The organism is Variovorax stachyos (assembly GCF_051400855.1).
In the GTDB taxonomy this organism is placed as follows: Bacteria; Pseudomonadota; Gammaproteobacteria; order Burkholderiales; family Burkholderiaceae_C; genus Variovorax.
The window spans coordinates 605,423-649,897 of the sequence record NZ_JBLFFN010000001.1; the positions used below are offsets into that span (position 1 = coordinate 605,423).

The following is a 44,475-nucleotide window of genomic DNA, read 5'->3' on the forward strand; positions in this document are numbered from 1 at the left end:
GCCGCCATGATGCCGATGACGCCGAACATGCCGCCCGCCATGTCGACGATCGATGCGCCTGCACGGATCGGGCGTCCGGCCGGCCCGGTCATGTAGGCCAGGCCGCCCATCATCTGGACGACCTCGTCCAGCGCGGTCCTGGCTTCGTAGGGGCCGGGCAAGAAGCCTTTCAGAGAACAGTAGACGACACGCTCGTTCAACTTGCTTGCAGCGGCATAGCCGTAGCCCAGGCGCGTCATGACTTCGGGGCCGAAGTTCTCGATCAGGACGTCAGCCCACTGGATGGCGCTTTCCAGAATGGGACGTGACTGCGGATTCTTCAGATCGACCGCCACGCTTTCCTTGTTCCTGTTCAGGTACCCGAAGAAGCCCGAGCCGAAGCCTGCCAGGGTACGCGTCGGGTCTCCCTCCACCCGCTCGATACGCACGACCGTGGCACCCAGGTCCGCAAGAACGAGCCCGCAGGTCGGCGCCATGACGGTGTGACCGAAATCAAGAACCTTCACGCCGGCCAACGGCAGTTCTGTGCTGGCTTCATCGCGCTTGTGTTTCATCTGATGATCCTATATGATCGTTGCATGAAACTATAGAAGCCGAGACAACCGATGTCAATCAACGAAAGTACGCCCCAAGCTGCGTCTCCGAAAGGTCTCGGGGTCAACGCCCTCGAACGCGGACTTCGCCTTTTGATGGCGCTGCGCAAGGACGAAGGCCAGAAGCTCAGCGATCTGGCTCGTGCAACCCAACTCGACAAGGCCACGGCATCGCGGTTGCTTCGGTCGTTGATGCGCTATTCGTTCGCGGTGAAGGACGCCGATGAGCGCTATCGCCTGGGGCCGGCGACAGCTGTTCTCGAGGCCACGGGCGACACCACGCAAGGAATCGCAGCGGTCGTGCAGCCGGTCATCGATCGGATCGCCAAGGAATCCGGAGAGACCGCCAGCTTCTTCGTGAGGCACGGTGATCTGCGGTTGTGTGTGGCGCTTGCTGCGGGCCACCATGCAGTCGGCCATGTCTTGAAGGTCGGGGACGTGTTGCCGACGGAGCGTGGAGCTGGAGGACGGGTGCTGAGGCTGTTCGAAGGAGGTCGACCCACTGGCGATGCAGACGTGGTTCAGACAAGCATCGGCGAACGTGATCCCGAACTTGCGGCCGTCGCCGCGCCTGTCTTCGATGCGAGAGGCAAGTTGCTCGGCGCGCTTTCGCTCTCGGGAACAAGCACGCGGTACTCGTCCCCAGAACACTTGCACGGCATGCAGGCACGCATCGCCTCTGCTGCCCGGGAGATCGAGTCCTTGTTCGTCTCGCCCCGATGAGCAGTTGCTCAACCAGGTACGCTGCGGCCACCAGGCACGACCCAGAGGTCACCAAAACATGATCACCCTGCACCATTGCGTCAGCGCACGCTCGTTCCGGCCCCTCTGGATGCTCGAAGAGATCGGGCTTTCCTACGACCTCAAGATGCTGCCCTTTCCGCCGCGCGTGCTGTCCCGGCCCTATCTCGAGGTCAACCCGCTCGGCACGGTACCGATGCTGTCCGACGGCGCCATGCGAATGACCGAATCGGCCGCGATCTGCCAATACCTGGCTGCGCGCTTTTCACCGGGCCAACTGGATGTAGGTCGTGACGAGCCAGAGTTCGGGCCCTATCTCAACTACCTGCATTTCGGCGAGGCGACCTTGACCTTTCCGCAGACGCTCGTCTTGCGGTACGCACACTTCGAAGAGGCTGAGCGAAAGCAGCCGCAGGTTGCCGACGACTATGCCAAGTGGTTCCTGGCGCGCCTGCGAACACTGGAGCCGCTGCTCGCGGAGCACGACCATCTTTGCGCCGGGCGCTTCACTGCGGCCGACGTGTCTGTGGGCTACGCGTTGTTGCTGGCCGAGCATCTGGGCCTTGCCGAGCGCTTCACCCCCTCGGTGGCGGCTTACTGGGCGCGTCTGCGAACACGACCAGGCTTCAAGGCAGCGATGGCCGCGCAATCAAGCGCTGCGAAGGCACAGGGCGTGTCCCCAATTCCCGCACCCGACATCAGACCCGACAGCTCTTGACGGGCGGCCGCGCGCCGCCAGCATCGAGCCGCCGCCGGCTCAGTCCTCCCGCACCAGCGGCATGCCCACCAGCGTGTAGCGTGTGTCCGGCGCTTTCCAGTTGCGATAGGCCGCACGGGCGCAGACCGCCCCCTTGACCTTCCCACGCTGGCAAGGTTGAAACTGGCGAACAAGAACAGGAGAACGCCATGCCGCCATCCACCACGGAACAACACCGCCCCGCTCACAGCCATTCAGGACACTCCTCCCATCACATCCCTTCGGAGGCGAAATCACCGGTCACGATGCCCTCGGGCGAGCAGGTGGAGTACACCTGCCCGATGCATCCGCAGATCCGGCAGATGGGGCCCGGCAGTTGCCCGATCTGCGGCATGGCGCTGGAGCCGGTCGTGGCGACCGAGGCGGCTGGCGAAAGCCCCGAGCTGCGCGGGATGACCCGGCGCTTCTGGATCGGTACCGCGCTCACCGCCCCCGTGTTTGCGTTGGAGATGGGGGGCCACCTGATCAATCTGAATCACCTGCTCGGCCAACAGCTGTCGAACTGGATTCAATTGCTCCTGGCGACGCCCGTGGTGCTGTGGGCCGGCTGGCCCTTCTTCGTACGCGCAGCCGCGTCGGTAAAAAACCGCAGCCTCAACATGTTCTCGCTCATCGCACTGGGCACGGGGGCGGCTTGGCTCTACAGCGTGGTCGGCACGGTGGCGCCGCACCTGTTCCCCGCGGAACTGCGCCTTCCCGACGGTGCCGTGCAGATCTACTTCGAGGCAGCCGCGGTGATCACCGTGCTGGTGCTGCTCGGCCAGGTCCTCGAACTGCGGGCGCGCGAGAAGACATCGGGCGCCATCAAGGCACTGCTGGGCCTCGCGCCCAAGACCGCGCTCAGGGTTCGCCATGACGGGACGGACGAGACGGTCCAGGTCGATGCCATCCAGGTCGGCGACCTGCTGCGCGTGCGCCCGGGCGAGAAGGTGCCGGTGGACGGCGAGCTCACCGAGGGCAAGGGGAACGTCGACGAGTCGATGGTCACGGGTGAACCCATTCCCGTTTCGAAGGCCGTGGGTTCCAAGGTCACTGCGGGCACGCTGAACCAGACCGGCGGCTTCGTGATGCGTGCCGAGAAGGTCGGTGCCGACACCCTGCTCTCGCAGATCGTCCACATGGTGGCCGCCGCGCAGCGCAGCCGCGCCCCGATCCAGAGGATGGCCGACCAGGTCGCCGGCTGGTTCGTGCCGGTCGTCATCCTCGTGGCCCTGCTGACCTTTGCGGTGTGGCTGACCTGGGGGCCCTCGCCTGCCTTCAGCTACGCACTCGTCACCGCGGTGGCCGTACTCATCATCGCCTGCCCCTGTGCGCTCGGCCTGGCCACGCCCATGTCCATCATGGTCGGGGTCGGCCGGGGCGCCCGGAACGGCGTGCTCATCCGGGACGCCGAGGCGCTGGAACGCATGGAGAAGGTCGACACGCTGGTGGTCGACAAGACCGGCACGCTCACCGAAGGCCGCCCGAAGGTGGTCCACATCGAGCCGGCGCCCGGCTTCAGTGCCGAGGACGTGCTCCAGAAGCTCGCCAGCGTCGAGCGTGCCAGCGAACACCCCTTGGCCATGGCCATCGTGATGGAGGCCCAGGAGCGCAAGCTGCCGTTGTCGCCGGTCACCGACTTCGACTCGCCGGTCGGCAAGGGCGTCATTGGCACGGTCGACGGCGAGCTCGTCGTTTCGGGCAGCGCCAAGTTCCTGGCCGAGCATTCCATCGACGTGGGCAGACTCGAAGCGGCGGCAGAAGCCCGGCGCCAGCGGGCAGCCACGGTGATCTTCGTGGGCGCAGGCGGCAAGCTGGCCGGCTTCGTCGCCATTGCCGACCCCATCAAGGCGACGACCCCGTCCGCACTGCAGGCGCTGAAGGCGGCCGGCGTCCGGATCGTGATGCTCACCGGCGACGGCAAGACGACCGCCGAGGCGGTCGGGCGCCAGCTCGGCATCGATGAGGTGGTCGCGGAAGTGTTCCCCGAAGACAAGGCCTCGGTCGTCCAGCGGCTGAAGTCCGAAGGCCGCGTGGTCGCCATGGCCGGCGATGGCGTGAACGACGCCCCGGCTTTGGCCGCTGCCGAGGTCGGCATCGCGATGGGAACCGGCACCGATGTCGCCATGGAAAGCGCTGGCGTCACCCTGCTCAAGGGCGACCTGATGGGTATCGTGCGGGCCCGGGTGCTGTCGAATGCCACCATGCGGAACATCCGCCAGAACCTGTTCCTTTCATTCGCGTACAACGTTGCCGGGATTCCCTTGGCAGCCGGCGTGCTCTACCCCTTCTTCGGGTTGCTGCTGTCGCCGATCGTTGCAGCCGCGGCGATGGCGTTGTCGTCGGTGAGCGTCATCGGCAATGCGTTGCGCCTGCGCACCGTGAACGTCGGATAGGCCTCCAATGGACAAGGCCGGACAACCCCCTACAATTTCGGCGATGGTCAGTCTCCGCGCAATCCTGCTGTGGCTCATGATGCTTGCAGTGCCCTATCAGGGCTATGCAGCCGCGGCCATGGCGTTTTGCGCACCTGCGTCGGCGCACTCGGGCTCGGGCGTGGTCCACGATCACAAGGGGCACGATCACGGCACGCCGGATGCGGAGCACCATCATTCGAATGTAAGCAGCAATGACAACGCGGACCGCCATGACGCGCCAGGCGCGCATGACGAGGCGTCGGACGCGTCCCACAAATGCGGCAACTGCGCCGCGTGCCATGCGGTCGGAATGATGCCGACGCTCGACACGCCCATCCTCTACGGCCTGCCCCAGGCCGATCTCGCCGAACCGCTGCGAGCCATGGCGACCGTGTCGCCCCGCGTTCCCCACAAACCACCTCGCGCGTAACTGCGTCCGGCCCCCGGCAGTTCTGCTGCCGGCGAGCGGACGCGCATGCACCGTTCGTGTCGTCACGGCCTTCGCGGGCTGACTGACGGCATGCCGTTCATGAACATCGCGAGGATCCCATGTTCACTTTCTTGCCGGCCCATTGGCTGGCTGCTTTGCCTGCCCTGGCTGCCTTGGCTGCAGGGGCACAGACCGGCCCTGCGCCCGCCCCCGCTACCGCCGCCGGACCGGCGGCAGCACTTTCCTTCCGATCGGCAATGGATGGCTACAAGCCATTTGCCGACGAAAAGCCCGTGCCGTGGAAAGAGGCCAACGAGACCGTCCACCGGCGCGGCGGCTGGCGCGCCTATGCCAAGGAGACCGAGAGCGAGGCCGACGACAAGTCATCCGGCGCCGCTGATCCGCACGCCGGGCATTCGATGTCCATGCCCAGGTCGGCGGCACCGAAGGACAAGCCGTGAGCCGCACGGCCGCTCCGAAGGCGAATAGCACCGCAGCCGGAGGCGAAGGTACTCCAGTGAGGCGGCCGCTGCAGATCGCCTCGATCGCGCTCGCCGCTGCATTTCTTGCCGGCTGCGCGTCCGTCGGAATCGACGATGCGCTGAAGGCGACAAACTCCTCTGCCTCGCAGTTCACGGACGGAAAGCTCGAGCTGAGCCGGACCCGGGAGCAGCGAGAGGCCCGTGCGGCGCTCTCCGAAGAGCTGCTCGCCAAGTCGCTGTCGCAAGAGGATGCAGTCCGCCTCGCGCTCGCGAACAGCCCCGCACTGCAGGCGCTGATCGCGCAAGGCTGGGCCGACATTGCCGCAGCCAACCAGACGAGCCGGTTGCCGAATCCGGTCCTCACCTTCGAGCGCCTGCGCCTGGGCGACGAGCTCGAGATCGGACGCCTGCTGTCCTTCGGCCTGGTCGACCTGATCCTGTTGCCGCAGCGGCTGTCGATCTCCGGGAGCCAGGCCGCTCAGGCGCAGGTGCAGCTGAGCGGCGCGGTGGTGGACCAGGTGACGCAAGTGCGCCAAGCCTGGGTACGTGCCGTCGCGGCCCGGCAGTCGCTGCAGTACGCCGAGCAGGTCAGGGAATCGGCGGAGGCGAGCGCCGAGCTCGCCCGGCGCATGCAACTCGTCGGCAACTTCAGCAAGCTGCAGCGCGCACGCCAGCAGGTGTTCTATGCAGATGCCACCACGCAGCTTGCCTCGGCGCGCCATGCGGACACGGCCGCCCGCGAGGAACTGGTCCGCGCCCTCGGCCTCGACGATGCGCAAGCCATGAGGCTGAAGCTGCCGGAGCGCCTGCCGGATCTGCCCAAGGCTCCTCGCGAGCCAGGCGAAGTGGCAGCGACCGCCACCGAGCAACGCCTGGATGTACAGCAAGCCCGGGCTCAGCTCGACCTCGCCGGAAAGTCGCAGGGCATCAATCTGCTGTCGACTTTTGTCGATGTGGAGGCCGGCATCCGCAGGGACACAATTTTCGACAACGCCGAGGGAACCCGCGGGACCCGGCGCGGTTTCGAGCTCGACATCCGCCTGCCGCTCTTCGATTGGGGATCTGCCCAGCGCGATGCGCTGAATGCCCGGGCGCTCGCAGCGGCCAACCGCTACGACGCCACCGTGCGCGGTGCAACTTCACAGCTGCGCGAGGGCTATTCCGCCTATCGAACTGCCTACGACATCGCACGCCACTACCGCGACGAGATCGTGCCGCTGCGCCAGGCCATGCAGGACGAGAACGTGCTGCGCTACAACGGGATGCTGATCGGCGTTTTCGAGCTGCTGGCCGAAGCGCGCGACCAGATCGCGAGCGTGAACAACGCCATCAATGCCCAGCAGCAGTTCTGGCTCGCAGACGCCGCGCTCGCGGCGTCCGTGATCGGCAAGCCCATCGCTGCACCCGCCGCGATGACCAGCTCGAGTCCGCAAGGGACCTCGGGCGCCGCCCACTGAGCGGCTCTTCGACGCACAACCTCCATGACAAACAGACGCAACTTTCTCAGCGGTGCCGGCGCCATCACGGCTGCCATGGCCGCCGCTTCGGTCAGCAAGGTGGCGATGGCCGCCCTGCCCGAGCCTGTGCTCCAGGACAAGCCCGACACCATGCCCCCGCTCTCGCCGTCGACAGGGCGGCCCTACAACCCGGTCGTCACCCTCAACGGATGGACGCTGCCTTGGCGCATGAACAACGGGGTCAAGGAGTTCCACCTCGTCGCCGAACCCGTGGTTCGCGAGATGGCGCCGGGCTTCAAGGCTCACCTGTGGGGCTACAACGGCCAGTCGCCCGGGCCGACGATCGAAGTCGTCGAAGGCGACCGGGTCCGCATCTTCGTCACCAACAAGCTGCCCGAGCACACCAGCATCCACTGGCACGGCCAGCGCCTGCCCAACGGCATGGACGGCGTGACCGGCCTCACGCAGCCTGCGATCCAACCCGGCAAGACTTTCGTCTACGAGTTCGTCGCTCGGCGGCCCGGCACCTTCATGTACCACCCGCACGCGGACGAGATGACGCAGATGGCCATGGGGATGATGGGCTTCTGGGTCACGCACCCGAAGGCGAAGCACCCGTTGATCGACGAGGTCGACCGCGACTTCGTGTTCCTGCTCAACGCCTACGACATCGAGCCCGGCAGCGCGACGCCGAAGATCATGACCATGCTGGACTTCAACCTGTGGTCCTGGAACAGCCGGGTCTTTCCCGGCATCGATTCGCTCAACGTCCGGCTGAACGACAAGGTGCGCATCCGCTTCGGCAACCTGACGATGACCAATCACCCGATGCACCTGCACGGGCACGAGTTCCTGGTCACCGGGACCGACGGCGGCCCGACGCCGAAGAGCACGCGCTGGTACGAGGTCACGACCGACGTGGCAGTCGGCCAGATGCGCCAGATCGAGTTCCTCGCCAACGAGGAAGGCGACTGGGCCTTCCACTGCCACAAGAGCCACCACACGATGAACGCCATGGGCCACGACGTGCCCACCATGATCGGCGTCGACCACAAGGACATGGTCCGGAAGATCACCAAGCTCGTGCCCGACTACATGGTGATGGGCGAGCGCGGCATGGCCGACATGACCGAGATGGAGATGCCGCTGCCTGACAACACCGCGCCGATGATGGGCGGCGAAGGCCCCTTCGGCTCAGTCGAGATGGGCGGCATGTTCAGCGTCGTCAAGGTGCGCCGCAGCCAGAAGCCGGGCGACTACTCGAACCCCGGTTGGTTCAAGCACCCGCAAGGCACGGTGGCCTACGAGTTCGATGGGCAATTGCCCGATCCGGCAAGGGCCCGCGGCGTCGGCGCAGCCGCCATGCCAGCGCGGAACGCGCCGGCCAGGAACATCGAAGTCCAGGTTCGCAAACCCTCTGGCCATCGCGGCCATTGAGAAGGAGTATCTCCATGTACCTCAAAAACCTCGTGCCGATCGGTGCGCTGGCGCTTTCAGTGAGCGCGCTGGCGCAACACAGTCCGTACGCCGGCGAACAGCAGCGGGCCATCAAGGCGCTCTCCGAGAAGGACATTGCCGACCTGCAAGCGGGTCAGGGCATGGGATTGGCCAAAGCTGCCGAACTCAACGGCTATCCTGGACCAGCGCATGTGCTCGAGCACGCCGACGCGCTGCAACTCACCGCGACGCAGCGCGAACGATCCAAGGCTCTCTTCGACTCGCACAAGGCGATCGCGCGAGAGCTTGGCCGGAACTTGATGGAAGCAGAGCGGGCGCTGGACGAAGCGTTTGCGAGCAAGCGCATTGATCCAGCGAGCCTGAATGCCATGACCGCAGAGATCGGCAGGCGCTCGGCGAGATTGCGCGAAGAGCACTTGAGCACACATCTGGCGCAAACGGCCATATTGAGCGCTGAACAGATCCGACGCTATGCGCAGCTACGCGGTTACGACATGCCGAGCGGTACGAACGCGCCTGCAGCCATCGAGGGTGCGCACAGGACACCGGCGCAGCAATCCGAAGCCCACCTTCCGAAACCCGGCAGGGCTCATTCGGGCCACTGACCTTTCTTCAAGCTCTTCTTCCTCAAGGAAACACGATGCGACCCAATCTCAGAAACATCACCGCAACCTCGTTCCTTGCTCTTGCAGCAAGTGGCGCATCTGCAGCTGGAAACCATGCCGGCGGCCATGGCCACGGGGAGGCCATCGGGACACCCGGCGTTGCCGCGAAGGCCACCCGCACGGTGAAGGTCGACATGACGGACGGCATGCGCTTCAACCCGTCGAGCATCAACGTGAAGCAAGGCGAGACCGTACGTTTCGTCGTCACCAACTCCGGAAAACTCAAGCATGAGCTGGTGCTCGGCACCGAGAAGGAGCTGAAGGAGCACTACGAACTCATGAAGAAGAACCCGGAGATGGAACACGCCGATCCGAACATGGTGACCCTCGCCGCCGGCAAGACCGGCGAGATCGTCTGGCAGTTCACCAAGGCGGGCAAGGTGGACTTTGCCTGCCTGCAACCGGGTCACTACGACGCCGGCATGAAAGGCGCCGTGAATGTGTCCAAGGCCGCCAGGAAGTAGGCAAGCGGGCGCAGCTGCGTCGTGTTTCCCGGCTGCTCCCGGTCGCAGGCCTTTCCCCTCATTTCAAGGAGTTCACATGATCAGCATTCGATACGCATTCCTCGCTTCGGTTGCCGCGCTCGCCATTTCGACCATGGCGCACGCACAGCCAAGCGGCGCCACGCCGGCGGCAAGTGGCGCTCCCGCCACCACCAGCGCCGAGCTCGCCGAAGGCGAGGTCCGCAAAGTGGACAAGGAGAGCAAGAAGCTGACGCTCAAGCACGGCCCGCTGAAGAACCTCGACATGCCACCCATGACGATGGTCTTCCAGGTGAAAGAGGACGCCATGCTCGACAAGGTCCAGGCCGGCGACAAGGTCCGCTTCCAGGCCGAGAAGCTCGAAGGCAAGTTCACGGTCACCAGGATCGAGGCGGCGCGCTGATAGAGCGACAGATGACAACACAAGAAGACCGTCGCGTCGCTGACACGCTGGATCGCGTGCTTCCAAGCGTCATGGCGCCCCCGCCCGGGAGCCTTGAGGAAGCCCCTCGAAGCATCAAGCTCCTGCTGATCGGCAACTACCTGCCGGACGGCCAAACCAGCATGCTGGCGTTCGTGCGGCTCCTCGAGCGTGAACTGCCGGCGCTCGGCTGCGAGCTGCGAGTCATCATGCCGCCTCGCCTGCTACAGCGGGTACCGCCAAGTTCCCGATGGTGGAAGTGGCTGGGATACATCGACAAGTTCGTCCTCTTCATACCCACACTTGCCATGCAGGCGCGCTGGGCGGACGTCATCCATATTTGCGATCACTCCAATGCCATGTACGTGCGCTGGGTGAGAAGCAGACCGACGGTGATCACTTGTCACGACGTCATTGCGATGCAGGCCGCAAGAGGCATGGTCGAAGGGTGGAAGGTCGGCTGGAGCGGACGCATCCTGCAGCGGCTCATCGCCTCGGGCCTTGCGAAGGCTGACCTGATCGCCTGCGTATCGACCTTGACGCAGCGCGACCTGCTCGACCTGCACCTCGTGGATGAGCATAGGGTCACGACGGTCCTCAACGGATTGAACGACAACTTTTGTCCTGTGCCGACGGATGACGCCCAAGCGCTAATAGGCCGCTTCGGGTTACGAGCAGAGGACAGCTACCTGATCCACGTCGGCTCCGACCTCCCGCGCAAGAATCGAAGGGCGGTCGTCGAGACCTTCATTGCTCTTCAGCGGCACGCTGCAGAACGTGGCTCTCCGCCGCTCGTGCAGCACCTGGTTTTTGTCGGAGCAAGCCTGGAGCCGAGCCTGATCGCCCTGGCATCTCAACATGGCCTTGCCGACCGGATAAAAACGCTCCAGGGCATCTCCCACGAGGAACTGCGCGCGCTCTATGCCCGGGCCACCGCGCTCCTGTTCCCCTCCCTGCAGGAAGGCTTCGGCTGGCCCTTGATCGAGGCACAGGCGTGCGGGTGTCCCGTCTTCACGTCCGACCTGCCGCCCATGAACGAAATTGGAGGAGCTGGCGCGTGCTACATCGATCCGCACAACCCCGAGGCCATGGCCCTGGCCATTGAGCGGGCGTCCGGACGGCTTCAGGAGATGCGCTCGTTGGGACTGCAGAACGCCCTGCAGTACTCGGCAGCGCAGATGATGGCGAACTACCTGGCCGCATATCGGCGTGTGCTGGAAACGCGATGATGGGCAGTCCGGCCGCTCGTCCATGACCTGTGGCCACTGTGCCAACCGAATCACGCAGGCACTCGCGAAGCTGGATGTGAGGATTGGCCGGCATTCTGAAGCGGCAACGGTCCGGCGTACACTGCAGCGTACATGGCCCGCGCTTGTTTTGCCCACCGCTGTGTCACGGCCGCTGTGCTCGTGATCTCGCTGCTGTTCTCGCAGTTGGCGTTGGCGAGCTATGTCTGCCCCGGAATGCCCGATGCAGCCGCAATGGCCGCGGCGATGGCGGCGGGCGAGCCCTGTGAGGGCATGGATGCCGCCCAGCCGGTGCTGTGCCATCAGCACTCGGCCGACATGTCGCTGTCGTTCGAACCCGTGAAGGTCGCGACGCCATCGCTGCCCGCTGTCCTGCATGTCCTGGTGATGCCAGCGGTCCTTGCTTCCGATGGCCGCCACCTGCCGCCTCGGGTGCACCCCGACGAGCGGCCACCACCCGATCCCGTCTACCTCGAAACGCGCAGACTTCGAGTCTGAAATCTCCGTCGACCTCTGACCGGTGCCGGCGCGGCTTGTCCGCTTGCCGGCGAACGCTTCATTCGTCTTCGGAGCATCCATGTCCATCCCCCTGCTGCGCGCGGCCGCATTCGCCGCCGCGATGCTGCCCTACCTGGTAGCGGCCGCCCCGCTGTCCCTGGAGTCTGCCTTGCAGATGGCGGTCCAGCGCTCCGAGGCCGCTCGCGCCGGCCGTGCGAGCGTCCTGAGTGCCACGGAGACATCCAGAGCGGCCGGCCAGCTTCCTGATCCAGTGCTGCGGGTCGGCGTCGACAACCTGCCGGTCACCGGCGCCGACCGCTTCAGCACCACGCGCGACTCGATGACGATGAAGCGCATCGGCATCAGCCAGGAGTGGGTGTCGCCAGCCAAGCGCGCTGCGCGGCAGGCTGCGGCGGAAGCGGCGGTCGAACGGGAAGCGGTGCAGGCACAAGTCGCCATCGCCGACACCCGCCTGCAGACCGCGTTGGCCTACCTGGATGCCCTCTACGCCGCCGAGGCACTCGAGCTCGCGACGCTGATGGAGCGCCACGCCCATGAGGAGCTCGAAGCCGCACGTGCCCGGCTCGCATCCGCAACCGGCAGCAGCCAGGAAGTGCTCTCCCTCACCGGCGCCAAGGGCAGCGCGGAGGACGAATCGGCCGAGCTCCGGCAAGTGCAAAGCACCGCCAGGCTCGCGTTGCAGCGCTGGGTCGGCGTGATGCCCGGTGCGCTGGCGCCCGTGCCGCATGCGCCGCCCCCTGCCGAAGAGGCCTACGTCGCGGGCCACCCTTCCGTGGCGGCGATGCGGCGAGACCTCGAGCTGGCGAAGCGGGCGGCGACGGTGGCCGGCACCGAGCGCAAACCGAACTGGACCTGGGAGCTCGCCTACGGCCAGCGCACGGGCTATTCGGACATGCTGTCCTTCGGCGTGGGCATCCCGCTCCCGATCGCACCCGGCGAGCGTCAGGATCGCGAAACCGCCGCAAAGCTGGCCCTCGTCGACAAAGCAGAAGCCGCTTTGGCGGAGGCCACGCGCGCCGCCGCCGCCGAGTACCAGACGCTCTCCAGCGACGCCCAGCGCTTGCAGCAGCGCATCGAGCGCTATCAGGGCGGGGTGGCGATTCCAGCCGAGCAACGAACGGCCGCCGCCACGGCCGCCTACCGCTCCAACCAGGCAGGCCTGGTGACGCTTTTCGAGGCGCGACATGCGGAAGTCGAAGCACAGCGAAAGATCCTGCAACTCCGGCGCGAGCTGGCCAAAGTCCGCGCGCAACTGGCTTTCCGTCCGCTTTCCTCCGAGGTGGCACCATGAAACGCACACACCTGGCGGCGCTGGCGCTGCTGGCTGCCCTGCTCATCGCGAGCGGCGCGTTCTACGTCGGCCGCACGACGGCACCTTCGTCGCCGCCGACCGGTACGGACGGCCGCAAGGTACTCTACTGGCACGACCCGATGGTCCCGGGCCCTCGCTTCGACAAGCCCGGCAAGTCCCCCTTCATGGACATGCAGCTGGTGCCTGTGTACGCCGATACCGACCCCGGCGCCGGCGGCGTGAAGATCAGCCCCGGTGTGCAACAGAACCTCGGCATTCGATACGGGACCGTGCGGCGCGCCGAGATCTCTTCGTCCTTCGACGCCATCGGGGCAGTGCAGTTCGACGAACGGCTCAACGTGGCGGTCCAGACCCGCGTCGCGGGCTATGTCGAGCGGCTCTCGGTCAGAGCGCCGATGGAGCGGGTGCGCAAGGGGCAGGCCCTGGCCACGCTCTTCGCGCCGGAGTGGCTGGGTCCCCAGAACGAGCTGCTCGCGCTCCAGCGTGCCGGCGCGCCGGGGGAGCTCATCGAGGCTGCGCGAGACCGCATGCGGGCCATGTCCATCCCGCCCGAGCTCATCCGCCAGAGCGAGAAGACCGGCAGCGCGCAAGGCCGCTTCGTTCTGACGGCCCCGGCCAGTGGCGTCGTCGTCGAGCTGGGCACGCGCGAAGGCATGGCGGTCACGCCGGGCATGACGCTGTTCCGCATTGCGGGCCTGCAAAAAGTTTGGGCGGTGGCCGAGATTCCGGAGGTTCAAGCGGTGCGCCTCCGACCCGGGCAGAAGGTCAAGGCGGCCCTGCAGGCCGATGCCTCCCAGTCCTTCGACGGCGAGCTGAAGGAGATCCTTCCGGAGGTCAGCTCGTCCACACGCACCCTGAAGGCCCGCTTCGAGGTCGACAACGCGCAGGGCAAGCTCACCCCGGGGATGTTGCTGCGGCTGCAGGTGTCCGGCGCCACGGGCACGCGCCTGGTCGTTCCCTCGGAAGCCGTCATTCGCACGGGGAGGCGCGCCGTGGTCATCGTGCGCAAGGACACCGGGGCGTTCGAGCCGCGGGACGTATCGCCGGGCGCGGACCTCGGCGATGACATCGAGGTCCTGCAGGGCCTGGCAGAGGGCGAGCAGGTGGTCGCCAGCGGCCAGTTCCTCATCGACTCGGAAGCGCGCCTGCGCTCCGTGTTGGGCAACATGGCCTCGGCAGCTTCTGCGGCCTCAGCGCCGGCAGCCGCCAGTGCTTCGCACCGCGCTGAAGGCAAGGTGGAGAGCGTCGGGCCGGACTCCATCACCATCTCCCACGGGCCGGTCGCGTCACTGAAGTGGCCGGAGATGACCATGGGCTTTTCCAAGCCGGCGCCGAATGCCTACCCCGACATCAAGCCGGGGGATCAGGTCCGCTTCGAGTTCAAGGAGAGCGGCCCGATGGGATACCAGCTTCTCTCGGTGCAACGACTTCAACCGGCCGCAAAGCAATGATCGCCGCACTGATCCGCTGGTCGATCGGCAACCGGTTCCTGGTGCTGCTCGCGACCTTGTTCCTGATCGCAGCGGGGGTCTGGTCGGTCGCCCGCACGCCGCTCGATGCGCTGCCCGACCTGTCGGACACGCAGGTCATCATCCGCACGCCCTTCCCGGGCAAGGCGCCCCAGCTGGTGGAGGACCTGGTCACCTACCCGCTCACCACGACGATGCTGAGCGTGCCCGGCGCAAAGACGGTGCGCGGCTACTCGTTCTTCGGCGACTCGTTCGTCTACGTGCTGTTCGACGACAGGACCGACCCGTACTGGGCTCGCTCGCGCGTCGTCGAATACCTCAACCAGGTGCAGAGCCGACTTCCCGCCGGCGCGACCGCATCGCTGGGCCCCGATGCCACGGGCGTGGGCTGGGTTTACGAATACGCGCTGGTCGACCGGACAGGCGGCCGGGATCTCGGGCAGCTGCGTGCGCTGAACGACTGGTTCCTCAAGTTCGAGCTGAAAGCGGTCCCGGATGTCGCCGAGGTGGCCAGCATCGGCGGCATGGTCCGCCAGTACCAGGTGGTGCTCGATCCTGATCGCATGCGTGCGCTGGGCATCACCCAGGCCACCGTGGTCGAGGCGCTGCAAAGGGCCAACCAGGCGAGCGGCGGGTCCGTCGTGGAGCTGGCCGAAGCCGAGTACATGGTGCGCTCGCGTGGCTACCTGCGATCGCTCGACGACTTCCGCACGATCCCGCTGTCCCTCGCGGGCACAACGCCCCTGCTCCTGCGCGACGTGGCCAATGTGCAGATCGGCCCGGAGATGCGCCGCGGCATCGCCGAGCTCGACGGCGAGGGGGAAGTGGCCGGCGGCGTCGTGGTCATGCGCTCCGGAAAGAATGCTCGAGCGACCATCGAAGCCGTCAAGGCGAAGCTGGAAACGCTGAAGGCCAGCCTGCCCGCAGGGGTCGAGATCGTTCCGACCTACGACCGTTCGCTTCTCATCGATCGCGCGGTCGACAACCTGCGCTCCAACTTGATCGAGGAATTCATCGTGGTGGCGCTGGTCTGCGCCGTCTTCCTGTTTCACCTGCGCTCGGCGCTGGTGGCGGTGGTGGCACTGCCGATCGGAGTCCTCGCGGCGTTCGTCGTCATGCATTGGCAAGGCGTCAACGCCAACATCATGTCGCTCGGCGGCATCGCCATTGCGATCGGCGCCATGGTCGATGGCGCCATCGTGATGGTCGAGAACGTGCACAAGCACATCGAGGCTTTCGAGACGCAGCATGGCCGGCAGCCGGGCATCTCGCAGCGGTGGCAGCTCGTTGCCGAAGCCTCCGTGGAAGTCGGGCCGGCGCTGTTCTTCTCCCTGCTGGTGATCACGCTGTCCTTCCTCCCGGTGTTCTCGCTCGAAGCGCAGGAAGGCCGGCTGTTCTCTCCGTTGGCCTTCACCAAGACCTATGCGATGGCGGCAGCAGCGGGCTTGTCGGTGACGCTGATCCCCGTGCTGATGGGCTACCTGATCCGGGGCCGCATCCCCCACGAGACCGCCAACCCGGTCAACCGCTTCCTGATGGCTGTCTACCGCCCCGCGCTTGAATGGGTGTTGCGCTTTCCGAGGGCAACGCTGCTTGTGGCGGCGTTGCTGCTTGCATTGACAGTCGTGCCGCTGGTGCGCCTGGGCGGCGAGTTCATGCCGCCGCTGGATGAAGGCGATCTGCTCTACATGCCCTCCGCCCTCCCCGGCCTGTCGGTGTCGAAGGCGTCCGAACTGCTGCAGCAGACCGACCGCATGATCAAGGCGGTGCCGGAAGTGGCCCGTGTCTTCGGCAAGGCCGGCCGCGCGGACACGGCGACCGACCCGGCGCCGCTGGAGATGTTCGAGACGACGATCCAGTTCAAGCCGAAGGACCAATGGCGCGCCGGCATGACGCCGGACAAACTGGTCGAAGCGCTGGACCAGGCCGTGAAGGTGCCGGGCTTGTCCAACGTCTGGGTGCCGCCGATCCGCAACCGCATCGACATGCTGGCCACAGGCATCAAGAGCCCGGTGGGCGTCAAGGTGGCCGGGGCCGACCTCGCCACCATCGACGCGCTGACCACGCAGATCGAGGCGGCAGTCAGGAGCGTGCCTGGCGTTTCTTCGGCGCTCGCGGAGCGGCTGACGGGCGGGCGCTACATCGACGTCGATGTCGATCGGCTCGCCGCCGCACGCCACGGGCTTTCGGTGGCGGACGTGCAGGCGGTGGTGTCCACCGCGATCGGCGGCGACAACGTCGGCGAGGTCATCCAGGGCCGGGAGCGCTACCCGATCAACGTGCGCTACCCGCGCGAGGTCCGCGACTCGCTCCAGCGCCTGCGAGAGCTCCCCTTCGTGACCGCCAGGGGCGCCACGCTGCTGCTCCAGGATGTCGCGAAGATCGGCATCGAGGACGGCCCGCCGATGCTGCGAAGCGAGAACGCGCGCCTGTCGGGCTGGGTGTATGTCGACGTGCGTGGCCGTGACCTCCGCTCCGCCGTCAACGAGATGCAGGCCGCGGTGACGAAGTCCGTGAAGATGCCGGCCGGGTACGCGGTGTCATGGTCGGGCCAGTTCGAGTACCTGGAACGCGCCACCGAGCGGTTGAAGCTGGTGGTGCCGGTCACCCTGGCTGTCATCTTCGTGCTGCTCTATCTGCTCTTCAAATCGTTCAGCGACGCCGCCCTCGTGATGGCGGCCGTGCCCTTCTCGCTGATCGGTGGCTTCTGGCTCGTGTGGGCGCTCGGCCACTCGATCTCTGTCGCCACCGCAGTGGGCTTCATCGCACTGGCGGGTGTCGCGGCCGAATTCGGCGTGGTGATGCTGGTCTATCTGAAGAACGCGCTCGCTCGGCGCCTCGGCGCCGGCGAGCCGATGACCGACGAGACCTTGCTTGCCGCGATTCGCGAAGGCGCAGTTCTGCGCGTTCGGCCCAAGGCCATGACAGTGGCCGTCGTGATGGCGGGCCTGCTGCCCATCATGTGGGGCAGCGGCACCGGTTCGGAGGTCATGACCCGCATCGCCGCGCCGATGGTGGGCGGCATGGTCACTGCACCGCTGCTCAGCATGCTCGTGGTGCCCGCGGCCTGGTATCTGCTGCGCCGGCGCGGTGGTTCCGGGCAATCGGTTGTCCAAGCCGAGGTCACCGACCCACCATTTGCGCGCCACTGACTTTGGCTGCGCGCCTGTCGAAGGTCCACAACGGCGATTCGCCGGCCTGTGCGGCCAGGGCGATATGCAGGCAATCGGCAAAGTCGGCCGTACCATTGCGATACAACTGCAGCGCTACTTCAAGGGCACGCTCCGACTCGAAACTCAGTTCGGCGGCCGAGAGCAGGCTTGACAGCACCTCCATCACTTCGTCCTTGGCGTATTCGAAACTGGCGCGCAGCACCCACTCGAGTTCGAGCGTGACCGTCACCGGCACGAAAAGTGTCTGTCCATCAGCTACGCACTTGCGAATGAGGCGCCGCGCCGCGGCCAACTGAACTTCGTCATCCTGTACGACGTAGCGGACCAGGACATTGGTGTCGAATGCCGGCATCAGCGCCAGGGGTTCATCTCTTCGACGCCAACGTGCTTGCCCTTCGGGGCCTTCAGCATGCCGGCCATGTCGAGGATGGACTTGGTCTTGGCCCGGACGATGATGGTCCCGTCTGGCATCACGGACCAGACCAACCGGGTTCCGGGCTTGGCATGCACGAGCGCCCTCACGTCGGCGGGAACCGTGGTTTGCCCTTTGGCGGTGATGGTGGATTCCGTCATGAATTCTCCTTACCTTTACCAGAATTGTAATGCATCGAGCCTCGCGCTGCGGCGAAATATGTGCAGGTCTCAGGTCTTCATCCACGATGTCGCGCGAAGTCCTCGCCTCACGGCAGGCACGCCCGATCAGTTCAAGGCCCCGGACGGTCGGGCGGGGCCGAATGAGCCGAGGCCGGCGGCAGCGCGCCGATGCGCCCCCTGGCCCGGACGTTGTCGAGCCAGTCGTCGATTTCTATCCTGCTGAAGATGAAGATCAGCGCCACCGAAGCCGTGTTGAAAACCGCAAGTCCCAGGTTGCCGTCGCGCACCAGGTAAGAGGACGGCTCCGCGGCGCTGGTGCAAACCATGGTGGCTGCCATCATGCCGGTGTAGTGCATCGCGCAGACGGCCCCTCCCATCACAGCGGCCGCAATGAACTGGTGCGCCAGCTCCGTGAGGTTGAAGGCCAGCCACAGTGCTGCCGCTGCGGCACCGATGGCGATCGCCACCGATGCTGCGACGATGGCCAGGTCGAATTCCATGCTGGCACGCATGTTCATGGCGAACATGCCGATGTAGTGCATCACGCACACGCCGATTCCGGCCACCAGGCTGCCGGCCAGCCAGCCCCCGCGGGTGAAGCGCTTGCCACCGGCCAGGTACAGGGCAATGCCCGAGATGACGATCGCGGCGACCAGTGACAGGGCCGTCAGCGGCACGTCATAGGCGACCGCAACCGGCAACCTGTAAGCCACCATGCCGATGAAGTGCATGGACCATATGCCGATGCCGCCCAATGCCACCGCGCCGCAGGCCAGCATGGACAGGTCGAGCGTGCCGTCCCTGCGCACCATCTTGTCGGTGCACAGCAGGGCCACGAGCGACCCGAAGAAGGAGATCACATAGGAGAGCGCGATGGGTCCGGCTTCGTAGTTCGGGGACAGCAGTTGGCCAACGACAGGATCCATAGCGTTCCTATACCTTGGGAGGCTGAGGCGAAGTCCTGCATTCTGCGCCGCTCGGGAGCCTGCGACCGTGCGGTTTTGCGCAGGGTCGCATGCTTATTCCACCTCGATGTCGAGTTGCCGGACCGTTGTCTTCCAGGATTCGGTTTCCTCGTGCCCGCGGGCCTGCATCCGCGCGGGCGCGATGCACGCGGCCTTGCCAGTACCGCCTTTCACCGGCATCATCGCCGCCGCAGAGGAAGGAGACCGCTGATGAAAATGAAAACGTGGATTCGCCATGCAGCCGCCCTTGCAGCCTTCGTCGCCACGGCCGCCGCGCATGCGGCGGGTATCGTGGGCAACACGCTGCCGCCCGGCTTCCCTTCGATCGAAGACACCTCGCTCGCCAAGCCGCTCATCGGCTTCGGTGCCGCCGGGCCGGTGACGCGAACGCCGGTGATCCTCATCCACGGCAACAACGACACGCCGTTCGCCACCGCCTGCAGCCCCTACGGGCGCGTCCAGGCGCTCGCGCAATTCCTCGCCGACAACGGCTATTCCACCAGCGAGCTCTGGGGCATCGGCTACCAGGGCGACCAGTGCGACCTCGCTTCGGACCAGACGCGCCGCTCGAGCATCGCCCACACCAACGCGGCCAATGTGCCGGACCTGCGCCGCTTCGTGCGGGCGGTGATGGACTTCACGGGCGCGAAGCGCGTGGACATCGTCGGCCACAGCCTCGGGGTGACGCTGGCGCGCGAATGGATGCGGCAGGACGAGGCGCAGCACCTCGTGCGCCGCTTCGTGGCGATCGATGGCCCCAACCACGGCATCATCAATTGCTCCCCCGATCCGGCCAACTACTTCCAGGCGCCGGCGGCGGGCGGCTTCACCCCGACCAGCGAGGTGTGCCGTGAGCTGGGCTCGCCGGACACACCCTTCCTGCGCCTGCTCAACGGCCGCAACGGTGGCCGCGAGAACGACGGGCCCACCCGTGTGCTGGTCATCCGCAACGGGGACGCCAGCTTCGTCTACTTTCCGGTCCAGGACGGCGCGGTGGCGCCGGTGCCCGCCATCGACTCTTTCGGCAAGCCCACCGATTTCTCGAGAAGCGCCAGCCTGCGCGGCGCGCGCGAGCTCGTGCTTACCGGGCAAGGCGCCTACGACCCCATCCTGCGCACCGGCCACCTCGGCATCCTGAATTCGCCGCAGACCTGGCAGGCCACGCTCGAATTCCTCACGGACCGGCCCAGGGACAAGGACCACGACGACTGAACTGCGTCCGGCCCGGGATCGTGCCGCTATGCTGGGCGGCATGAATCCCAAGACGCTGCTCGTGGTGTATCACACGATGACCGGCGGCACCGCACAGATGGCGCAGGCCGCGGCCGAGGGCGCGCGCGACGAAGCCGGCGTGCAGGTGCGTCTGCTGCGCGCACCGGAGGCGCAGCCCGACGATGTGCTGGGCGCGGACGGCTACGTGTTCGCCACGCCCGAGAACCTCGCTGCGATGGCCGGGCTGATGAAGGACTTCTTCGACCGCTGCTACTACGCCGCGCTCGACCGGGTGAACGGCCGGCCCTACGCCACGCTGATCTGCGCCGGCAGCGACGGCCAGAACGCCGCGCGGCAGATCGAGCGCATCGCAACCGGCTGGCGGCTGCGCTGCGTCGCGCCGGCGCTGATCGTCTGCACCCACGCACAGACCCCCGAGGCGATCGCGCGGCCCAAGCAGATCGGCGCGGACGACCTTGCGCGATGCCGCGAGCTCGGCGCCGCGCTCGCGGCCGGGCTGGCGCTGGGCGTTTACTGAGGCATCGGATCGCGGCGCGTCGTCAGCGCCGGTTCGCTGCCGGCGCTCACTCGGAGACGCCGCTCGCGAGGCGCTTGTATTCGTTGCGCTTCATCGCGAGATAGTCCTCCCGCTCCACTTCGTGCAGTTGCCGCGCGTAGCGCTCCGTGCTGTCGTACCAGGCGGCCAGGCGCTGCGGCAGTTGCTTGGGGGCATCCAGGTAGGCGTCGATCGCGAGGTAGTAGCGCATGGTGTTGCGCTCCACCACGCCGCGCACGCCACCCACGTACACCGGCTCGCCCGCCGCATCCTTGCCCGTGGCGGTGAACCCCACCTTGTCCGCGCCGAGCGTCGCAAGATAGCCTTGCATCGCGATGCGCGCTGCGACGCCGTACGCGTAGGCATAGCCGAGATGAATGAAGGTCTTGCCGTTGCCGAGCGGCGTCGCCTCGAGTTCGATGCGGTAGTCGCGGGTCGACAGCGGCCCCTTCTCAGCACTCAGCCGCACGCTCAGGTAGTCGTCGGCGAGGTTCGGCGGCTGCCAGATGAATTCGACGCGCTGCGCCTCCGAGAGCGGCTGGTCGAACTTGCGACCGACCGAGACGGCGAGCATCCTGGCAGCGGCTGTTCCGCGCACCGCGCAATGCTTCGTGTTGAGGTGCAGCATCAGCACGTCGCACCAGACGCCGGGCTGGCTCAAGGAACCGCTCACCTGTTCGAAGGGGTGGCTCAGCACCGCGAAGATGTCGCCGCTCAACTGGCCCGAGGCTTCCGTCGATTCGAGCACCAGCGGCCGCCCGAAGACGTTGCGCTCGAGCTGCGCCTGCACGGCGTCGTGCTTGGCCCGCAATGCAGCCGCGCTTCCGAGCTGTGCCTGCGCCTGCACGGCGACCGGCAGGATCAGGAACCAGAACCACACCGCCAGACGGCGAAGTGTCGTTGCGCGTTGCATGATGTTGCGCATTGTGTTCCCGCGCCCGCCCGCTGGCTAGTCGCAGATTTGCAAGAGGTTGTTTGCCCTTCACCTCCCTGGGAAGCCGAGGCCTACTTGCGCCACCACCAGAAGATCAGGCTCAGGATGATCGACACGATGAGCGAGGTCATCAGCGGAAAGTGAAAGCTGAAGCCTTCGCGCACGATCGAGAAATCCCCCGGCAGGCGGCCCCAGGGCAGTCGCGAGAGCCAGGGCCAGGCAAGGCCCGCGAGGACCAGGAGCACGCCCAGCGCAATGAGCAAGCGTTGCATGGGGGCCCGCGGCTGCTCAAGCAAACAGGACGGGAAGGCTCATGCGAATCATCGTCTTCATGTTTCACTCCTCTCGGTTGCGTAACAGCGGACGTGCTGCCCATTCAAACCGGATCTTGTGGCGGGCCCCGCTGCCGCTTGTGAGACAGCCCAGAACGTGGCTTGCCTGCGCGCTTCCACCCTTCCTGTCGGACACTTCTGGCATCGCGCGCACAGCGGCCGAAGGCGTGCATCGTTCAGCCTGCGCGCCGCACCTCGTGGAACATCTTGCAGCAAATTTCGCCGACGCACGATGGCTTGCCAGTCCCTGCCAGCGCGCCGGATCTGGCTGCGGTTCCGGCTGCCGCACGGGCACGTCGATTGCCCGTTGAAAACACATTAACTACATAATGGAGGCAGCGGAATGCACTGGAACGATTGCTACGAGTGGATCCAACGGATGAGTCCGAAGGCCGCGAAGCTTGCCTCTCGAATGCTGTGCAAGGACCCGCTGGTTCCGTCGCACTGGGCCTTTGCCCTCGATGTGGCGCTCACGGCGCGTGCCAAGGGTGCGGGGCCCTTTACGGCGGCTGATCTGGACGCCATCGCTGCGACCCAGAGGGAAGAGCGGCCGGACCCGGCGGTAGCGCTCGACAAAGACCAACGAGAAGCCTGGGACTTCACCACGACCCTCCGCGCGTCGGCCGTGCGCGACCCGAAGAAAGACGTACCCCGACCAGGGCCGCGTCACGAAGACACCGTGTGGGACCCACGAACGCCCACGCCGGAAGAGGCCTGGCTGCTCGCCTTCTCGGATGAGCTCCGCCGGCTCGCAGACGATCGGTTCAGCGCCGAGGAGATTGCCCGATGGGCCATCGACAGGCTCGAGACGGATGCCCACCGCAGCCCCTTGGTGGTCGCCAGGGAACAGTTCCTGGTGGCTGCGGTCAGGCCGGCAGCTCGAGAGCAAACCAGAGTGCGTTTGCGCGACGTGCGCTGAATGCCTCGTCTCAGGCCGCCGGCATTCCGGCGGCGAGTCGCTCTTCCAGCCGCTGCCGGTCGGCCAGCAGCCGACCCGCCACGAGCGTCACGACCTCGAAGCCGAACGCCGGGTTCTGGAAGTAGAGCGACTTGAACGTCATTTCGTCCATCTGCAGCACGGTGCAGTTCGTGACGCAGCGCGCGGTCAGCGTGCGCCGCTTGTCGGGCGCAAAGAAGCCGATCTCGCCGAACAGGCGGCCGGGTTCCATGATCTGCCCGATCTCGACGAACTCGATCTGCCCCTCGGCGAGGAAATACAGGCGCTTTGCCGAATCGCCCTTGCGGAACAGCACGGCATTCTTTCGCAGGCGGCGCCGGCGCATGTAGGGCCGCAGCCAGACGCCCGAAAAATCGCTCGTCGCTGCCGCGAGCTGCACCCGGCGCGTGAGGCGCACCATCTGGGCCGCGCGAAAGATGTTGATCGGCAGCAGCGCGCCGTGCAGCAGCACCAGGATCAGCGACGGATGCAGCGCGCCATAGATCAGGAAGCCCAGGTTGCCCCCGATCGCCAGGCAGCGCAAGGGGATCATGGTCTTGACGAAGGAGCTCACGATGATCAGCGTGCCGGCGACGCCGGCCGAGCACAGTGCAACGATGCCGGACGGCGTGGCCAAGGACGCACGCAAGGCGGCCACCGCGGTGTCGAACAGTGCGAGCGTTGACATGAAGCTTTCCTTCTCCCGTGCGGTCCTGGGCGGGGTGCTGCCGGCGCAGTATCACCTGCTCTTCGCGGACTGGGCGCTCAAGCGGTCGTACCCGCTCAACTCGAGGAAGCCCTGGCCCTGGCGGCTGCCGCTCACCTTGACGGGCCCTTCCCAATAGACGTTCGCGGTCGTCGCGCCCGAATCGAATTCGCTGTCGGCGAAGAAGGGCTTGATGTTCAGGACGCCCGATGGCAGCTTGATGCCCCATTCGACGACGTAGCCGATGCCGGTCCTCGGGCTCGTCCATGTCTTGCCGGGCACCAGTTCGACCTGTCCGGGCTCGAGGGGCTGCGAGCCCTGGGCGTTCGACAGGGTGCCCGCGGTCATGATCTTGCGGCCCTCCGTGTCGAAGAGTTCGTAGACCATCAGGTCGGATCCATCGTCCAGGTGCAGGGCGAACCAGTTCCAGCCCAGCGTCAGGACATCGAACTCGCCCCACTGGTGATCGAACCAGAGCTCGCCGCTCACCGGAAGCGACTTCCCGCCGATGGCGATGCTGCCGCGTGCCGGAAGCCGGGGGCGCGAATAGTAGTAGCTGATCCCGCTCTTGCCGAAGTCGAGCAGGCCCGGCGTTTCGGAGCCCGGCGCGCGATGCGCCACGACGGGGCCGGAAACGCCGAGGTCGACGGCGATCGAGGCGCCGTCGAAGCCGGCCTGCAGCACGTGGAACGACGGCGACGCGGTGACCTGCCATCCCTCCTGCCTGAAGTCGTAGCCGTAGGCGACGCTCCTCGCGGGTGTGCCGCCGGTACGGCTCTGGCTGACGTAGCGCTTGCCGGTCTGGAGGTCGGTCAGCGCCGCATGCATGACGGTGTGCTTGACGAGCCCGTTGGCCACGAAGACGACCAGGTGGACGGCGTAGCGCTGGCCCGCCTCCGCGCCGAGGATGCCGCTGTAGTACCACCACTCCATCGCAGATCCATGGGGCGCATCGTCGGCCGGCAGCCTGAGGGGCGGGAGCGCGGCCGTTCGCTCCACCGGCTTGCGGCTTGCCTGCGGCGGCGCTGCGGCCAACGCGGCAGACGGTTCGCGCTCGGAGGTCACGAGGTGATACAGCCCCGCGCCCACGACCACCATGACGGCCGCCATGGCGGCGAAGAACGCCATCAATCCCCTCCTGCGCGCCCGCGCGCGTGCCCGTGCGCGGGAGGGGGAGCGGGCGCGTTCCCAGGCCGAACGCCTGCGGCTCTGTCGAATGGGGTCGTCGGCACTCATGTTCAGGGGCGTCCTTTCGCCTTCGGGCCTCCGGACCCGGTCGGCGGACATCTTAGCCACGCAGCCTCGCACCAACGCGCGAGCCGCGAGAATTGCCGCTGGCAGACTCTCCGGCGACTACCGAACCCATGACCCATCATCTCGAAGCTCCCGCCCGTGCGCTGATCGACACCTGCGCCCAGGCTTCACTCGACCTCCTCGAGCGCAACCTGACCCCGCACGGCATCCTCGCTGCCAGCCGGACCGACGCCGCCGAGGCGCGGCGCTACACGCGGATCTTCGGGCGCGACGCCGCCATCTGCGTGATGGCAATGTGCGGCAGCGGCGTGCCGGCGCTGGAGCAGGGGGCGGTCAACAGCCTCGATGCGCTGGCGGCACAGCAGGCGGCCAACGGGCAGATCCCCAAGTACGTGGACCCCGAAGGCCGCGATGCCGACTTCTGGTACCTGGGCTGCATCGACGCCACCTTGTGGTGGCTGATCGCGGTGGACCACGTGCGCCGCCATGGCCGCGTCGGCCCCTCGCACTGGAGCGGCGAGGTGGACCGCGCGATCGGCTGGCTGCTGGCGCAGGAGCACCAGCACTTCCGGCTGCTGCAGCAGAACGAGGCCAGCGACTGGGCCGACATCATGCCGCGCTCGGGCTACGTGCTCTACACCAACACGCTCTGGTACGAGGTCAAGCGCCGCTACGCGCTGGACCACGCCGAGGCGACGCACTATCACTTCAACCACCTGTTCAATCCCTTCCAGGCCGAGCTGCCCAAGTACCACCGCGCGCGGCTGCTGCGGCACTACGCGCGCCGCGGCCGGCGCGACCCGAGCCTCTACCTGAGCTTCGTCAATCTCTCGGTGGTCGGCCACGAAGGCGACGTGTTCGGCAACATCCTGGCGATCCAGAGCGGACTGGCGGATACCGCCATGGCCTACCGCGTCGTCGAGACCCTCACCGCGGCGAATGCCAGCGTGCCGTATCCGGTGCGCGTGGTGCTGCATCCGCTGACGCCCCAGCACGCGCTGTGGCGGCTCTACATGGGGCGCCACCAGCAGAACCTCGTGCACCAGTACCACAACGGCGGCATCTGGCCTTTCGTCGGCGGCTTCTGGGTGATGATGCTGGCGCGCCTGGGGCTGCACCAGCCGGCCTGGTCCGAGCTCGCGCGGGTGGCGCAAGTGAACGCACTCGACGAGTGGCGCTTTACCGAGTGGTTTCACGGCCGGACGCTGGCGCCGAGGGGGATGGCGGGCCAGAGCTGGAATGCGGCGACCTTTCTGCTGGCTCGGCGCGCGCTGCAGGGTGATGCGGCCGCGTGGTAAATCGTCGCGCCCTCCTGACTCATCTGTTGCAGATGCCCAGCACCAGTTCCTGCTCCGTGCAGGGGCGTTGGGGCGGGGACTGGGAGGTCGCCTTGCCGAAGGCCCCTGTCCTCGAGCCCGTCTGCGTCGAAATGCAGGCGCGCAGCCGCTTCTCCATGGGCGGGTAATAGCGCCAGCCCTGGCCCAGCGCGGGCAGTTCCAGCTTCACCTGCTTCCACTTGGGATGCCCATTCGCCTGTAGCTTGTCGAAATTGGTGCAGAGCGATTCGGCGAAGCGGCCCAGGTTGCCGACGGTCGACTGCAGGCCGTAGTCGTAGGTGACCAGGTAGGCCTTGACGGTCAGCGTGGGAATGTCGGCCTCGAGCCAGCTGGCATAGCTCGCCGCGCGGATGGTCGCGGGAAAGTAGGTCTTCCTCGCGCGCGCGGTCTCGGGCACCTTCTCGTCCAGCTTCAGGATCTTGATGAAGTTGCGCGCCTCGGGCTTCATGTCGGTGAACAGCTTGGCGGGCTGCCCGGCCACGATGATGGCGACGTCGATCGACTTGTCGACGGTCAGTTTGGCGAGCGCCTCCTCGTTGCTCAGGTACTCCGTGCTGGCCGCGGGGATCGGCTCCCCGAACATCAGCTGGTAGAGCGTTCTCGAAGTGAGCGCGGTGCCGCTGCCGAGCGCGCCGACGCTGATCTTCCTGTTCCTGATCTCGTGGATGTAGTTCAGCGGCGAGTCGGCGCGGACGACGAAGTAGATCTCCTCGTCGTAGAGCGGCATGATGAGCCGCAGCGGCCGGATGATGTTGCCCGCGTCGGCGCTGCCCGCCTTGGCCTCGTCCAGGAAGGCCTGGTACACGTCGGACTGCACGAGCGCCAGCTTGACCCCTTGCTCGAAACGCATGCGATGCACGTTCTCCGCAGAGCCCTTCGACTCCAGCACCTCGAGATTCATGCCGATGGGCTCGGCCACCCACTTGGCGAGGTCGCGGCCGATCTGGATGTAGGTGCCGCTCTTCGACGCGGTGACGATCTTGTACTCGGCCCTGGGCGGCGCCGCGAGGGCCGCGGGCAGGAGGGCGATCCACATGAGTCCCGTGAGCAGTGATCGGATGGGCATGCTGGCTCCTTTGAGGATTCTTCGTGGTGTCGCGGCGCGGGGCACGGCTGCTGCATCGCGCCGCTCTCGCCCGTCATCGGGCGCCCCCGGTATCGGGGCACAGGGCCAGCGCTGCGAGTGCTTCGCTGCACCCGGTCTTCTCGGACTGCGGCGTGGCCATCGGCGGTGCCGGTGCCAGGGCCGGTGCGGGTGAGGCGGCGACCGCCGCGACTGGCGCAGGGGCCGTAGCGAGCGGTGCTTCCGCGGCCTGCGGCGCCAGTGCGGGCGACGCATCTTCTTCCCTGGCGGTCGGCGCTATCCGGGCCTGCGTTCGCTGCGCCGTGGGCGCATGCGGCCTTCCCGCCTCGCCCTCCTCGTTGGAACGGAAGTAGCCGAGGACCAGGACGAGCACGGACACGGCCATCGCCACGCCGATCGCGGTGTACTTCAGAACCGCACCGCGGCGCGGTGCCGGCGCTCGCGGCTCCGGCGTCGTGCTCCCGACCGGCAGTTCCTCGGGCCACTCGAACGCAGCGGGGACGATATGGGCGATGTCGAGATCCACCTCCCCCCGGGCCTCGTTGCGCACCTCGAGAACGAGGGGACGATCGGTTGCCTCCCGCACTTCGTCGCGCGGCACGATGGGCGGCTCGTCCGCCGGCGGAGCCACCGGCTCGGCTGAATCAGGCGCCGCGCGCCCAGGCCTGAAAGGCGTGTTCGCCGCCTCGTCGCGCCACCGGGGCGCATCGTTCTCGCCGCCGCAGTACGGACAGAACTTGACGCGCCCATGCAGCAGCTGCGCGCAGCGCTTGCACGGCTGCGAAAACGCCAGGTCCAGTTCCGCCAGGTTCGCCATGGTCGAGAAAGGTCAAGGACCGTTCATTGGAGTACCTTCGCCTTCGGCTGCGGTGCTATTCGCCTTCGGAGCGGCCGCGCGGCTCATGGGTCGATCCGCCAGCCCGGCAATCGACGCTTGTCCGGGTGATGGAGATACAGGTGGCCCGAATAGACGAAGGGCTGCGTCGCCCACGGCCGCGGCAGGCGGGCGACCCAGAACTGCACGTTGTGCTCGCCATGCAGCTCGAACGTGGCGGTGTGCGTTTCGTTCGACGCGAAGAGGCTGTCGACCGGCGCGGTGCTCGCCACCCGCGCGCACAGCACGGTCGATGCCGAGGTGGATTCCAGCAAGGGGATGATCACTTCGCCGGGGTCGGAATCCATGCAGTCGTCGGCATCGAACCAAGGCGCGATCCGCAGGCGTGCATCGCGCTGGAAGCACGCGGCGCCGGTGCTGAGCCGAGGCGAACTGGCCGGCCTGATCTCCGGGTTGTCGAGCCCCAGTTGAATGAAGGCGAAGCGCTGTCCCTCTTCGTCCTGCAGCGTGCACTGCTGCCAGAGGTGGCCGCTGCGGGACAGGTAGGGACTGCCCAGCTCGAAGCTCGGCACGATGCCGGGCGGCCAGGGCAGCAGGGATGCTTCGAGCGCATCGCCGCCGCCAGGCTTGACGACCAGCTGGCCTGCCGTCGACATCCAGACGATCTGCCGGCGATCAGCCAGCGGGCGGGCCCATGCCACCGACGCGGCATCGAGCACCGGTGCCTCGACGCGGCGAAGCGCAGTGCCTGCCGGATCCAGGGCATGGACGCCGAGCTTGCCGTCTTCTTCGAGCATGGGCACGTACACCTTGCCCTGCCACAGGACAGGTGCGCCCAGGCAGCGTGTGCCGACGACTTGCGACTCGAAGGTGCCGGCGATCAGGTTGATGGCGACGATGGCCAGGCCGTCGTCGGTCGGCATGAAGATCCTGCTGACACCTTGCGGATCGTGCACCGCCGTGCCCCACCCCTGCTCGCCGAGGCTGCTTTTGCCGAGCACCCGGACGCCGGCCGGACGGAGCTCCAGCCAGCGCTCCGAGTGCGGCAGCCAGTGGTAGATGCGCCCTCGCGAAAACTCCAGTGCGAGCAACCGGGCATCGCAGGTCTGGCACGCGGTGACGAGGAATTGATGGCGGCCCGCCGGAGGCGCCGCCAGCTGACGGTCGGGCAGGGATTCGACGGTCAGCGTCGAACGCAGCGCGACGGGCGTCGCCGTCAGGCGCAACCCTTGCGGCGAGTCCGCGGCGGAACTGTCGCCGCCGAAGGGCGGCAGCCAGGTGTCCCGATGCGCGGCGGACGGCGCGGGCAGCGCCTTGCCTGTCACGGGAGAGAACTTGAAGGCGCCGGGATAGAGCGCGACGACGTTGCCTCCCCGATCCGCCCCGTCGACGCTCACGCGCGCGCCGACCAGGGGCGCCAGGTCGAGAGGGTCGCACGCCGGCGCAGGCGCACCCCATCCTTTGTAGTCGGCCAGCTCGAAGACGCCCGTTGTCGGATTGCGCGACCATGTCTGGTCGCCCACCGCCCAACGCTCGCTCTGAAGAGCCGAGGTCAGCCAAGTGGACATCGGATCAGTGTAGTTCCTTAGTTCTCCTGTGTGCGTCCACTCTTTTGAGGGGAATCACCAATCCCGCCACCCGGCCGCGCGGGGTGCCCGTGAAGCACGCCGGGGGTGTCACCATCGCGCACGCGATTCCCTCAAAATGCACGACCGGCCCTCTCCGGCCCATACCTCGAACGCACCCTAGAGATCCCCACTCGATGAAGCAAAAGACCCGCGGCACGCTCGAGATGACCGCCGCCATGGTGATTTCGGGGACGATCGGGTGGTTCGTCGTGCGTTCCGGGCAGCCCGTCATCGACCTGCTGTTCTGGCGCTGCGCATTCGGCGCGGCCACGCTGCTGGCCGTCTGCGCTGCGCTGGGCATGCTGCGCGGCAAGCTCTCGATTCGCCTGCTCGGCTGGGCGGCGCTGGGCGGGGTCGCCATCGTGCTCAACTGGCTGCTGATCTTTGCCTCGTTCTCGCGCGCGTCGATCGCGATCGCGACCGCGGTCTACAACACCCAGCCCTTCATGATGGTCGCGCTCGGCGCGCTGCTGTTTTCCGAACGCGTCACGACCACCCAGCTCGGATGGCTGGGGATTGCCTTCGCCGGCGTCGTGCTGATCGTCCAGGCCACGCCCGGCGCGAGCTACACCGCAGCCGGCTATGTCGCGGGCGTGCTCATGGCGCTGGGTGCAGCCTTCTTCTATGCGGTCGCAGCGATGATCACGAAAAAGCTCAGCGGCACGCCCCCGCACATGATCGCGCTGGCCCAAGTGTGCGTGGGCATCGTGATGATCGGCCCCTTTGCCAACCTCTCGGCATTGCCCACCGACGCGGGCGCCTGGGGGAGCTTCGCGGTGATGGGCGTGATCTACACCGGGTTGGTGTTCGTGCTGCTCTACGGCGCGATCCAGAAGCTGCCGACGCACGCCGTGGGCGCCCTCTCCTTCGTCTACCCGATCGTGGCGATCGGCGTGGACATGGTGGCCTTCGACCATCGGCTGCAGCCGGTGCAGTTGGCCGGCGCAGCGGCGATCCTGGTGGCGGCGGCGGGGCTCAATCTCGGGTGGTCGTTCAAGTCCAAATTCTCGAGTACCTGGCGGTCGTGAGCCGGCGCGGGCGCCTCTTCAGCGGACCGCCTCTTTCAGCAAGCGCCGCAGCACCTTCCCTGTGCCGCTTGCCGGCAGGGATTCGCGGAACTCCAGCTGGCGCGGCACCTTGTAGTGGGACATGTTGTCGCGCGCCCAGCGCAGCAGTTCCTCCGCATCCAGGCCCCTGGCTTGCGGCACGACGAAGGCCTTGATCACCTCGCCCTTGTCGGCATCGGGCACGCCGATCACCGCGACCTGCCGCACGCCGGGATGCAGGATCAGGATGGACTCGACCTCCTCGGGAAAGACGCTGTAGCCCGACACCTTGATCATCTCCTTCACGCGGCCGATGAAGGTGAGGTAGCCCTGGTCGTCCATCTTGCCGATGTCCCCGGTGTGGACCCATCCATCGCGCAGCACTTCGGCCGTCGCGTCGGGCCGGTTCCAGTACCCGTGGAACACGCCGCGGCTGCGCACCGCGATCTCGCCGCTCTCGCCCGGCGGAAGCGCGCGGCCTTCGGGGCCGAGGATCTTCAGCTCCACCCCGCGGCCCGGAACGCCGTTGGTGCCCCAGCGCACGGCATCGCGCGGCATGAGCACGTCGTTGGTGTGGGTCTCAGACAGCCCGTAGCCCGCCTCGTACACCAGGCAGTCGTTGGCAAAGGCGCTCCAGCGGCGGGCCAGCTCCTCGGTGAGCTTGATGCCGAAGCTGGTGGCCATGGTGGTGTGCAGCGACGACAGGTCGAAGCGCCCGGCGCCCGGCTCGTTCATGGCCGACACCAGCATCGGCGCCATCGCGTACCACCAGCTCACGCGGTGCCGCTCGATGGCCTGGAGCACGGCCAGCGGGTCCATCCGGTTGAGCAGCACCACCGTCGCACCGGTGTAGGCGAGCATGGTGACGCCGCAGATCATCCCGGCGATGTGATAGAGCGGCGCGACGGCCAGCATCACGTCGTCGGCGCGGATGCGGAACATGTCCTGCCCGACCGCCGTCTTGTACAGCGCATTGCGGTAGCTGAGCATGGCCCCCTTCGGCATGCCGGTGGTGCCGGAGGTGTAGGTCATCAGCGATACGTCGTCCATCGACAGTTGCACCGCCGGCGCGCTCACCTCGCCGGCGCGCGTCACGATCGCGTGGAAGTCCAGCGTGCCTTCGGGCAGCGGTGCGCGCGCCGCCACCTCTTCGGGCACGCGAATGCTCGGTGTCGTCGGCAAAAAGTCGGCGTAGCGCACGCTGAACACATGCGGCACGCGCACCCGGTCGGCGACCGACCGGACGATCGGCACCAGGTGGTCGGCCGCCACGATCGCCTTGGCGCCGAGGTCGCCGACCTGGTAGGCGAACTCGTGGGCCTTGAACATCGGGCTGCAGGGACTCACGATGGCACCGATCTTCTGGATGCCGAAGTGCGCGATCAGGTACTGCGGGCAGTTCTGCATGAAGAGCGCCACCCGGTCGCCCTTCGCCACCCCGCGCTCGTGCAGCGCCTGCGCGAAGGCATCGCTCCAGCGGTCGAGCTCGGCATGGCTGATGGCGCGGCCGTACCACAGAAGTGCCGCCTTGTCGGGATTGCGCCGGGCGTGGCCGCGCAGGTAGTCGTGCAGGGGCTGCTCGCCCTGGAGATAGTCGATGTCGTCGTCGTTCATGCTCTACAGGCCCAGTGCGTGCTTGGCCATGATGTTCTTCTGCACCTCGGTGCTGCCGCCATAGATGGTCATGGCGCGGCAGAACAGGTAGGTGGCGACCGGCCCGAGCGCGTGCGCGGGCCCGATCGGCGCGTCGCCTCCCTGGCCGAAGAGCGGCCCGGGCTGGTAGCGCAAGCCATCGGGTCCGCTGGCCTGCACCAGCAGCTCGGTGATGCGCTGCGCGATCTCGGTGCCGCGGATCTTGATGAAGGACGACTTGCCCGGCCCCGCCGGCGCGCCTGCATCCATGTCCGACAGCATCCGCAGCAGGCCGATCTCGAGTGCCTTGAACTGCACCTCGACCGCGCCGACCTCGGCCATGAAGGAAGGATCGTCGGCCAGCCGCCGGCCGTCGCTGCGCACCTCCGCCGCAACCCGGCGCAGCTTCTGCAGCTCCTGCGTGATGAAGCGCAGGTTGGCGTTCTCGACGCGCTCGTGCTCCAGCAGGAACTTGGCGTAGGTCCAGCCGCGGCCTTCCTCCCCGATCAGGTTGCGCTTGGGGACGCGCGCATCGTTGAAGAACACCGCGTTGAGGTAGTGCCGCCCGTCCATCATGCGGATGGGCTGCACCTCCACGCCAGGCGTCTTCATGTCGATCAGCAGGAAGGAAATGCCCTGCTGCCGCCTGGCTTCGCGCCCGGTGCGGACCAGGCAGAACATCCAGTCCGCATGGTGCGCGTACGAGGTCCAGATCTTCTGGCCGTTCACGATGTAGTGGTCGCCGCCGTCCTCGGCCGCCGTCTGCAGCGCCGCCAGGTCGGAGCCGGCACCGGGCTCGGAGTACCCCTGGCACCACCACACCGACGAATCGTGGATGGCCGGCAGGTGCTCGGCCTTCTGCTCGGGCGTGCCGAAGGTGTAGATGACGGGGCCCACCATGGCCGGCCCGAAGACCTGCAGCTCGGGGCAGTGCATCTCGCCCGCCACCCGGTTGAAGATGATGGTCTGCATGGGGCTCCAGGCATGGCCGCCGAACTCGCGCGGCCAGGCGCCGGTGAACCAGCCCTTGCGCCCGAGGATCTGCTGCCAGCGCATGAAGTCGTCGCGCCCGAGGTGCCGGTCCAGCCGCACCTTCTCGCGAATGTCCTGCGGCAGCTCGCGCGCGATGAACTCGCGCACCTCCGCTTCGAAGGCCCGCTCCTGCGGGGAAAGATCGAGGTTCATGCGGTGCCGTTCCTTCGCGCGGCTCGATCAGGCTTGCGCATAGCGCTGCAGGTGCCAGCTGCTGTCGCCGAAGCTGACGCCGATCATCGAGAGGCGCTTGAAGTAGTGGCCCACCGCGAGCTCCTCGGTCACGCCCATGGCGCCGTGCAGCTGCACCGCCTCCTGCCCCACGCGCCGCGCCGCGCGGTCGATCTCGATCTTGGTGGCCGAGAGCGCCTTGCGGCGTGCGGCCGCGTCGGCCACGCCCAGCATCAGCGCGCCGTACAGCGCCATCGAGCGCGCCTCGTCCAGCGCGATGTACATGTCGACCATGCGGTGCTGCAGCGCCTGGTTGGTACCGATCGGGCGGCCGAACTGCTGGCGGGTCTTCAGGTAGTCGAGCGTCATGTCCACCAGCGTACTCATGGCGCCCACGGCTTCGGAGGCGATGGCGGCGATGGCCTGGTCGATCACGAGTTCGAGCGCGGCCAGGGCAGCACCCTCCTCGCCCAGTCGTTGCGATGCATCGGCACGCACGCCCTCGAACACCAGGTCCGCGGCCCGGCTGCCGTCGTGCGTGGCATAGGGGCGCACCTCGAGTCCCGGCGCCTTGGCGTCGACGACGAGCGCGGTGAGCCCGGCGCGGTCCGAGGCCTGGCCCGAGCTCCGGGCGATCACGACGTAGTGGTCGGCCGCAGCGCCGCCGTGCACCAGGGACTTGCGCCCGTCGATGCGATAGCCCCGGCCCTCGCGCCGCGCGGTGGTGGCGCAATGCGCGATTTCGTAGCGAGACTCGGGTTCGGCATAGGCCAGCGCCAGCTTGTGCGCGCCGGCCATCATCGGCTGCAGCCAGCGGGCCTTCTGATCGGTGCCGCCGAGCCCGGCCAGCACGCCGCCGGCGAGCACGACGTTGGCCAGGTAGGGCTCCAGCAGCAGGCCGCGGCCGATGCCTTCCATCACGATGCCGGTGTCGGTCGCGTCGCCGCCGATGCCGCCGTCCTCTTCGCTGAAGGGCACGGCCAGCCAGCCGAACTCGGCATAGCTGCGCCAGCAGTTCTCGTCGTGGCCGAGCTCGCTCGCGACCAGCTTGCGGCGGTGCGCGAAGTCGTATTCCTCGCGCACGAAGCGCTCCACGCTTTCGCGCAGCTGGTTCTGTTCGGGGGTGTACTGGAGATCCATGGGAAGTCTGGAAGGTTGCTTGGAAAGTCCGGTCGGGCTCAGAGCGCGAGGTAGCGCTGCTGGACCTCGGGATGGCGGTCGAAGTGGTCCCAGTCGCCCTCGAAGACCACGCGGCCGGTGTCGATCACGTAGACGTACTGGGTGCAGCGGCGCGCGAACCAGATGTTCTGCTCGCACAGCAGCAGCGCCACGTTGCCCTCGGTGCAGGTGCGCACGACATCGCGCGCCATCTCCTCGACGATGATCGGCGCCAATCCTTCCGTGGGCTCGTCGAGCAGCAGCAGCCTCGGGTTGGCGGCCATGGCGCGCGCCACGGCCAGCAGCTGCTGCTGGCCGCCGCTGAGCTGGCCTCCGTAGCGCTGCTGCAGCGGCGCCAGCATCGGGAACCGGGCGATGATGTCCCCGACCGGAATCGCCGGCCGATCGGCCGAGGCGCCGTAGCGTGCGATGGCGATGTTCTCCGCGACCGTGAGGTGCGTGAAGATGCGGCGGTCCTCCGGCACCAGCGACAGGCCCATGCGGGTGCGCTGGTGCGTCGGCACGCCATGCAGGTCGCGGCCATCGAAGCGCAGGATGCCGCGCACGCGCGGCCCGGCGTTCATCACGCTCTTGAGCAGGGTCGACTTGCCGGCGCCGTTGCGCCCGAGCAGCGCGACGCGCTGGCCGGCCTTCACCGACACCTGCGCACCATGCAGGATGTGGCTGTCGCCATAGAAGGCGTCGAGTTCGCGGACTTCAAGCACCGACCATCTCCTTGCCGAGGTAGACCTCGCGCACTTTCGGATCGCTGCGCACCTGCCCGACGGTGCCGGTCGACACCACCTCGCCGTAGTTCATCACCATGATCCGATCCGCCAGGCCGAACACCACGTCCATGTCGTGCTCGGTCATGACGACCGTGATGCCGCGCTCCTTCTGCGTGCGCGCGACCAGCTGCGCGATCTCGGCCCGGTCGCTGGGCGACATGCCGGCGGTCGGCTCGTCGAGCATCAGGATGGTCGGCCTGCCGGCCAGCGCGATCACGAACTCGAGCCGCTTCTTGTCGCCGTGCGAGAGAAAGCGCGCCGCCTCCTGCGCCAGCGCATGGAGCTTGACGTCCTCCAGCAGCGCCATGGCTTCGGCCCGCACGTCCGCCGACGGGGCGCAGCGCCAGCGCGCACCCAGCGGCTCGCGCCGGTACTGGCGGCGCGCCTCGACGGCGGCGATCACGTTGTCGAGCACGGTGAAGTCGTGGAACACGCGCGCCACCTGGAAGGTGCGGCCGAAGCCCTGGCGCACGCGCTCGTGCGCCGGCAGCCGGGTCACGTCCTTGCCCTCGAAGCGGATGGTGCCGCCGTCGCAGGGCACCTCGCCGGTCATGACCTTGAACATGGTGGTCTTGCCTGCGCCGTTGGGCCCGATGATGGCGAAGACCTCCCCGCGCGCCGCCGACAGGCTCACGCCGTGCAGCACCTCGATGGGGCCGTAGTTCTTGCGCACGCCGTCCACGCGCAGCAGTTCGTCGTTCATCGCACGCCTCCTGCCTCGAGCTTGCCGACAGTGGGAAGACGCGCTTCGCCGGCCGCCGCCCCGCTGCCCGCTTCGCCGGCAGGCACGCCCGCGCGCCGGCCCCACAGCCGCTCCTCCACGCTGCGCCAGAGCCCGACCGCGCCGTTGGGCGCCAGCAGGATGATGGCGAGCAAGCCGGTGCCGACGATCAGCTCCGACAGGCCCACCAGCGTGCGCGTGGCGTAGGTGATGGCGGCGAACAGCCCCGCCCCCACCACCGGTCCCCAGAAAGAGCTGACACCGCCCAGCAGCGTGTTCAGCATGGGCTGGGCCGACGCCAGCCAGTGCACCTCCTCCACCGTGACGATGCGCGACCAGGGCGCGTACAGCGCGCCGGCGACCGCCGCGACAGCGCCCGAGATCACGAAGGCCGCGAGCCGGTAGCGCGCGACGTGCGTGCCCATGAAGGCCGCCCGCTCCGCGTCCTGGCGCACCGTCTGCAGCGTGCGGCCGAAGCGGCTGTGCAGCAGCCACCAAAGGAAGCCGGTGATCAGCACCGTCGCCACCAGCAGGAACCAGTAGTAGGCGCTCGAGCTGGTGAGGTCGATGCGCAGCAGGCCGAGGTCGAGCACCGGCCGCGGGATGTCGGTGATGCCGTCCTCGCGGCCCAGGAAGGTCGAAAAGCCGATGATGAGCCGCAGCGCCTCCGCCAGCGCCACCGTGAGCACCGCGAGGAAGACGCCGCTCATGCGCCGCAGCGCCAGCACGCCGATCAGCCACGCCGCGCACGCGCCGAACAGCGCCGCCGCCGCCAGCACCCCGAGGAAGGGCACGCCCGCGATGTGCCGCAGCGCCAGCGCGGCGAGGTACGCGCCGATGGCGAAGAAGCCCGCGTGCCCGAAGGACACCAGCCCGGTGTAGCCGAACAGGATGTTCCACGACAGCGCGAAGACCACCTGCACCAGGACCGTCCCGACCACGTACAGCGGCCCTGCATTCACCCACAGCGGCAGGGTGGCCAGCATGCCGACCGTGGCGACGCCCAGCACCTGCCACACGCCGCGCGGGATGCGCGGGCGGTGCAGCGCGCCCGAGCCGTGCGCCTCGCTGCCGGACTCGGCCTGTGCGCCGACGGCAGGGAACAGGCCGCTGGGCTTCCACAGCAGGAAGGCGGCGAGCACCACGTAGATGGCGAGGCCCGGCACCGAGGGCAGGAGCACGGTGTTGAGGCTCTGCACCAGGCCCAGCACCAGCGAGCCGATGAAGGCGCCGCGGATGTTGCCGAGCCCGCCGATGATCACGGCGAAGAAGGCATACATCAGGTAGGAATCGCCCAGCCCGGTCGACAGGCTCTGGTTGGGCAACAGCAGGCCGCCCGCGAGGCCGGCGAGGAAGAAGCTGACCATCACGCTCAGCGCGATGCCGAACGAGACGTTGAGGCCCAGCACGCCCGCCATCCACGGGTCGGCCGCGAGCGCCTGCATGAGCTTGCCGAACCACATGCGGTGGATCGCCACCTCCAGCACGATGTAGACCAGCACCCCGGCCGCGATCACGAAGATCTGGTAGGCCGAGAAGAACATGCCGAAGGGGTTGAGCGGCTGGTCCAGGCCCGGCGGCGGATTGACCGAGAAGAAGTCGACGCCCCATATCAGCTTGGTCACGCCGGAGCAGACCATCATGAGCGCGAAGGTCGCGATCAGCACGTAGTGAGGGTCGACATTGCGCAGCCGGCGCAGCACGAGCCGGTCGGTCACCAGGCCCAGCAGCGCCACCACGATGCCACCCACCAGCGCGGCGAGCAGGAACAGCCAGAGCGACTGCACGTCGCGCCCCATCACCGAGTAGGCGGTGTAGGCGCCGATCATGAAGAAGCCGCCCTGCGCCATGTTGAGCAGGCGCATCAGCCCGAAGATCAGCGTGAGGCCGGCAGCCACCACGAAGATCGCCATGCCGAACGCCGCGGCATTGAACACCGCGAACATCAGTTCATTGATCACGCTCAGCCCTCGTACTTTCGGCCCGGCGACGGCGGCTCGACGATCTCGGTTTCGTCCAGGCGGATCACCTGTTCAAGGCCATAGCCTGGCGGCGTGTCGCGTGCGCCGATCTTTGCAAAGTAGAACGAGCCGATGCCCTGGTGGTCTTCCTTGCGGATGCGGTACGGCCCCGCCGCCGTGTCGAACTGCAGGCCCTCGAGCGCCTGGATCACCGGCTCCGTTTCCGTGGAGTTGGCCTTCTTCACCGCGTGGAAGATCGCCAGCGCCGAGCGGTGCGAGGCCTGCACGATGCCCGGCACGTAGGGCGTGCCCGCCACCTTGAGGATGTACTCGCTCAGCTGCTTGCTGACCGGGAACTGGCTCTTGAACGGCTCCAGCTCCGGCGCCCAGAAGGTGACGCCCCACAGGTTCTGCGGCGTCGACTTCTGCATCGCCTTGGCGATCAGCAGCTCCGTGCCGGCTTCGCCGATCACCTTGAACTTCTTGTCCATGCCCACCGCGCGGCCCTGCTGCAGCAGGCTGACGCAGGGCGCGGCCGTGAGGCCGATGAACAGGCCCTGCGCGCCCGAGTTCATCAGGTTGTTGATCTCGATCTTGTAGTCGGCCTTGTTGAGGCTGGCGAACACCGGCTCCATCACCTGGACCTTGCGCCCGGCCTTGGCCGCCGCGCCGGTCACGCCGTGCTTGAAGTAGCGGGCAACGTCGCGGCCGTTCTCGCTGTCGGGCGCGATCACGGCCCATGTGTCCACGTCGGTGAACTTGCTGGTCATCAGGTTGCCGATGCCGCCGTAGAGCATCAGGGCGTTGGACGACAGGCGGAAGAAGTTGCGGCTGAAGTTCTCGTGCGTCACCGACATCACGCTCGGCGCGGGCGCCACCACCACGCTCTTGAGCTCGGCCAGGATGGGCGCAATGGCCAGGGCCATCGGCGACTGGCCGGCGCCGATCGACAGGTTGACGCCCTCGCCCGCCAGCTCGCGCACGGCGCTGACCGCGCCGGCGCTGGTGAACTTGTCGTCGCGCACCACGATCTCGATCTGGCGGCCGAGCAGCCCGCCGTTGGCGTTCCATTGCAGCTGCGCGGCCTTGATGCCGTTCAGCCACGCTGCGCCGGCCTCGGCGCCGATGCCGCTCATCGGCAGCATCGCGCCGATGCGGATCGGCGTGCCCTGCGCCCGGGCCGTTGAAGAAAACCGCGTGCCGGCGGCGCCCAGCAGGGTCGCCGCGCCGGCGGCTTGCACGAGGGTTCTGCGCCTGAGTGTCATCGTCGTTTCCTTCGCGCTCACAGCGAGATCGCCTTGCCCGGCGATGGCGGCTCGGCCACGTCGGCTTCGTTGTAGGCAATGGCATCGACGATGCCGTAGCCCGGGTCGGCATCGCGCGCGCCCACCTTCGCGATGTACGCGGTGCCCAGGCCCTGATGGTCTTCCTTGCGCACGTGATAGCTGCCCACTGCGGTGTCGAAGGTGAGGCCCTCGAGCGCGGCGATGACGGCGTCGGTCTCGGTGTTGCCCGCTTTCTCGATCGCGTTGAAGAGCCCGAGCGCGCAGCGGTGGCTGGACTGCACGATGCTCGGCGGGTTCTTGTCGCCGGTGAGCTTCACGTAGCCTTCGTAGAGCGGCGTGCTCAGCGGGTTGCGCCGGCCTGCGTCGGTGCCCGGCACCCAGTAGCTGATGCTCCACAGGTTGGCGGGCGTGGACTTCTGCATCGCCTTCGCGATCATCAGCTCCGTGCCGGCGTCGCCGATCACCTTGAACTTCCTGTCCATGCCCACGGCGCGGCCCTGCTGCAGCAGGCTGATGCAGGGCGCTGCGGTGAGGCCGACGAACAGACCCTGCGAGGGCGCGTTCATCAGGCTGTTGATCTCGACCTTGTAGTCGGCCTTGTTGAGGCTGGCGAACACCGGCTCGAGCACCTTGACCTGGCGCCCGGCCTTGGCGGCGGCGCGCTGCACGCCGATGGCGAAGAAGCGCGCCATGTCGCGGCCGTTCTCGCTGTCGGGCACGATGCACGACCAGCTCTGCACTTCCTTGAAGCGGTCGGTGAGCATGTTGCCGATGCCGGCGAAGGCGATGTAGGCGTTCCAGGACAGGCGGAAGAAGTTGCGCTGGAAGTTCTCGTGCGTGAGCGACATCACGGTGGGGCACGGCGCGACCATCATGGCCTTGAGCTCGGGCAGGATGGGGGCGGTGGCCAGCGCCATCGGCGATTGCGAACCGCCGATCAACAGGTTGACCCCGCTGCCGGCCAGCTCGCGCGCCGCCGCGACCGCACCCGCGCTGGTGAACTTGTCGTCGCGCACGACCAGCTCGACCGGGCGCTTGAGCACGCCGCCCTTTGCGTTCCACTGCTCCGCCGCGACCTTCGCGCCTGCCAGCCAGGCCGCGCCGGCCTCGGCGCCGATGCCGCTCATCGGCAGCATCACGCCGATGCGAACCGGGCCGGCCTGGGCGTGGGCGGCTCGCACCGCGGGCAGGCCCAGCACGCCGACGGCTGCGGTGGACTGGAGGAAGTGGCGCCTTTTCATGGACATCGGTGTCTCCTGCGGTGACGCTCCGGAACAATCTCCGTCGCGTTATTTGTTATAACAGATTGAAATTTACAGGTCGAGGGGGAGGAGCCGTACTGGCAGAAACCCGCATGCGTGAATGTGGAGTGGGGGTTAGTCGCTGGATGCACGCCCCCGGATTGGGGAGGGAGCCAAACCACTGCGCGTCAAACAATGCTGCGAGTGCCCTGCCTTGCTCCCTCCCCCTCCGGGGGAGGGTTGGGGTGGGGGCAGCCGGACCTCTCCACGGAGGCGTGCGGTATGCCCTGGGCCGGCCGTCGAGGCGCCGCCGAGCAGCGCAGCGGCAGGCGGATCAGGGCTCGCGACCGTTTGAGCGAAGCGAGTTTGAGCGAGACCCCGCCTGACGCGAGCAGCGCAGGGCAGCCGCGAAGCGGCCGGCGACGTCGGCCGGCACAGGGCATACCGCACGCCTCCGCGCCCCGGCGGTATCAATGCTCTTCAACACGACTTCGCGAACTGCCGCGTACTCACCGCACGCAGCAGCGCATCAGCACGTTACGCAGCCACCGATTGGCCGCATCGTTGTCCGTACTCGCATGCCAATACATGTACGCATCCATCGACGAGTGCGGAGCCGGAAACGCCAGCACCTGGTTGCCGAACTGCCGGTTGGCCATGTGCGCGTAGCTCTCGGGCATCGTGAGCACGAGGTCGGTCTCCGACACCGTGCGGCAAGCCGCGAAGTAGAACTGGCATCGCAGCGCGACCTGCCGCTGGACGCCCATGCGCCGCAGCTCGATGTCCTCGAAGCCGGGCCCCTGGCGACGCGAGGTCACGAGAATGTGGCGCTGCGCCAGGTAGGTGTCGAGGTCCACCGATCCGTCGATCGCCGGATGCCCCTTGCGTGCGACCACGGCCATGCCGTCCACGCTGATCCGCTTGAACTTGACCGCGTCCGACAACGGAAGCAGCACGTCCACCGCAAGATCGAGCGTGCCGGCCGCGAGCTCGCTCTCGAGGCTGCGGCGGTTGGCGCGCACGCTCGAGACCTCGACCTCCGGCGCCTCGATCGCCAGCGCGCGCATCAGCGGCGACATCACCGTCGACTCCATGAAGTCGCGCAACCCGATCACGAAGCGCTTCCTCGCGACGGCGGGCTCGAAGCTCTGCGTGTCGTTCAGCAGCGAGCCGATCGACTGCAGCGATCCGCGCAGCGGGTCGATCAGCCGCTTGGTCAGCGGCGTCGGCACCATCCTGTGACCCTGCCGCTCGAACAGCGGATCGTTGAACAGGTCACGCAGGCGCGCCAGCGCATGGCTGATGGCCGGCTGCGTCAGGTGCAGCTTCTCGGCCGCCTTGGTGATGCCGCCTTCCGTGTAGATGGTGTCCAGCACCACGAGCAGGTTGAGGTCGACTCTCGAGATATGCATTCGCTGTATCCAGGTCTATTCCAAGCATTCATTGGCCTTCCGGGGGGGCGCGCCCTTAGGCTGTCTCCCGAGAACGCGCACCATCATGCCGCGAGACGGCCTTCACACGCATTCACCGAGGAGACAAGCCCGATGATCCCTTCGATCCGCCGGCGGCCACGCGGACTTTCGACCCCATGAGCGAGGTGTTCAGCGGCACGACGGAGGTCCACGAGCGCCACCGCTTCGACGAAGCGTCCCTGCAACGCTGGTTCGCCTCGCACGTCGACGAGCGCGCAGGCGCGGGCTTCCGTGTCTCGCAGTTCAAGGGCGGCCAGTCGAACCCGACCTTCCTGGTCGAGACCGGCGGCAGCCGCTATGTCGTGCGCCGCAAGCCGACCGGCACGCTGCTGCCCTCGGCCCACGCCGTCGACCGCGAGTTCCGGGTGATGAAGGCGCTCGCCGACACCGACGTGCCGGTCCCGCGCGTGCATGCGCTGTGCGAGGACGACGCGGTCATCGGCACCGCGTTCTACGTGATGGACTACATGGATGGCCGCATCCTGTGGGACCCTCGCCTGCCCGGCGCGAGCGCGAACGAGCGCGGCCGGATCTGCGACGAGATGAACAGGGTGATGGCCGCGCTGCACGAGGTCGACGTCCACGCGGTGGGCCTCGGTGACTACGGGCGGACCGGCAACTACATCGAGCGCCAGATCGCGCGCTGGAGCCGCCAGTACCGAGCCAGCGAGACCGAGCGCATCGAGGCGGTCGAGAAGCTCATCGAATGGCTCCCGCAGCACGTGCCGCAAGAGACTGCGACGCGCATCGTGCATGGCGACTTCCGCCTCGACAACCTGGTGTTCGCGCACGACGCACCGCGCATCATCGCCGTGCTCGACTGGGAGCTCTCGACGCTGGGCGACCCGATGGCGGACTTCGCCTACCACTGCATGGCCTGGCAACTGCCGCCGCCGTTCCGCGGGCTCGGCGACCTCTCTGCCAACCAGCTGGAGGCACTGGGGCTGCCTTCCGAACAGCGCTACGTGGCACGCTACTGCGAGCGCCGGAAGCTCCCGCCGGTGGCGCCGGCGACGTGGCGCTTCTACACCGCCTTCAACCTGTTCCGCGCCGCCGCCATTGCGCAAGGCATCATGGGCCGCGCGCTGGCGGGGAACGCTTCGAATGCGCACGCGCTCGACGCCGGCCGCCAGGCGCGGCAACTGGCCGAGCTCGGCTGGCAGCGCGCCGCGCAGGGCCGCTGATCGCGAGATGCCGCCAGTGCTGCATCCGCCCCGCTTTCGCGGCTTGCGCTTCGCGGCGGCCGATGCCGCGGCCGTGGCCTCTGTCTTCGACAAGGTCCTGGGCATCGCGCCTTTGCCGCCGCGCGCAGCCGCGGACTCGCCGTGCGGGCGCTTCCTGCTCGACGACCAATGGCTCGAAGTGCGCGCCGCGCCGGGCGACACCCTGGACCTGGGCTGCGACGACCTCGGCACCCAGCGCACGCACCTGCGGCGCCTCGGCATCGAGGCGCTCGACGGTTCGGCGCTGGGCTGCACCGCACGCCTTCGCCTCGACGCGATGGACACCGGCGCCTGCACGGTCGACCTGCGCGAGCAGTCGGCTCCGGTGGTTTCGGCCGGGGATGGCCGTGCTGCAGCCGCTGGTGGCGCGGACCGCCTCTGCGGCTTGGAGCTGGCCGTGCGCGCGCCCGAGCGCGTGGCCCTTCACTGGGCGCAGCTGTTCCATGCGCGGTCGTCTCGCGACGATGGTGGGTTGCCCCGCGTCACCCTCGCCAGCTTCGACCTTCGCTTCGCCTTCGCCACGGACGGGCGCACGGGCGTGACCGCACTGGAATTCGCTGCGGCCGAACTCGCGCCGCTGGTGCGCAACGCGTCGGCGCAAGGCTTCGATGTCTGCGGCGATGCCCGGCGTGCCGCATTCAGCGCTCAAGGCATCGCGTTCCGCCTCCGATCCGAGCCCTAGTGGGCCGTGGTGCTCAAAGCACCTCGAACACCCCCGCCGCCCCCATCCCGCCGCCGATGCACATCGTCACCACCACCTTCTTCGCG

At 67.5% G+C, this 44,475-nt stretch carries 42 protein-coding genes (1 of these 42 running past the window's edge); 22 read left to right on the forward strand and 20 right to left on the reverse strand.

Annotated features, from left to right (window positions below; translation table 11 throughout):
• Nucleotides 1-554, reverse strand: partial view of a CaiB/BaiF CoA transferase family protein gene (locus tag ACMGEZ_RS03020; protein WP_436820750.1) — the 5' portion only. It extends 649 nt beyond the left edge of the window; the window shows 554 of its 1,203 coding nt (coding positions 1-554); its start codon is at nt 552-554; its stop codon lies off the left edge, out of view.
• A gap of 51 nt (nt 555-605) precedes the next feature.
• Between ACMGEZ_RS03020 and ACMGEZ_RS03025 the strand changes: the two genes are divergently transcribed.
• The 15 genes from ACMGEZ_RS03025 (at nt 606) to ACMGEZ_RS03095 (ending at nt 17,581) form a co-directional block, all read left to right on the forward strand.
• Complete coding sequence (locus ACMGEZ_RS03025) at nt 606-1,316, forward strand: IclR family transcriptional regulator (RefSeq protein WP_436820751.1); 711 nt, start codon at nt 606-608, stop codon at nt 1,314-1,316.
• A 58-nt stretch (nt 1,317-1,374) separates the two neighbouring features.
• Nucleotides 1,375-2,052, forward strand: coding sequence for a glutathione S-transferase family protein (locus ACMGEZ_RS03030; RefSeq protein ID WP_436820752.1), 678 nt, complete (start codon nt 1,375-1,377; stop codon nt 2,050-2,052).
• Nucleotides 2,053-2,240: 188 nt separating this feature from the next.
• A complete protein-coding gene (locus tag ACMGEZ_RS03035; RefSeq protein ID WP_436820753.1) occupies nt 2,241-4,466 on the forward strand; it encodes a copper-transporting P-type ATPase in 2,226 nt (741 codons plus the stop codon).
• A gap of 43 nt (nt 4,467-4,509) precedes the next feature.
• Nucleotides 4,510-4,917, forward strand: a complete 408-nt coding sequence (locus tag ACMGEZ_RS03040; RefSeq protein WP_436820754.1) for a hypothetical protein — start codon at nt 4,510-4,512, stop codon at nt 4,915-4,917.
• A gap of 119 nt (nt 4,918-5,036) precedes the next feature.
• Entirely contained in the window at nt 5,037-5,378 is a 342-nt protein-coding gene (locus ACMGEZ_RS03045; RefSeq protein WP_436820755.1) for a hypothetical protein, read from the forward strand.
• 56 nt (nt 5,379-5,434) lie between these two features.
• Nucleotides 5,435-6,856: a TolC family protein gene (locus tag ACMGEZ_RS03050; RefSeq protein WP_436820820.1), complete on the forward strand. Its 1,422-nt coding sequence runs from the start codon at nt 5,435-5,437 to the stop codon at nt 6,854-6,856.
• 24 nt (nt 6,857-6,880) lie between these two features.
• Nucleotides 6,881-8,293 (forward strand): multicopper oxidase family protein, encoded by a 1,413-nt coding sequence (locus ACMGEZ_RS03055; RefSeq protein WP_436820756.1) that lies wholly within the window; start codon nt 6,881-6,883, stop codon nt 8,291-8,293.
• A gap of 14 nt (nt 8,294-8,307) precedes the next feature.
• Nucleotides 8,308-8,919, forward strand: a complete 612-nt coding sequence (locus ACMGEZ_RS03060; protein WP_436820757.1) for a Spy/CpxP family protein refolding chaperone — start codon at nt 8,308-8,310, stop codon at nt 8,917-8,919.
• Nucleotides 8,920-8,954: 35 nt separating this feature from the next.
• Nucleotides 8,955-9,443 (forward strand): cupredoxin domain-containing protein, encoded by a 489-nt coding sequence (locus ACMGEZ_RS03065; protein ID WP_436820758.1) that lies wholly within the window; start codon nt 8,955-8,957, stop codon nt 9,441-9,443.
• A 76-nt stretch (nt 9,444-9,519) separates the two neighbouring features.
• Complete coding sequence (locus ACMGEZ_RS03070; RefSeq protein WP_436820759.1) at nt 9,520-9,864, forward strand: copper-binding protein; 345 nt, start codon at nt 9,520-9,522, stop codon at nt 9,862-9,864.
• Nucleotides 9,865-9,875: 11 nt separating this feature from the next.
• Nucleotides 9,876-11,111: a glycosyltransferase family 4 protein gene (locus tag ACMGEZ_RS03075; RefSeq protein WP_436820760.1), complete on the forward strand. Its 1,236-nt coding sequence runs from the start codon at nt 9,876-9,878 to the stop codon at nt 11,109-11,111.
• Nucleotides 11,112-11,291: 180 nt separating this feature from the next.
• The gene (locus ACMGEZ_RS03080) at nt 11,292-11,627 is read left to right on the forward strand and encodes a hypothetical protein (RefSeq protein WP_436820761.1); all 336 of its coding nucleotides are present in this window, start codon (nt 11,292-11,294) and stop codon (nt 11,625-11,627) included.
• Between the two features lie 79 nt (nt 11,628-11,706).
• Nucleotides 11,707-12,939: a TolC family protein gene (locus ACMGEZ_RS03085; protein ID WP_436820762.1), complete on the forward strand. Its 1,233-nt coding sequence runs from the start codon at nt 11,707-11,709 to the stop codon at nt 12,937-12,939.
• Complete coding sequence (locus tag ACMGEZ_RS03090; protein WP_436820763.1) at nt 12,936-14,411, forward strand: efflux RND transporter periplasmic adaptor subunit; 1,476 nt, start codon at nt 12,936-12,938, stop codon at nt 14,409-14,411. The genes ACMGEZ_RS03085 and ACMGEZ_RS03090 overlap by 4 nt, the downstream gene beginning before the upstream one ends.
• Nucleotides 14,408-17,581, forward strand: coding sequence for an efflux RND transporter permease subunit (locus tag ACMGEZ_RS03095; RefSeq protein ID WP_436820764.1), 3,174 nt, complete (start codon nt 14,408-14,410; stop codon nt 17,579-17,581). Before ACMGEZ_RS03090 ends, ACMGEZ_RS03095 begins: the two co-directional genes overlap by 4 nt.
• On the opposite strand, the gene ACMGEZ_RS03100 is transcribed toward ACMGEZ_RS03095, so the two are convergent.
• The 3 genes from ACMGEZ_RS03100 to ACMGEZ_RS03110 all read right to left on the reverse strand — a co-directional run bounded on the left by ACMGEZ_RS03100 (nt 17,553) and on the right by ACMGEZ_RS03110 (nt 19,122).
• Nucleotides 17,553-17,954, reverse strand: coding sequence for a type II toxin-antitoxin system VapC family toxin (locus ACMGEZ_RS03100; protein WP_436820765.1), 402 nt, complete (start codon nt 17,952-17,954; stop codon nt 17,553-17,555). The genes ACMGEZ_RS03095 and ACMGEZ_RS03100 overlap by 29 nt on opposite strands.
• A complete protein-coding gene (locus ACMGEZ_RS03105) occupies nt 17,954-18,175 on the reverse strand; it encodes an AbrB/MazE/SpoVT family DNA-binding domain-containing protein (RefSeq protein ID WP_436820766.1) in 222 nt (73 codons plus the stop codon). Before ACMGEZ_RS03105 ends, ACMGEZ_RS03100 begins: the two co-directional genes overlap by 1 nt.
• A 131-nt stretch (nt 18,176-18,306) precedes the next feature.
• Nucleotides 18,307-19,122: an MHYT domain-containing protein gene (locus ACMGEZ_RS03110; RefSeq protein ID WP_436820767.1), complete on the reverse strand. Its 816-nt coding sequence runs from the start codon at nt 19,120-19,122 to the stop codon at nt 18,307-18,309.
• 249 nt (nt 19,123-19,371) lie between these two features.
• Here ACMGEZ_RS03110 and ACMGEZ_RS03115 point away from each other — a divergent pair, with 249 nt between their 5' ends.
• Together ACMGEZ_RS03115 and ACMGEZ_RS03120 are read left to right on the forward strand one after the other, a co-directional pair.
• On the forward strand, nt 19,372-20,373 hold the full coding sequence (locus ACMGEZ_RS03115) for an alpha/beta fold hydrolase (RefSeq protein ID WP_436820768.1): 1,002 nt from the start codon (nt 19,372-19,374) through the stop codon (nt 20,371-20,373).
• Between the two features lie 40 nt (nt 20,374-20,413).
• Nucleotides 20,414-20,911 (forward strand): flavodoxin family protein, encoded by a 498-nt coding sequence (locus ACMGEZ_RS03120; protein WP_436820769.1) that lies wholly within the window; start codon nt 20,414-20,416, stop codon nt 20,909-20,911.
• Between the two features lie 46 nt (nt 20,912-20,957).
• Here the strand turns inward: ACMGEZ_RS03120 and ACMGEZ_RS03125 are convergent, their stop codons facing one another.
• Both ACMGEZ_RS03125 and ACMGEZ_RS03130 read right to left on the reverse strand, forming a co-directional pair.
• Nucleotides 20,958-21,842 carry a hypothetical protein gene (locus tag ACMGEZ_RS03125; protein ID WP_436820770.1) on the reverse strand — a complete coding sequence of 295 codons (885 nt, stop codon included), beginning with the start codon at nt 21,840-21,842 and terminating at the stop codon, nt 20,958-20,960.
• Between the two features lie 92 nt (nt 21,843-21,934).
• Nucleotides 21,935-22,135 carry a DUF2905 domain-containing protein gene (locus tag ACMGEZ_RS03130; RefSeq protein WP_436820771.1) on the reverse strand — a complete coding sequence of 67 codons (201 nt, stop codon included), beginning with the start codon at nt 22,133-22,135 and terminating at the stop codon, nt 21,935-21,937.
• Between the two features lie 403 nt (nt 22,136-22,538).
• Here ACMGEZ_RS03130 and ACMGEZ_RS03135 point away from each other — a divergent pair, with 403 nt between their 5' ends.
• Nucleotides 22,539-23,114, forward strand: a complete 576-nt coding sequence (locus tag ACMGEZ_RS03135) for a hypothetical protein (RefSeq protein ID WP_436820772.1) — start codon at nt 22,539-22,541, stop codon at nt 23,112-23,114.
• 10 nt (nt 23,115-23,124) lie between these two features.
• Here the strand turns inward: ACMGEZ_RS03135 and ACMGEZ_RS03140 are convergent, their stop codons facing one another.
• Nucleotides 23,125-23,820 carry a Crp/Fnr family transcriptional regulator gene (locus tag ACMGEZ_RS03140; protein ID WP_436820773.1) on the reverse strand — a complete coding sequence of 232 codons (696 nt, stop codon included), beginning with the start codon at nt 23,818-23,820 and terminating at the stop codon, nt 23,125-23,127.
• Nucleotides 23,821-23,871: 51 nt separating this feature from the next.
• Nucleotides 23,872-24,966: a lipocalin-like domain-containing protein gene (locus tag ACMGEZ_RS03145; protein ID WP_436820774.1), complete on the reverse strand. Its 1,095-nt coding sequence runs from the start codon at nt 24,964-24,966 to the stop codon at nt 23,872-23,874.
• Nucleotides 24,967-25,202: 236 nt separating this feature from the next.
• Between ACMGEZ_RS03145 and ACMGEZ_RS03150 the strand changes: the two genes are divergently transcribed.
• Complete coding sequence (locus ACMGEZ_RS03150; protein WP_436820775.1) at nt 25,203-26,390, forward strand: glycoside hydrolase 100 family protein; 1,188 nt, start codon at nt 25,203-25,205, stop codon at nt 26,388-26,390.
• Between the two features lie 19 nt (nt 26,391-26,409).
• Here ACMGEZ_RS03150 and ACMGEZ_RS03155 read toward each other — a convergent pair whose 3' ends face one another.
• The 3 genes from ACMGEZ_RS03155 to ACMGEZ_RS03165 all read right to left on the reverse strand — a co-directional run bounded on the left by ACMGEZ_RS03155 (nt 26,410) and on the right by ACMGEZ_RS03165 (nt 29,916).
• A complete protein-coding gene (locus ACMGEZ_RS03155; RefSeq protein ID WP_436820776.1) occupies nt 26,410-27,495 on the reverse strand; it encodes a TAXI family TRAP transporter solute-binding subunit in 1,086 nt (361 codons plus the stop codon).
• 73 nt (nt 27,496-27,568) lie between these two features.
• A complete protein-coding gene (locus ACMGEZ_RS03160) occupies nt 27,569-28,330 on the reverse strand; it encodes a hypothetical protein (protein ID WP_436820777.1) in 762 nt (253 codons plus the stop codon).
• An 83-nt stretch (nt 28,331-28,413) separates the two neighbouring features.
• A complete protein-coding gene (locus tag ACMGEZ_RS03165) occupies nt 28,414-29,916 on the reverse strand; it encodes a hypothetical protein (RefSeq protein ID WP_436820778.1) in 1,503 nt (500 codons plus the stop codon).
• A gap of 194 nt (nt 29,917-30,110) precedes the next feature.
• Here ACMGEZ_RS03165 and ACMGEZ_RS03170 point away from each other — a divergent pair, with 194 nt between their 5' ends.
• Nucleotides 30,111-31,004: a DMT family transporter gene (locus ACMGEZ_RS03170; RefSeq protein WP_436820779.1), complete on the forward strand. Its 894-nt coding sequence runs from the start codon at nt 30,111-30,113 to the stop codon at nt 31,002-31,004.
• 18 nt (nt 31,005-31,022) lie between these two features.
• On the opposite strand, the gene ACMGEZ_RS03175 is transcribed toward ACMGEZ_RS03170, so the two are convergent.
• From ACMGEZ_RS03175 to ACMGEZ_RS03215, 9 genes are all read right to left on the reverse strand, one after another.
• Nucleotides 31,023-32,636 carry an AMP-binding protein gene (locus ACMGEZ_RS03175; RefSeq protein ID WP_436820780.1) on the reverse strand — a complete coding sequence of 538 codons (1,614 nt, stop codon included), beginning with the start codon at nt 32,634-32,636 and terminating at the stop codon, nt 31,023-31,025.
• A 3-nt stretch (nt 32,637-32,639) separates the two neighbouring features.
• The gene (locus ACMGEZ_RS03180; RefSeq protein ID WP_436820781.1) at nt 32,640-33,839 is read right to left on the reverse strand and encodes an acyl-CoA dehydrogenase family protein; all 1,200 of its coding nucleotides are present in this window, start codon (nt 33,837-33,839) and stop codon (nt 32,640-32,642) included.
• 27 nt (nt 33,840-33,866) lie between these two features.
• Nucleotides 33,867-34,997, reverse strand: coding sequence for an acyl-CoA dehydrogenase family protein (locus ACMGEZ_RS03185; protein WP_436820782.1), 1,131 nt, complete (start codon nt 34,995-34,997; stop codon nt 33,867-33,869).
• 38 nt (nt 34,998-35,035) lie between these two features.
• Complete coding sequence (locus ACMGEZ_RS03190) at nt 35,036-35,740, reverse strand: ABC transporter ATP-binding protein (protein WP_436820783.1); 705 nt, start codon at nt 35,738-35,740, stop codon at nt 35,036-35,038.
• On the reverse strand, nt 35,733-36,506 hold the full coding sequence (locus tag ACMGEZ_RS03195; protein WP_436820784.1) for an ABC transporter ATP-binding protein: 774 nt from the start codon (nt 36,504-36,506) through the stop codon (nt 35,733-35,735). The genes ACMGEZ_RS03190 and ACMGEZ_RS03195 overlap by 8 nt, the downstream gene beginning before the upstream one ends.
• The gene (locus ACMGEZ_RS03200; protein WP_436820785.1) at nt 36,503-38,485 is read right to left on the reverse strand and encodes an ABC transporter permease; all 1,983 of its coding nucleotides are present in this window, start codon (nt 38,483-38,485) and stop codon (nt 36,503-36,505) included. The genes ACMGEZ_RS03195 and ACMGEZ_RS03200 overlap by 4 nt, the downstream gene beginning before the upstream one ends.
• Nucleotides 38,486-38,487: 2 nt before the next feature.
• Nucleotides 38,488-39,750 carry an ABC transporter substrate-binding protein gene (locus tag ACMGEZ_RS03205; protein ID WP_436820786.1) on the reverse strand — a complete coding sequence of 421 codons (1,263 nt, stop codon included), beginning with the start codon at nt 39,748-39,750 and terminating at the stop codon, nt 38,488-38,490.
• A 17-nt stretch (nt 39,751-39,767) separates the two neighbouring features.
• Complete coding sequence (locus tag ACMGEZ_RS03210; RefSeq protein ID WP_436820787.1) at nt 39,768-41,018, reverse strand: ABC transporter substrate-binding protein; 1,251 nt, start codon at nt 41,016-41,018, stop codon at nt 39,768-39,770.
• 503 nt (nt 41,019-41,521) lie between these two features.
• Entirely contained in the window at nt 41,522-42,424 is a 903-nt protein-coding gene (locus ACMGEZ_RS03215; protein WP_436820788.1) for a LysR family transcriptional regulator, read from the reverse strand.
• A gap of 176 nt (nt 42,425-42,600) precedes the next feature.
• Between ACMGEZ_RS03215 and ACMGEZ_RS03220 the strand changes: the two genes are divergently transcribed.
• Both ACMGEZ_RS03220 and ACMGEZ_RS03225 read left to right on the forward strand, forming a co-directional pair.
• On the forward strand, nt 42,601-43,668 hold the full coding sequence (locus ACMGEZ_RS03220; RefSeq protein WP_436820789.1) for a phosphotransferase: 1,068 nt from the start codon (nt 42,601-42,603) through the stop codon (nt 43,666-43,668).
• Nucleotides 43,669-43,684: 16 nt separating this feature from the next.
• The gene (locus tag ACMGEZ_RS03225) at nt 43,685-44,389 is read left to right on the forward strand and encodes a hypothetical protein (protein ID WP_436820790.1); all 705 of its coding nucleotides are present in this window, start codon (nt 43,685-43,687) and stop codon (nt 44,387-44,389) included.
• The last annotated feature ends 86 nt before the right edge of the window (nt 44,390-44,475 follow it).

What these genes read in the sequence shown, in the direction of transcription:
- ACMGEZ_RS03055 (WP_436820756.1), top strand. Translation starts at nt 6,881, where the DNA reads ATGACAAACAGACGCAACTTTCTCAGCGGTGCCGGCGCCATCACGGCT.
- ACMGEZ_RS03215 (WP_436820788.1), bottom strand. Translation starts at nt 42,424, where the DNA reads ATGCATATCTCGAGAGTCGACCTCAACCTGCTCGTGGTGCTGGACACC.
- ACMGEZ_RS03150 (WP_436820775.1), top strand. Translation starts at nt 25,203, where the DNA reads ATGACCCATCATCTCGAAGCTCCCGCCCGTGCGCTGATCGACACCTGC.
- ACMGEZ_RS03170 (WP_436820779.1), top strand. Translation starts at nt 30,111, where the DNA reads ATGAAGCAAAAGACCCGCGGCACGCTCGAGATGACCGCCGCCATGGTG.
- ACMGEZ_RS03175 (WP_436820780.1), bottom strand. Translation starts at nt 32,636, where the DNA reads ATGAACGACGACGACATCGACTATCTCCAGGGCGAGCAGCCCCTGCAC.
- ACMGEZ_RS03210 (WP_436820787.1), bottom strand. Translation starts at nt 41,018, where the DNA reads ATGTCCATGAAAAGGCGCCACTTCCTCCAGTCCACCGCAGCCGTCGGC.
- ACMGEZ_RS03070 (WP_436820759.1), top strand. Translation starts at nt 9,520, where the DNA reads ATGATCAGCATTCGATACGCATTCCTCGCTTCGGTTGCCGCGCTCGCC.
- ACMGEZ_RS03135 (WP_436820772.1), top strand. Translation starts at nt 22,539, where the DNA reads ATGCACTGGAACGATTGCTACGAGTGGATCCAACGGATGAGTCCGAAG.
- ACMGEZ_RS03045 (WP_436820755.1), top strand. Translation starts at nt 5,037, where the DNA reads ATGTTCACTTTCTTGCCGGCCCATTGGCTGGCTGCTTTGCCTGCCCTG.
- ACMGEZ_RS03115 (WP_436820768.1), top strand. Translation starts at nt 19,372, where the DNA reads ATGAAAATGAAAACGTGGATTCGCCATGCAGCCGCCCTTGCAGCCTTC.
- ACMGEZ_RS03195 (WP_436820784.1), bottom strand. Translation starts at nt 36,506, where the DNA reads ATGAACGACGAACTGCTGCGCGTGGACGGCGTGCGCAAGAACTACGGC.
- ACMGEZ_RS03065 (WP_436820758.1), top strand. Translation starts at nt 8,955, where the DNA reads ATGCGACCCAATCTCAGAAACATCACCGCAACCTCGTTCCTTGCTCTT.
- ACMGEZ_RS03035 (WP_436820753.1), top strand. Translation starts at nt 2,241, where the DNA reads ATGCCGCCATCCACCACGGAACAACACCGCCCCGCTCACAGCCATTCA.
- ACMGEZ_RS03220 (WP_436820789.1), top strand. Translation starts at nt 42,601, where the DNA reads ATGAGCGAGGTGTTCAGCGGCACGACGGAGGTCCACGAGCGCCACCGC.
- ACMGEZ_RS03140 (WP_436820773.1), bottom strand. Translation starts at nt 23,820, where the DNA reads ATGTCAACGCTCGCACTGTTCGACACCGCGGTGGCCGCCTTGCGTGCG.
- ACMGEZ_RS03090 (WP_436820763.1), top strand. Translation starts at nt 12,936, where the DNA reads ATGAAACGCACACACCTGGCGGCGCTGGCGCTGCTGGCTGCCCTGCTC.
- ACMGEZ_RS03125 (WP_436820770.1), bottom strand. Translation starts at nt 21,842, where the DNA reads ATGCAACGCGCAACGACACTTCGCCGTCTGGCGGTGTGGTTCTGGTTC.
- ACMGEZ_RS03110 (WP_436820767.1), bottom strand. Translation starts at nt 19,122, where the DNA reads ATGGATCCTGTCGTTGGCCAACTGCTGTCCCCGAACTACGAAGCCGGA.
- ACMGEZ_RS03085 (WP_436820762.1), top strand. Translation starts at nt 11,707, where the DNA reads ATGTCCATCCCCCTGCTGCGCGCGGCCGCATTCGCCGCCGCGATGCTG.
- ACMGEZ_RS03060 (WP_436820757.1), top strand. Translation starts at nt 8,308, where the DNA reads ATGTACCTCAAAAACCTCGTGCCGATCGGTGCGCTGGCGCTTTCAGTG.
- ACMGEZ_RS03075 (WP_436820760.1), top strand. Translation starts at nt 9,876, where the DNA reads ATGACAACACAAGAAGACCGTCGCGTCGCTGACACGCTGGATCGCGTG.
- ACMGEZ_RS03185 (WP_436820782.1), bottom strand. Translation starts at nt 34,997, where the DNA reads ATGGATCTCCAGTACACCCCCGAACAGAACCAGCTGCGCGAAAGCGTG.
- ACMGEZ_RS03165 (WP_436820778.1), bottom strand. Translation starts at nt 29,916, where the DNA reads ATGTCCACTTGGCTGACCTCGGCTCTTCAGAGCGAGCGTTGGGCGGTG.
- ACMGEZ_RS03030 (WP_436820752.1), top strand. Translation starts at nt 1,375, where the DNA reads ATGATCACCCTGCACCATTGCGTCAGCGCACGCTCGTTCCGGCCCCTC.
- ACMGEZ_RS03105 (WP_436820766.1), bottom strand. Translation starts at nt 18,175, where the DNA reads ATGACGGAATCCACCATCACCGCCAAAGGGCAAACCACGGTTCCCGCC.
- ACMGEZ_RS03130 (WP_436820771.1), bottom strand. Translation starts at nt 22,135, where the DNA reads ATGCAACGCTTGCTCATTGCGCTGGGCGTGCTCCTGGTCCTCGCGGGC.
- ACMGEZ_RS03095 (WP_436820764.1), top strand. Translation starts at nt 14,408, where the DNA reads ATGATCGCCGCACTGATCCGCTGGTCGATCGGCAACCGGTTCCTGGTG.
- ACMGEZ_RS03205 (WP_436820786.1), bottom strand. Translation starts at nt 39,750, where the DNA reads ATGACACTCAGGCGCAGAACCCTCGTGCAAGCCGCCGGCGCGGCGACC.
- ACMGEZ_RS03145 (WP_436820774.1), bottom strand. Translation starts at nt 24,966, where the DNA reads ATGGCGTTCTTCGCCGCCATGGCGGCCGTCATGGTGGTCGTGGGCGCG.
- ACMGEZ_RS03100 (WP_436820765.1), bottom strand. Translation starts at nt 17,954, where the DNA reads ATGCCGGCATTCGACACCAATGTCCTGGTCCGCTACGTCGTACAGGAT.
- ACMGEZ_RS03155 (WP_436820776.1), bottom strand. Translation starts at nt 27,495, where the DNA reads ATGCCCATCCGATCACTGCTCACGGGACTCATGTGGATCGCCCTCCTG.
- ACMGEZ_RS03160 (WP_436820777.1), bottom strand. Translation starts at nt 28,330, where the DNA reads ATGGCGAACCTGGCGGAACTGGACCTGGCGTTTTCGCAGCCGTGCAAG.
- ACMGEZ_RS03040 (WP_436820754.1), top strand. Translation starts at nt 4,510, where the DNA reads ATGGTCAGTCTCCGCGCAATCCTGCTGTGGCTCATGATGCTTGCAGTG.
- ACMGEZ_RS03180 (WP_436820781.1), bottom strand. Translation starts at nt 33,839, where the DNA reads ATGAACCTCGATCTTTCCCCGCAGGAGCGGGCCTTCGAAGCGGAGGTG.
- ACMGEZ_RS03120 (WP_436820769.1), top strand. Translation starts at nt 20,414, where the DNA reads ATGAATCCCAAGACGCTGCTCGTGGTGTATCACACGATGACCGGCGGC.
- ACMGEZ_RS03025 (WP_436820751.1), top strand. Translation starts at nt 606, where the DNA reads ATGTCAATCAACGAAAGTACGCCCCAAGCTGCGTCTCCGAAAGGTCTC.